46 protein-coding genes and 5 tRNA genes (2 of these 51 only partly in view) are annotated in these 57671 nt (G+C 63.3%); 30 read left to right on the plus strand and 21 right to left on the minus strand.

Annotation, left to right across the window (positions count from 1 at the left end; genetic code table 11):
* Positions 1-667, plus strand: partial view of a glycosyltransferase family 4 protein gene (locus tag GAU_RS03480; RefSeq protein ID WP_012682172.1) — the 3' portion only. The gene continues 497 nt to the left of window position 1, outside the view; only the last 667 of its 1164 coding nucleotides appear in the window; its start codon lies beyond the left edge, outside the window; it ends in the stop codon at positions 665-667.
* Here the strand turns inward: GAU_RS03480 and GAU_RS03485 are convergent.
* The 5 genes from GAU_RS03485 to GAU_RS22140 all read right to left on the minus strand — a co-directional run bounded on the left by GAU_RS03485 (position 622) and on the right by GAU_RS22140 (position 5715).
* Positions 622-1830, minus strand: coding sequence for a glycosyltransferase family 4 protein (locus GAU_RS03485; protein ID WP_012682173.1), 1209 nt, complete (start codon positions 1828-1830; stop codon positions 622-624). The two genes, GAU_RS03480 and GAU_RS03485, sit on opposite strands and share 46 nt — an antisense overlap.
* Positions 1827-2579, minus strand: a complete 753-nt coding sequence (locus GAU_RS03490; RefSeq protein WP_012682174.1) for a DUF2334 domain-containing protein — start codon at positions 2577-2579, stop codon at positions 1827-1829. Before GAU_RS03490 ends, GAU_RS03485 begins: the two co-directional genes overlap by 4 nt.
* Positions 2576-3811 (minus strand): glycosyltransferase, encoded by a 1236-nt coding sequence (locus GAU_RS03495; protein WP_012682175.1) that lies wholly within the window; start codon positions 3809-3811, stop codon positions 2576-2578. Before GAU_RS03495 ends, GAU_RS03490 begins: the two co-directional genes overlap by 4 nt.
* Before the next feature lie 36 nt (positions 3812-3847).
* Positions 3848-4363, minus strand: coding sequence for a phosphatase PAP2 family protein (locus tag GAU_RS20345; protein WP_052574218.1), 516 nt, complete (start codon positions 4361-4363; stop codon positions 3848-3850).
* A gap of 113 nt (positions 4364-4476) precedes the next feature.
* Positions 4477-5715 (minus strand): phosphodiester glycosidase family protein, encoded by a 1239-nt coding sequence (locus GAU_RS22140; RefSeq protein ID WP_169307578.1) that lies wholly within the window; start codon positions 5713-5715, stop codon positions 4477-4479.
* Positions 5716-5787: 72 nt separating this feature from the next.
* Here GAU_RS22140 and GAU_RS03510 point away from each other — a divergent pair, with 72 nt between their 5' ends.
* Positions 5788-8619 carry a TonB-dependent receptor gene (locus GAU_RS03510; protein WP_012682178.1) on the plus strand — a complete coding sequence of 944 codons (2832 nt, stop codon included), beginning with the start codon at positions 5788-5790 and terminating at the stop codon, positions 8617-8619.
* 92 nt (positions 8620-8711) lie between these two features.
* Here GAU_RS03510 and GAU_RS03515 read toward each other — a convergent pair whose 3' ends face one another.
* From GAU_RS03515 to GAU_RS03525, 3 genes are read right to left on the minus strand one after another with little or no spacing between them, the layout of a single operon-like run.
* Positions 8712-11030, minus strand: a complete 2319-nt coding sequence (locus GAU_RS03515; protein ID WP_041265222.1) for a DUF6259 domain-containing protein — start codon at positions 11028-11030, stop codon at positions 8712-8714.
* Between the two features lie 35 nt (positions 11031-11065).
* Positions 11066-12397: an exo-beta-N-acetylmuramidase NamZ family protein gene (locus tag GAU_RS03520; protein ID WP_052574219.1), complete on the minus strand. Its 1332-nt coding sequence runs from the start codon at positions 12395-12397 to the stop codon at positions 11066-11068.
* A gap of 2 nt (positions 12398-12399) precedes the next feature.
* Positions 12400-14952, minus strand: coding sequence for a zinc-dependent metalloprotease (locus tag GAU_RS03525; RefSeq protein ID WP_012682181.1), 2553 nt, complete (start codon positions 14950-14952; stop codon positions 12400-12402).
* A 232-nt stretch (positions 14953-15184) separates the two neighbouring features.
* Between GAU_RS03525 and GAU_RS20350 the strand changes: the two genes are divergently transcribed.
* From GAU_RS20350 to GAU_RS03540, 3 genes are read left to right on the plus strand one after another with little or no spacing between them, the layout of a single operon-like run.
* Positions 15185-16390: an exo-beta-N-acetylmuramidase NamZ family protein gene (locus tag GAU_RS20350; RefSeq protein ID WP_012682182.1), complete on the plus strand. Its 1206-nt coding sequence runs from the start codon at positions 15185-15187 to the stop codon at positions 16388-16390.
* A gap of 36 nt (positions 16391-16426) precedes the next feature.
* Positions 16427-18904 (plus strand): DNA polymerase domain-containing protein, encoded by a 2478-nt coding sequence (locus tag GAU_RS03535; RefSeq protein ID WP_012682183.1) that lies wholly within the window; start codon positions 16427-16429, stop codon positions 18902-18904.
* A 9-nt stretch (positions 18905-18913) separates the two neighbouring features.
* A complete protein-coding gene (locus GAU_RS03540; protein WP_012682184.1) occupies positions 18914-19882 on the plus strand; it encodes an endonuclease/exonuclease/phosphatase family protein in 969 nt (322 codons plus the stop codon).
* A gap of 254 nt (positions 19883-20136) precedes the next feature.
* Here GAU_RS03540 and GAU_RS03545 read toward each other — a convergent pair whose 3' ends face one another.
* Both GAU_RS03545 and GAU_RS03550 read right to left on the minus strand, forming a co-directional pair.
* On the minus strand, positions 20137-21972 hold the full coding sequence (locus GAU_RS03545; protein ID WP_012682185.1) for a cytochrome b N-terminal domain-containing protein: 1836 nt from the start codon (positions 21970-21972) through the stop codon (positions 20137-20139).
* Positions 21972-22508 carry a ubiquinol-cytochrome c reductase iron-sulfur subunit gene (locus GAU_RS03550; protein WP_012682186.1) on the minus strand — a complete coding sequence of 179 codons (537 nt, stop codon included), beginning with the start codon at positions 22506-22508 and terminating at the stop codon, positions 21972-21974. The genes GAU_RS03545 and GAU_RS03550 overlap by 1 nt, the downstream gene beginning before the upstream one ends.
* A gap of 366 nt (positions 22509-22874) precedes the next feature.
* On the opposite strand from GAU_RS03550, the gene GAU_RS03555 reads away from it, so the two are divergent.
* Complete coding sequence (locus tag GAU_RS03555) at positions 22875-23333, plus strand: cytochrome b562 (protein ID WP_041265223.1); 459 nt, start codon at positions 22875-22877, stop codon at positions 23331-23333.
* Positions 23334-23464: 131 nt separating this feature from the next.
* Here the strand turns inward: GAU_RS03555 and GAU_RS03560 are convergent, their stop codons facing one another.
* Positions 23465-24229 carry an MOSC domain-containing protein gene (locus GAU_RS03560; protein ID WP_012682188.1) on the minus strand — a complete coding sequence of 255 codons (765 nt, stop codon included), beginning with the start codon at positions 24227-24229 and terminating at the stop codon, positions 23465-23467.
* Entirely contained in the window at positions 24226-24954 is a 729-nt protein-coding gene (locus GAU_RS03565; protein ID WP_012682189.1) for a MarR family winged helix-turn-helix transcriptional regulator, read from the minus strand. Before GAU_RS03565 ends, GAU_RS03560 begins: the two co-directional genes overlap by 4 nt.
* Positions 24955-25065: 111 nt before the next feature.
* Here GAU_RS03565 and GAU_RS03570 point away from each other — a divergent pair, with 111 nt between their 5' ends.
* The 5 genes from GAU_RS03570 (at position 25066) to arsB (ending at position 30058) form a co-directional block, all read left to right on the plus strand.
* Complete coding sequence (locus GAU_RS03570; RefSeq protein ID WP_012682190.1) at positions 25066-25905, plus strand: hypothetical protein; 840 nt, start codon at positions 25066-25068, stop codon at positions 25903-25905.
* A 950-nt stretch (positions 25906-26855) separates the two neighbouring features.
* Positions 26856-27191 (plus strand): ArsR/SmtB family transcription factor, encoded by a 336-nt coding sequence (locus GAU_RS03575; protein ID WP_012682191.1) that lies wholly within the window; start codon positions 26856-26858, stop codon positions 27189-27191.
* 52 nt (positions 27192-27243) lie between these two features.
* Positions 27244-28143 (plus strand): arsenite methyltransferase, encoded by a 900-nt coding sequence (locus GAU_RS03580; protein ID WP_012682192.1) that lies wholly within the window; start codon positions 27244-27246, stop codon positions 28141-28143.
* A gap of 11 nt (positions 28144-28154) precedes the next feature.
* Positions 28155-28910 carry a metallophosphoesterase family protein gene (locus tag GAU_RS03585; protein WP_012682193.1) on the plus strand — a complete coding sequence of 252 codons (756 nt, stop codon included), beginning with the start codon at positions 28155-28157 and terminating at the stop codon, positions 28908-28910.
* A complete protein-coding gene (arsB, locus tag GAU_RS03590; RefSeq protein WP_012682194.1) occupies positions 28907-30058 on the plus strand; it encodes an ACR3 family arsenite efflux transporter in 1152 nt (383 codons plus the stop codon). The genes GAU_RS03585 and arsB overlap by 4 nt, the downstream gene beginning before the upstream one ends.
* Positions 30059-31323: 1265 nt before the next feature.
* Here the strand turns inward: arsB and GAU_RS03600 are convergent.
* Positions 31324-32187 (minus strand): hypothetical protein, encoded by an 864-nt coding sequence (locus tag GAU_RS03600; protein ID WP_012682196.1) that lies wholly within the window; start codon positions 32185-32187, stop codon positions 31324-31326.
* Between the two features lie 564 nt (positions 32188-32751).
* Here GAU_RS03600 and GAU_RS03610 point away from each other — a divergent pair.
* Positions 32752-33839 (plus strand): IS3-like element ISGau2 family transposase gene (locus tag GAU_RS03610; RefSeq protein ID WP_156798888.1). Its coding sequence is split into 2 segments (ribosomal slippage): positions 32752-33004 and positions 33004-33839, totalling 1089 coding nucleotides; the frame shifts between segments, so codons are not numbered across the junction.
* Positions 33840-34037: 198 nt separating this feature from the next.
* Here the strand turns inward: GAU_RS03610 and GAU_RS03615 are convergent.
* The 5 genes from GAU_RS03615 to GAU_RS03635 form a co-directional block, all read right to left on the minus strand.
* A tRNA-Pro gene (locus GAU_RS03615) sits at positions 34038-34111 on the minus strand.
* Between the two features lie 34 nt (positions 34112-34145).
* Positions 34146-34219 (minus strand) — tRNA-Arg (locus GAU_RS03620).
* 116 nt (positions 34220-34335) lie between these two features.
* Positions 34336-34409: transfer RNA gene (locus GAU_RS03625), tRNA-Val, on the minus strand.
* Positions 34410-34461: 52 nt separating this feature from the next.
* Positions 34462-34534, minus strand: a tRNA-Gly gene (locus GAU_RS03630).
* A gap of 88 nt (positions 34535-34622) precedes the next feature.
* A tRNA-Ala gene (locus GAU_RS03635) sits at positions 34623-34695 on the minus strand.
* Positions 34696-35025: 330 nt separating this feature from the next.
* On the opposite strand from GAU_RS03635, the gene GAU_RS03640 reads away from it, so the two are divergent.
* From GAU_RS03640 to GAU_RS03710, 15 genes are all read left to right on the plus strand, one after another.
* Positions 35026-35913 (plus strand): sigma-70 family RNA polymerase sigma factor, encoded by an 888-nt coding sequence (locus tag GAU_RS03640; RefSeq protein ID WP_012682199.1) that lies wholly within the window; start codon positions 35026-35028, stop codon positions 35911-35913.
* Positions 35914-36107: 194 nt separating this feature from the next.
* Complete coding sequence (locus GAU_RS03645) at positions 36108-36965, plus strand: ABC transporter ATP-binding protein (protein ID WP_012682200.1); 858 nt, start codon at positions 36108-36110, stop codon at positions 36963-36965.
* Positions 36965-37453 carry an NUDIX hydrolase gene (locus tag GAU_RS20355; protein WP_012682201.1) on the plus strand — a complete coding sequence of 163 codons (489 nt, stop codon included), beginning with the start codon at positions 36965-36967 and terminating at the stop codon, positions 37451-37453. Before GAU_RS03645 ends, GAU_RS20355 begins: the two co-directional genes overlap by 1 nt.
* The gene (locus tag GAU_RS03655; RefSeq protein WP_012682202.1) at positions 37450-38337 is read left to right on the plus strand and encodes a helix-turn-helix transcriptional regulator; all 888 of its coding nucleotides are present in this window, start codon (positions 37450-37452) and stop codon (positions 38335-38337) included. The genes GAU_RS20355 and GAU_RS03655 overlap by 4 nt, the downstream gene beginning before the upstream one ends.
* Positions 38338-38423: 86 nt before the next feature.
* Positions 38424-39995 carry a F0F1 ATP synthase subunit alpha gene (atpA, locus tag GAU_RS03660; protein ID WP_012682203.1) on the plus strand — a complete coding sequence of 524 codons (1572 nt, stop codon included), beginning with the start codon at positions 38424-38426 and terminating at the stop codon, positions 39993-39995.
* A 12-nt stretch (positions 39996-40007) separates the two neighbouring features.
* Positions 40008-40880 carry an ATP synthase F1 subunit gamma gene (atpG, locus tag GAU_RS03665; RefSeq protein WP_012682204.1) on the plus strand — a complete coding sequence of 291 codons (873 nt, stop codon included), beginning with the start codon at positions 40008-40010 and terminating at the stop codon, positions 40878-40880.
* A gap of 26 nt (positions 40881-40906) precedes the next feature.
* Positions 40907-42337 (plus strand): F0F1 ATP synthase subunit beta, encoded by a 1431-nt coding sequence (gene atpD, locus GAU_RS03670; protein WP_012682205.1) that lies wholly within the window; start codon positions 40907-40909, stop codon positions 42335-42337.
* Between the two features lie 2 nt (positions 42338-42339).
* Entirely contained in the window at positions 42340-42600 is a 261-nt protein-coding gene (gene atpC / locus GAU_RS03675; protein ID WP_012682206.1) for an ATP synthase F1 subunit epsilon, read from the plus strand.
* A gap of 185 nt (positions 42601-42785) precedes the next feature.
* A complete protein-coding gene (locus GAU_RS20360; protein WP_012682207.1) occupies positions 42786-43820 on the plus strand; it encodes a LytR/AlgR family response regulator transcription factor in 1035 nt (344 codons plus the stop codon).
* A 236-nt stretch (positions 43821-44056) separates the two neighbouring features.
* Entirely contained in the window at positions 44057-44710 is a 654-nt protein-coding gene (locus tag GAU_RS03685; protein ID WP_012682208.1) for a hypothetical protein, read from the plus strand.
* A 473-nt stretch (positions 44711-45183) separates the two neighbouring features.
* Positions 45184-48516, plus strand: coding sequence for a SusC/RagA family TonB-linked outer membrane protein (locus tag GAU_RS03690; protein ID WP_012682209.1), 3333 nt, complete (start codon positions 45184-45186; stop codon positions 48514-48516).
* Between the two features lie 75 nt (positions 48517-48591).
* Entirely contained in the window at positions 48592-50217 is a 1626-nt protein-coding gene (locus GAU_RS03695; protein WP_012682210.1) for a RagB/SusD family nutrient uptake outer membrane protein, read from the plus strand.
* 2 nt (positions 50218-50219) lie between these two features.
* Positions 50220-50714 (plus strand): hypothetical protein, encoded by a 495-nt coding sequence (locus tag GAU_RS03700; RefSeq protein ID WP_156798889.1) that lies wholly within the window; start codon positions 50220-50222, stop codon positions 50712-50714.
* A 66-nt stretch (positions 50715-50780) separates the two neighbouring features.
* Positions 50781-51623, plus strand: a complete 843-nt coding sequence (locus GAU_RS03705) for a DUF4397 domain-containing protein (protein ID WP_041265225.1) — start codon at positions 50781-50783, stop codon at positions 51621-51623.
* Positions 51624-51809: 186 nt separating this feature from the next.
* Positions 51810-52517, plus strand: coding sequence for a carboxypeptidase-like regulatory domain-containing protein (locus GAU_RS03710; protein WP_012682213.1), 708 nt, complete (start codon positions 51810-51812; stop codon positions 52515-52517).
* 36 nt (positions 52518-52553) lie between these two features.
* Here the strand turns inward: GAU_RS03710 and GAU_RS03715 are convergent, their stop codons facing one another.
* Together GAU_RS03715 and GAU_RS20365 are read right to left on the minus strand one after the other, a co-directional pair.
* Positions 52554-53864, minus strand: coding sequence for a 3-deoxy-D-manno-octulosonic acid transferase (locus tag GAU_RS03715; protein ID WP_012682214.1), 1311 nt, complete (start codon positions 53862-53864; stop codon positions 52554-52556).
* Positions 53865-53899: 35 nt separating this feature from the next.
* Positions 53900-54691 carry a DsbA family protein gene (locus GAU_RS20365; RefSeq protein WP_012682215.1) on the minus strand — a complete coding sequence of 264 codons (792 nt, stop codon included), beginning with the start codon at positions 54689-54691 and terminating at the stop codon, positions 53900-53902.
* Between the two features lie 161 nt (positions 54692-54852).
* On the opposite strand from GAU_RS20365, the gene GAU_RS22585 reads away from it, so the two are divergent.
* From GAU_RS22585 to GAU_RS03735, 3 genes are read left to right on the plus strand one after another with little or no spacing between them, the layout of a single operon-like run.
* On the plus strand, positions 54853-55710 hold the full coding sequence (locus GAU_RS22585) for a TPM domain-containing protein (protein WP_012682216.1): 858 nt from the start codon (positions 54853-54855) through the stop codon (positions 55708-55710).
* A complete protein-coding gene (locus GAU_RS03730) occupies positions 55694-56419 on the plus strand; it encodes a nucleotidyltransferase domain-containing protein (RefSeq protein WP_156798890.1) in 726 nt (241 codons plus the stop codon). The genes GAU_RS22585 and GAU_RS03730 overlap by 17 nt, the downstream gene beginning before the upstream one ends.
* 39 nt (positions 56420-56458) lie before the next feature.
* Positions 56459-57076: a LemA family protein gene (locus tag GAU_RS03735; protein WP_012682218.1), complete on the plus strand. Its 618-nt coding sequence runs from the start codon at positions 56459-56461 to the stop codon at positions 57074-57076.
* 55 nt (positions 57077-57131) lie between these two features.
* On the opposite strand, the gene GAU_RS03740 is transcribed toward GAU_RS03735, so the two are convergent.
* A protein-coding gene (locus GAU_RS03740) for a PilW family protein (protein WP_156798891.1) crosses the window boundary here: on the minus strand, positions 57132-57671 show its 3' portion. 432 nt of this gene lie beyond the right edge of the window; 540 of the gene's 972 nt are visible here — the last part of the coding sequence; its start codon lies beyond the right edge, outside the window; it ends in the stop codon at positions 57132-57134.

Below are 57671 nucleotides of genomic sequence, written 5' to 3' on the forward strand. Positions count from 1 at the left end.
GCTGGGGCTCCGGGAGCTCGAAGTGTGGGGGCGCGGTGTGGATGTGAATCTCTTCCGGCCGCGTGCGGGACTGGACACTACCTGTGCCGATGAGCGCCCGTTTCGGTTTCTCTATGTGGGGCGGCTGGCCCCCGAGAAGAACATCGAGTTGCTCATCGATGCCATGGCGTTGACACAAGCGCGTCACCCCGATCGGGCTATGGTGCTGGACATCGTCGGCGATGGTCCGAGTCGCGAGGCACTCACCGAACGTGCGGCGCGGCAATCGACGGTGACCATACGATTCCTGGGGGCGCAGGATCGGCAATGCGCACTGCCGCGCATCTATGCCGAGGCCGATGCGTTTGTCTATGCGTCCGCGACGGAGACGTTGGGGTTGGTGGTGCTGGAGGCGATGGCGGCCGGACTGCCAGTGATCGCCACCCCAGCGGGGGGCATCGCCGAACATCTGCGCGACGACATCAACGGTCTCGCCTATCCCACCGGCGATTGTGGACGCTGTGCCGACGCCATGTCCCGTATGCTGACCGATGCCCTTGCCCGTGTGCGCCTCGCCAAAGGTGCGCGCGCAACGGCCGAACAACGCTCGTGGGACAGCGAGCTGCAGCGACTGGATGTGAGCTATCGCGAAGTGCTGGCCCGCTCCCGCGAGTCCCACGGCATCTGAAGCGCGCGGTAGTCGTCGATCAAGGTGTCCCAAATGACATCCCAGCGTTTCGACGAAGCAAAGGCCAGCGCTTTGGCTTGTGCCGTGAGTCGGGTGTCGGGATCGGCCAGCAGGCGCAACACCGCATCAGTGAACGCCTGTGTGTCGCCAGGCCGCACCAGCCAGCCACGATCCGGCGCCAGTTGTTCGCGCGTAGGGCCAACATCGGCACCGATCACCGGCGTGCCCGAGGCCATGGCTTCCAGCAACACATTGCCAAAGGTGTCGGTGGTGCTGGGAAACAGCAGCACATCGCTCGACGCAAACGCTTCACTCAAGGCATGGCCATCCAAACGACCCGTGATCAGCGTGCCGGTTGGTGCGGATGCCCGCACGGTCTCTTCGTATGGCCCGTCACCAACAATCAGGAAGCGCACACGCTCCGGGCAGGTGGCATGCAGTTGTTGCATGCACCCGAGTACCACATCCAGTCCTTTCTCCAGTCCGAGTCGTCCGATGTACGACACCACCAGGGTATTGTCATCGGCGTCGAGCTGAGCCCGTAGTGCCGAGGATCGATGCGTCGGGGAGAAGCGTGCCGAGTCTACTCCGCGTGACCACTCTCGGCATTGCTGGAATCCATGGGCCTCGATTTCCCGGATGATGGATTGGGTCGGGCAGTAGGTACGCAGCCCTCCATTGTGAAACCATCGCAGGTAGTGCCATCCCGGTTCGGCCAGCATTCCCAGTCCATAGTGCTCGGCGTAGGCCGTGAAGCTGGTGTGGTACGACGACACGAAGGGTACATCGAGTTCACGGGCAACAGCGCGTCCGGCCAACCCAATGCCAAACTCGGTGGCCGCATGCACAATGGTGGGCCGGAAGTCTTCGAGCTGGCGGCGGATATCACGGCGCGCTGGCCACGCCAGGCGGAGCTGCGGGTACGCCCAGAAACGACGACCGGGAAATCGCTCCACGGTCGCGGCGTCTGCCGCAGCGTCAGGAAGCGCCGCCATGGCGTCGGCGTCGTCCGCCACGGTGAAGACACGCACCGTGCCGTCTCGTTCCTGTACGGCATCCACCAGACGGGCCAGTGTGCGCGCCACACCATTCACTTGCGGTGTGAAGGTGTCGGTGAAGAGCGCGAGACGCAGGGGCACAGAGGCGTGACCAGGAGAACTCATGAACAGATCGAGCGATACGTGACGGTCGTGCGTTCGCGCGACCAATGGATCAATGCGTGTTGCACGGACTGCGCGGTGATGGGGTGCGCGAGATCCTGGGGGTGCAGCGCAATGCGTACGAGTGGTGTGGATCGCAACCGGAGGCGATGCCACCGGGCGACCACGTCTGAGAGGCGCGCCCGGATCTCGGTGCGAGCGCTCCAGCGCACTACGGGCGCCGGTGCGTGTGGCTGGTGGTGACGATGGACGTGTTCGACATCTTCACTGCACCGAAGCTGCGGATACTGTTGTGCCAGTGTTTGCACGACCTGGTGTGTGCTCGAAGGCGCCAACCACGCCGGCGGCACGAAGCCCACCGGGTTCAGACCCAGCGCCAGCAGACGGTCCATGCCTCGTGTGATGCGTGCGGACGCCGCATGGGGCGACAGCGTCAGAAACTCGCCTTCGTGTGCCGTACGACCCAATGCACGCCATTCGTGCATCCATGTGCGCGGAGATCCCACTTCATCATGGCGTTCACCATGCAACAGGATGTCTGCTCCCGATGCTTCGGCGTCGCGCAGCCATTCCACGAATGTGGAGTGGGCTTCGATCGGCCACTCGCCATGCCAGTTGGGCACCACGAAGAGCGCCGGCGTGATGTCGTGCGCCCGGCACCAGTTCCACAGTGTGTGCACGCCATCGGCCAGCGCCGGGGTCACGTCATGGATGGAGACGAGCAGTTGCCGTGATGATGCATCCCCCATCATCGTCCGCGCAGCACATCGTCATAGACGGCGAACAACCGATCGAATACGGTCGTCCAGTCGTGCTCCGACTCGGCGAACCTGCGACCGGCACTGCCCAACGCCGGCAAGTCACTGCGTATCAGCGCGACGGCCTCTTCAGCCAATGACGCGGCGTGATGCGGCACAAAGAGTCGACCAGCGCCACTCGCGCGCACATGGTCCGCCACACCGCCCGCGTCGGCCGACAGGACGGGTGTGCCACTGGCCAGGGCTTCCAACGCCGAGAGGCCAAACGTCTCGACGGCACCGGGAGCGACATACACATCGAGCGCTGCCAGCAAGTCTGCCAGTGCGCCACGATCGTGCAGGAAGGGCAGGAAGTGCACTCGTTCCGCATAGGGATGCGCACGGAGACGAGGCGCCATGGGGCCGGCGCCAGCCAGCACCAGCCGGGCGCCGGTCGCACGCTCCACGGCGGGCCAGGCATCGAGCACCACGTCGAGATCTTTCTCTCGGGCGAAACGTCCTACGAATCCCGCGAGCGGCGCATCAGGCAGGCCATGCCGGGCGCGAGTTTCTGCTCGTGTGGCTTTGCGCAGCGGAGTGAACGTATCGAGGTCCACACCCAACGGCACACGGGCAATGCGATCGATGCCTTCGCGCGCCAGATCACGGGCCGCAGAGTGCGAGGCGACGATGGTCACGGGAAAGAGCGCGTCCAGGCGTCGCATGTAGCGCCACGCCGAGTGGTACACGAGGTGCTGCGCGGGGCGCCAACTGCCGGCACGGGGCGCAAACATCTGCGGCAGGTTGGTATGGTGGAAACACACCAACGGCACATCGAGCATGCGTGTGGCGTGACGCACGATCCACGGCACGATGAACGGACTGCCGATCTCGATGAGATGGGGACGTTCGTGCTGCACGATACGTGAGATCGACCGTGTCGCCAGCATGAAGCGATACGGACGCTGGCGGGGAATGGGCGGTCCTGCGAGGCGATAGGTGCGCACCCCTTCCCCATCTTCCACACCATCGCGCGCGCCGGGCACCAGCATGACATGACGCAGAGATGGGCGGGCGGCGACGTATCGTGCCTTCTCGAGCAGGTACGTGCGAATGCCGCCACTCGTATCGCCGAACCACTCGGTCACGTCGAGAATGCCCCGCGTGGCGTTGGGGCGTAGGCGTGGTGGCAGCGTGTCGGTGCGAAGCGTGAGGCGCGCGTCGAGCGGAAATGCCGTGGTGGTCACAGCCTGCGGTCCATCGTATCCCACATCAGGCGTGTGTCAGGCGAGCATCGGGTAGGCCGTGATCAGCGCGATCGCTTGACCCACGAGCACATCACCCGGGTAGTGCACACCCAGCGCAACGCGGGAGAATCCGACCACGCAGGCGATGATCAGCAATGGCAGCGTGAACATGGGAAACGCCGCGGCAAACCCCACTGCCACGGCCATCGCGGCGCACGCGTGACCGCTGGGAAACGAGAAGCGATCGGGTACGTGGATGAGCGCTTCGAACGACAGGCGCGTCGAGGGGCGTGGTCGTCCGACGGTACGCTTGACCACCTGCACGACAAGGTGGGACAATCCAAGCAGCAACAGAATGCGCCACACCAGTGGCACGCTGACGGCGGGCAGACTGAGGGCGGCCAGACAGGCGCCGATCGATCCACGCGCGCCGCCAGCGTGAGTGATCAACATCCAGAAGTGCCGGGGGCGGGCCGGTGCGCTGGGCGACAAGGCCCAGCGCGTGAACAGTGCACGGTCCCGCGCATCGAGATGGTGCAGCCAGGATTGCATGGCCACACATTGGCGGTGCCTGATGACGGTTCAGACACCGCCTGGTGACTGCGGTGTAACGCGTGGGCTACGGGTCCCGCACGGCCCGGTGCCGTCAAAACACCGGGCCTTCCTCAGCGGCGCGTGCGCTCCCGTACGATCAGGGCGTTGCCCACCTCGCGTTCCCCGGCGGCGTCCGTGGGCACGTTCACCACCCGGCCGTCGATCACCATGGTGGTGGAGCCACCACCATCGAAGTTGAGGGCATGCCATGCGCCCAGCGTGCGCAGGAACTCGGCCAGTTCGACCAGCGTCATGCCCACGCTGTTGGTGGCACGCCCATCGACGGTCACCAGCCACGCGGTCTGCCCAGAGCGTGACACGGCGATGGCCGTGCGCGGATGACGCGCCTCGGCATTGCGCGAAATCGTGCCCTCCAGGGTGGCCGCACGGGCCGCGACATTTTCACCATCCTGCAACACCAGCGGCCAGCCGCCGATCACGGCTTTGGGCGCGCGCTGCGAGGTGAGTCGCGGCCATGTATTGAGGTGCACCCGAACCGTGTCAAAGCGCGACATCGCGGCCACGCCCGCCGCGCGGTCACCGGTGCCCACCAACAACGCGCCATCACGCGGAATGGCGCCGCCGCTGCGGCTGCTGGCGGTGTCGGGCGCCGCATAGAGCAGGGTGTCGCCACGCACGCCGATCGGGCGCAGGCGCAGCTCCGCGACCCGACCCGTGTCGGTGGGCGCTGTGGCGCCGTAGCGCGCCGTGTACAGCGCGGTGCTTTCGTATCGGCCCTTCGGCTTACTGTTGATGCTCAGCACCGGAACGGCACTGGTCCGCGTCCAGGCCCGCGCGTCCAGGATGAACCGGCCGAACGTCAGTCCGCCAGCGGGATCAATCGCCACCTGGCCGTGCACATTGTCATAGGTGTCGTACGGGGAGTCCGTGAGTGGCAATCCTTTCCACCACTCGCCGCCGAGCACCTGGTTGTTTTCATTCTCGCCCGTGGCAAGGTCGAAGAAGTCGGCGTTGACCGCCACGCGCACGCGACTGGTATCGGACTGCACGCGCTTCGCCATCAGGGATGTGCGCTCTCGTCCCTGGAGGGCATCCTTTGCCCGCACCACGTCGAGCGAGAGGGCCGGGTTCTGCAGGTCGATCTCCACAATATGGAATCGCCATGGGCCACGCGGGTCGAGGCGCACCTCGTGCCGCAGGCCCGGCGCGAGCTGGTTGAGGCTCGGGCGCACGTCCGCGGGGGTGCCCGCTGCGGGACGGCACGCGGAGAGCGCCCCGACGATCAGGAACGTCATCGCCATGCGCGAATTGCTTGGCTGAGCGCCAGTCCGCAGGGAGATGCTGGTCACACCAGCCTTCTCCCGATATTTTGGGTGCAGAAGTTCCACCATCGTTACATCCCCCTCGGATACGGAAACCCCATGTCCCCAGCGTCGTACAGGCGCCTGCTGACCCCTGCCTCATGGGTCGCACGGGTGCTTGTCGCCGGAGCGCTCGTCGTGCTCCACAGCACCACCGCGATTGCGCAGAATACCATAACACTCGAAGGTGCGGTGAAAGGAGACGGCGCCCCGATTGTCGGCGCCCAGATCACCATCACCAATGTGGCGACCAATGAAGTCGCACGCGCGCTGACCCGCGCGACCGGCGACTTCCGTGTGCTGGGTCTGTATTCCGGCCAGTACACGGTCAATGTGCGTGCGATCGGCTACCGGCAGCGCACGGATACCGTGCAGTTGGTGATCGGTCAGCGTGCGCGTCTCGAGTTCGAACTCGAGAAGGGTGCGGCCGAACTCGAGGCGCAGACCGTCGTGGCGGAGCGCGTGAAGCAGGTGGAAGTCCAGCGCATGTCGGTGTCGGCGCCGGTCATGAAGGAAGAAATCGAAAATCTTCCCTTCAACTCGCGTGGCATCATGAACCTTGCCGGCATCGCGCCGGGCATCAAGACGTACTCGGCGCAGTCGGGCCGGACGTTGCCCTCGGGCGGCGCCGCGCCGGACCTTCGTTTCTTCAACGTCTACATGGACGGCGTCGAAATGAAGAGCCTCTACAACGGCAACATCGTCGGCCTTGGCCAGACGGGTTCGCCGCTGCCGCAGGAAGGTCTCGAACAGTTCCGCGTGTACCTCAATCCGTACGATGCGGAGTTCACGCGCGCGGGTTCGTACGTGATCAGCGCGGAAAGCCGTCGTGGCACGAACCAGTGGAAGGGTTCGGGCTTCGGCTTCCTGCAGAACAAGAACATGCTGGCACGCAATGCGTTCCAGACCAAGGTGCCGGACTATGGCCGCACCCAGCTCGGTTTCAACATCGCCGGCCCGCTCAAGAAGGACAAACTGTTCATTGCCACGAGCTATGAACTCACGAGCACGGATTTTTATCTCGACGTGAATCCGATCAGCGGTCCGTGGGATCAGTACCGCGGTTCGTTCCTGGCACCGAACAAGAACCACACGGGCTTCACGCGCCTCACCTACGTGCAGAGCCCGCGCATCACGTATGACTTCATGGGCTCGGCCCGCTACCTGCGCGGCGAAGGCAACTTCGGCGCCCGCACGGCGGCCATCAGCGGCATCTCGCAGACCTACGACATCTATACGGCGCAGCTCCGTCAGCGCTACCTGTCGCAGGGCGGCAACTTCGTGAACGAAGCCAGCCTGCAGTATGTGAGCTGGAGCCACAACGAAGCGCCGCTCACGCCGGGCCGTCAGATGACCTACCCGGGTGTCATCCTGGGGACGTCGGGCTTCCCGCTCATCCTCACGGAAAAGCACTTCCGCGCGGTGAACCGGTCCACGCTGAACATCGACAATGCCGGCGGATCGCACGTGGTCAAGTTCGGTGTCGAACTCAGCACGATCGACGCCATGCAGAACCAGCCGAACAATGTGAACGGCACGTTCAACTTTGCGACCGACACCTCGACGATGCCGCTCTCGGCCTCGATCGCGGTGGGCTTCAACGACCGCACCGGCACGTCGGACGCGATCGCCAACGCCACGGGCTACACCACTGGTCTCTACATCAATGACGAGTGGCGCATGAAGCCCAACTTCACGCTGTCGCTCGGTCTGCGCTGGGATGCCGAGTTCAACACGATGAACAACGACTACGTCACGCCGTGGTCGAAGGACCCCGTGCTGACGGCGATCCCGTCGCTCAAGGACTACATCAACACCGGCAACCGCAAGAACCAGCTCGGCAACATCTCGCCGCGTATCTCGTTCTCGTGGGATCCGTTCAAGGACAACCGCACGTTCGTGCGTGGCGGCTTCGGCATCATCTACGACCGCGTCACGAGCTTCATGGGCTTCCAGGAACGCCGCAACTCCACGTGGCGCACCTACACGTTCGCCAATCCGGGCACCACGGATCCGGACGTGTTGCGTCAGCGCGTGATCGCCGGTGGCGTCACGGCCGCTGCGCCGATCCTGATGAACAACAACATGAAGACGCCGAACGCCAAGCAGATGTCCATCGGCTTCGGTCACCAGCTCACGAGCGAATTCGGCTTCAATGTCGACTATGTGCGCCAGCACATGGACAACCTGTACGTGCAGCGCAACCCGAACTACGTCGATCGTTCGGTGACGCCCAACGTGCGTAAGCTGACGCCGGCGTTCGGCGACATCCTGATCTGGGATGACATCGGTCAGTCGGACTATTCGTCGGTGCTGCTCCAGGCCACCTACCAGCGCAACAAGATGCGCTTCAACCTGGCCTACACGTTGGGTTGGTATCAGGGTGACTTCGATACGGCGGCGCTGCCGACGTACACGTACAACTTCCTGTTCAACCGTCAGCGTACCACGGGCGACGAACGTCACCGCATCGTCCTGTCGGACATCGTGCCGTTGCCGCTTGGCTTCACGTTCTCGTCGGTGGCCACGATCGCCAGCCCGCGTCCGTTCCTCACGACCGATGGTCGTGATATCAACCTGAACAACGTGCTGGGTGATGACTATCCGGGCGGTACGCCGACGGCTACGGGCAACCGGACCACGATGCCGGCCAACTCGTGGAACAACTGGTACCGCACGGTGGATGTGCGTCTGACGCGCTCGCTGTTCACCTGGAACTCCACCAAGGTCAGCGCATCGGCTGAAGCGTTCAACGTGTTCAACTTCAACAACACGTTGTCGTTCGGTGGTACGCAGTTCCTGGCCAACGGCAATCCGGTTGCGTCCTTCGGTCGCCCGACGGCTGCCTACGGCGCCCGCATGGGCCAGGTCGGCATGCGCTTCGAGTTCTAACACTCGGGCAACCTGCCTACGCTGCAAGACAAAGGGCCCGGACGAGCAATCGTCCGGGCCCTTCGTATATGCTGGTGTTGATGACGTCTACATCACTTGCCGGGTGGGATCAGCTCGAGCACCAGTCCTTCCAACACACCCACCGGCACGCGGAGCTCTTGCGACCCCGCCTTGAGCGTGCCCAACTCCTGCTGGCCATTGCTGTCGTGACGCACGATGCGCGCGCCAGCCGCCACGCCGAGTTGCGCCGGATCGATCGTGAGCACTGCCTCGACCGCCTCGAGGTTGATGCCGGCCAGCGCCACCGCCACACGGCCATCGGCTGCCTTCCACGCGCCGCTCAGCACCTCTGGCGTTTTGATATGCGCCTCCGTCGGGCCACCCAAGCGCGCCGCGTAGATCGAGATGCGTGACAGCAGCAGATCGACCTCTGGCACCTGTACCTTGGGCGCACGAATGAACTCACCCGTCTGGAAGAAGTCACGCAGGCCGTACCGCAGACGGGCGAGCTTGCCGAAGTAGTCCATCTCCCGACGACGGGCCGTGAGCTGGTCGGGCAGGAAGTTCGCGATGGTGGGCTGCATGCCCCACACGAACATGCGTGCCTGCTCGAGATGGAATTGCCGTACGAATTTTTCGTCGAGTAACTGCATCGCCGTGGCCGGACGCTTTTCCTTCGGCCACAGATCGTCGTACGGCGGCAGCGTGAGTGACCCGTAGGTGCCGTAGGTGAGCGCATACGGATGATACGCCGCCTGGAACATCGGGATCACTTCCCAGCCGCTCGCCGGATCCATGTAGCGTTCCTGGCTCACCTGCAGCGTGAGGAAGGCATCGAGGTCGGGCATCCAGCTCTCGCCACCACCTTCTCCGGCAAAGCCTCGTCCTTCGCCGCCTCGTGTGCGCAGCGATTTGGCCAGTTCACGGAAACCCTGCATCCAGTAGTTGCCGCCGCCCACCGGATGCCCGTGTCCCTTGCTCCAGTCGATGAGACTCAGCACGGCCTGGTCCATGTAGATGCCGTCGATGCCGTACTGATTGAGCACCGTATCGGCGATGCCCACGTACTTGTTGCGCCAGAACTCGTTGTACGGGTTCATCGTGGCACAGGGCAGTGGATTGAACACGTTGTACGTCTCGAGACGCACGGTGCCATCCCGCTCGCGCACGGCCCATTGCTCCGCGCCGTCTTTGGTCCAGCTTGGGGTGTTGGTGCACCACAGCCGTTGGTTCATGTACACGATGGCGTGCAGGCCCTCGGCATGGGCCTTGGCTACGGCCTTGGTGAACGGCGCGGCGCCTTCACGTGGCGGGATGTAGTCGGGGAAGCTCGTGTCGTAGGGGCCGTGGTGCCACCAGTGCCAGAACACATTCACCGGCAGCCCGACATCCTTCTGCAGGGCCGCCGCGGGTTCGAGCACCACATCGGAACGTCCGCGGTTCCACTCCCACGCGCCGGCATCGGTCATCCACTTGGGCGTGATACCCGAGTGCAGACGGCTTTCTCGTGCCCAATACTGCTTCGTACCCCACGCGCGATAGCGCTCCACGGCGCTCAGCCAGTCGCCAGGCACCACACCCACGATCGCATGGTACGAGGGCGCGTAGTTGCTGTTCTTGCCCGGATCGCTGAGCACATGCACCATGGCATACCCGGTGCTGTCGCCGCCACCTTCGCCCCAGAGCGAAAAACTCTTGCGATAGGCTGCCGTATCGTCGGCCGCGAAGTACATGCCTCCGCGCTCCGGGTGCGACAGGGCCACCATCTGCATCGAGGTGGCACCGGGATAGGCGAATTCGAGCCGCTTGCCCTTGCCGTCGGTGCCGGCCAGCATCGTGCGCGGTTGCCGCGTACGCTGGCCCATCCAGGACGGCACCGCCAATTCGGCGCCTTCTTCCACCGTGATGCCTGTGAGGCGCGGGAAGTGCACCTGCTCCACGGACACGGTGTCCATGCCGCTCAGGGCGATGCTCCACGCTGTGGTGCTGTCGCTGCGCAGGCTCACCCGCGCGGTCACGGCCAATTGCGCGAGAGGCGCCGGGAACTCGCGCCATTCCAGCACGAGTGTGTCGCCCTCCTTGCGATTGATCGTGAACAGCTTGGCCTGCGACGCGGCGAGGGTATGACGGGCCGAGTCACCGCCGATGTCCAGGGTCCACAGACCGAGCGAGTCGGTGGGGCGTCCGGCGAGCTGGCGGCCGGTACCATCCACCAGCTTCACCACATGCCCATCCTGCTGGGAAAGCGTGACCTTGATGCCGGAGGAATTCAGGGTGGGATCGACATCCGTGCAGGCCAACAGGCCGAGCGATGCTGCAACAGGAAGGGTGCGAAACAACAACCGCCGCACCAATTGGCGCGGCGGCTGGTTCACGACGCCTTCCGAACGGGAGACCGAACGATGGGGCATGGTGATGGTTGAAAGAGAGGAGATGTCCTGCCCGATCACTGATAGATGAGATACGGCTTCACGAGATCGCGGAACTTCGCGGCATCCGCATCCCACTGCTTGATCAGCTCATCCACCGTATTCGCTTCCACCGCCTTGGTGAGCTTGTCGGTGCCCGCCAGGCGATCGATGCCACGAATGCGACCCGCCGCATTGGCCGACGGCTCACGCCACTTGAACTCCTGCGGGTGTGCCGCATAGAACGCGCGCAACAGACGAATGCCCACTTCCACCGGGCGCACGGTATTCCGATCCGTGACCTTCACGGAGATCATCGGGATGGTCTCGCCACCGAACTTGTAGCCGGCTTCGATGGTGCGCGTGGCCGTGTCGAACTGCACGCCCGGCAGCTTGAGCGCGTTGAGTTCGGCCGCCATGGCCACATTGTCCTTGAGGTACGCCGCGCCGATCAGTGTGAACGGCGAATCGGTGCCACGGCCTTCCGTCGCGTTCGTGCCTTCGAAGAACACCGTGCCCGGGTACAGCAGTTCCGCGTCGAGCGTACGCAGGTTCGGCGACGGATTCACCCGCGGAATGCCCGTCTCATCGAACCACATCGAGCGCGTGTAGTTCTTCATCGGCACCACGGTCAACTGGGCATTGATGGCCTTCGTCTCCACGAGGTAGCGCATCAGTTCACCCACCGTGAGACCGTATCGCAGGGCCACCGCGTGCTGACCCACCAGCGAGCGGAACGGCAGTTCGAGGATGTTGCCTTCGATCACGTCGGCGCGGATCGGGTTCGGACGATCGAGGATGACGATGGGCTTCTTGGCCGCCTCCATCGCCAGCGCCAGCGTCCACTCGTACGTGTACACGCGAGCGCCCACGTCCTGGATGTCGTACACGAGCACGTCGATGTCCTTCACCATGTCGGCCGTAGGTGTCTCTACGGTGCCGTACAGCGAGTACACCTTCACGCCGGTCTTCTCGTCCACACCCGACGAAATCTTTTCGCCGGCCTTGGCTTCACCGCGGATGCCATGCTCGGGGCCGTACAGCGCGACGAGGTTCACGCCTTCGGCCTTGAACAGCAGGTCCACCGTGCTTTCGCCGGCGCGATTGCGACCGGAGTGATTCGTGAGCAGACCGACTTTTTTGCCCTTCAGCAGGTGCAGCGAATCGGTGAGCAGCACCTCCACGCCCGGGATGACGTTCCCGGTGGCGGTGGCGGCTGCGGCGGCCGCGGTGCTGTCCTTGGCGGCCGTATCGGCAGCGGGGGAGCAGGCGGCCGCCATCAGGAGCGATGTGGCGAGAGCGAAGCGGGTGACACCCGTGGTGCGGCGTTGACGGTGGTCACCGGGAGCGCAGGAAATGCGAGAGGCCATGGTCAGCGAGGTTCGAGGATGGACGTGATGCGTTCAGCCAAGTCATTCCAATGTGCACGCGTGGTCGCCGAAGTGCTGCCCACTCCGAACGTCCGCGCGCTGCGTTGAATTTCGCGGAGCTGCTGACGCGCGAGCGCCGGCATGTCGCTGGTTTGGACCGCCGGTGCCGTGATGAACGGCAGGAAGCGCTGCGGGCCGCCAAATCCACCGCCGGGGCCGCCACCACCGGCCGGCGTCGTCGGCGGCGAGATGAGGGCCTCGAGACGCTGGATGTACACCCGCTGGAGCTGCCGGCGATTGAGATCGGTGGTCGCGTTGGGGAACACGGCCCGCGTCAGGTCACCCATGTACTCGGCCAACGGATACGCGCTCACGCCATCGTACCGCTCCGACTCGGCCATGCGACCCAAACGCCCCGGTGCGAGCAGCGACGTGATCAGCGCGGCCTGCCGCGTGGTCACGATCGGGTTCGGACCGATGCGGCTGGTGATCTCCTTCGGCTGCAACCACTCCGGCGTGGTGATGGCGGTGGCGCTCAGGAAGGCCAGTGCCGCCTTCTGACGCGCCTTGGGCACGACCTTGTACACCGCGCCCGACTGCTCACCCGTCTTGAGGTCCACTTCCACACCGCCGATCACGGTGGCCACATGGCCCATGTTGCCGAACCAGCGACCCACCGACTCTTCGTACACTTCCCGCAATTCGGTGAAGTCTTCACCGGGCGCCGTGGTCCACTGCACGAGCTGTGGAATCATGCGCTTGTAGTTCGCCGTCGAATACGTCGATGCCTTCACCGGATCGTCGCCCAGATCTTCCGTCTGATTGCGCGGATCGGCCGAACCGGCCTGCTGCGCCACGTAGCGGTATGGGAACGGCGTGTTCTGGTTCACCAGCCAGTCGTGCAACACCTTGCGTTCCGCTTCCGGCGACGGCGTGTTGGTGACGCGGTAGCCCCAGTTGATCGCATAGTCGTCGAAGGGTCCGAGGCGACGGATGAAATCCTTGGCCTGCAGACCGTCACCCGGCTGTGCGATGTAGTTCTGACGTGCGTAGTCCATGATGGTCGCGCTCACGCCGTACTTCCGCGTGAAGGTCACGCTGCGCAGGGAGTCCACCGGGAACGACGCCGATGCGATCATATTGTGCTGCAAGCCGAGCGCGTGGCCGATTTCGTGCGTGATCACTTGCCGCATCGTCTCGCCCATCAGCTCGTCGGGCATGTTGAGCGTGCGCGCCGCCGGGTTGGCAGCGCCGGTCTCCATGATGAGCCAGTTGCGATACGAGCGCATGTGGTTGTGGTACCACGTGATCTCGCTGTTGATGATCTCACCCGAACGCGGGTCATGCGTGTGCGGGCCTGTCGCGTTGCGCGTCAGGCTCGCCGCCCAGCGCACGATGCTGTAACGCGCATCGTCCATATCGAAGTCGGGATCTTCCGACGCGCTGGGTACGTCCTTGGCAATGATGGCGTTCTTGAACCCCGCCTTCTCGAACACCTTCTGCCAGTCTTCCACGCCCTGCTTCACGAAGGGCTTCCAGCGGGTCGGCGTGGCGGGATCGAGATAGTACACGATCGGCTTCACGGGCTCGACGAGTTCACCGCGCGCGTAGGCCGCCGGATCCTTCGGTTCGAGGCGCCAGCGCGTGATGAACGTCTGGCTTTCGGCCTTCTGGACATCGAGACCGTAGTTGATGCGATCCACCGTGAAGTAGCCCACCCGTGCGTCGGAGTACCGTGCGCGCATCGGGGTCTTCGGCAGCAACACGATCGACTGACGCGTTTCCATCGTCACTGAACCACCGTCCGGATCACTGGGCGGCGTGGCGGCGTCGAAGGTCTGCACCTGACGGACTTCCACATTGATCGGGAAGCCGCGGACGCTCGCGATGTAGGAGCGCGCCGGATCGTAGCGGCGCACGCCATACGCGCGGCGCTGGTTGGCATCGAGCCCCGAGGTGGCCGGATTGTCCGAACCGAAGAAATCGGTCACGTCGATGACGGCCGACGCGCTGTCGCGTCCATAGGCCGCCACCGGGAAGGCCCCGATGATGGCCGGGTAGTAGTTCTGGGCAACGCTCTTCGCGATGGGCAGCGAATCGTCGGCGACGGCCGCAGTGCTGATACTCTTGAGCAGCACGCGGTCGCCCACACGCTCCCACCGCACGAGCCGTTCATTGAGCGAGCTGCCGGCGCTCTGGAAGCCGCCCGAACCGGCCGGCACACCGGCCACGCGCGTGACCATCAAAAAGTCGCGCCCCATGAGCGAGTCGGGCACTTCGAACAGGAAGCGCTCGTCGACCTTGTGTACCGTGATGCCACCGCGATCGGTGCGGGCGCGTGACGGAACGACTTGGGCATAGGGCCGAGGGCCGCGCGTCGCGCCCCCCTGACCAGCCGCAGGCGGTTGACCCGTGGTGGCCGCTGCCGCGCCACCGGCGGCGCCAGCACCAGTTGCCGGAGGATTCTGCGCGGCGAGGGAAGTCGAGGTCACGGCCAAGGCACCCAGCAGGGCGGCCAATCGTGACGGGAGAGGGACCAGCGAAGGTCTGATCATGTGCGCAGGCGGTGCAGGGGTGTGGAGGTGCCCATCGCCAACTGTACGCTGCGCACCCGGCCGGCGCTGCCCTCCCCGGTCGAATCCAGGAACAAAGCTCGGGACGGTCGCCCCAGCCAGCTCGCCTTTCCGGTCACCCGCGCGCGCCAGGGCACAAAATGTCCGTGGTAGATTGTGACCGCGGACTGCCACCACCGGTCGCGCGCCCTCACCCTTCCGACCTCGCCCGACCATGCCTGTCCGATTCGGTGTCGATGTCCTGCTTGATCAACTGGAACGGCCCGGCGCACCAGCCCGGAGGGGGCGCGCCGGCCTGGTCACCAATGATGCAGCACGGCTCGCGGCCGAGGGCACCCACTACAGTCGTTCGGCGCTGATCGACGCCGGGCTTCCCATTCAGCGGCTCTTTGGCCCCGAGCACGGCTTGGTGGCCACCGAAGCCGATGGAGCGGCCGTGCACGATCGTGTGGATGGGCGCACGGGGCTGCCCGTGGTGTCGCTGTATGGTGCGCGGATGCGCCCCGCGCCTGACCACTTGGCCGATCTGGATGTCATGCTGTTCGACATCCCCGATATCGGCGCGCGGTGTTACACGTATGCGTGGACCCTCTTTCATGTGCTGCATGCCTGTGCGGAGGCAGGTCTACCCGTTGTCGTGCTGGATCGCCCCAATCCGTTGGGTGGTTGTGCGCACGCGGCCGAAGGCCCGGTGCTCACCGAGGCCTGCCGCTCATTCCTCGGCGAAGATGACATCCCGTTGCGCCACAGTCTCACCCTCGGCGAGTTGGCGAGACTGTGGCAACAGGAGCATCTCCCTGGCGTGTCACTCGAAGTGATCCCGTGCGAAGAATGGGAACGGAAGCGCGCGTGGCCCGCCGTCGGGCGCCCCTGGGTGCCAACATCACCCGCCATGCCGCACTTCGAGTGCGCCATCTGGTACACAGGCACCTGTCTTTTCGAAGCCACCAATCTCAGTGTCGGCCGGGGGACCGACCGTCCGTTCGCGCAGGTTGGTGCGCCCTGGCTCGACGCTGCCGCACTCATCGAGATGGTGGAGGCAGAGGCGTCTGATGCTGGCGCGGTGCTCAGCGCATGCCACTTCACACCCGCCGAGGGCCCCAACGTCGGCACCGGTTGTCATGGTGTGCGGGTGCTGAGCCGCGCTTCCGACGATGACGCGTCCTGGATTGCGCAACACACCAGCCCCGTGCGACTGGGCCTCGCGCTGCTCGATGCCATCGTGCGGCTGCACCCGACGCAATTTCAGTGGGCGGTGTATCCCACAGCGGCCAACCCCAGCGGAGCAGACCACTTTGCTCGGCTCATCGGACGCGCCGACCTCCGGGATCGTGTCGGACATCTCACGCCCGCAGAGCGACATGCCATCACGCAGGTATCGGCGTGGCGTGAGCGCACCGCATCGGCGCGTCTGTACTGAGCGCCCGCACCGCATACACTTGTACCTGCATCTCGCGTGAACACGCTGCCAACATCGGTGTCGTCCCAAGACACAGCCGACGAATGGCTCTGGGGCTGGGATCCCACACCCGCCATTGTGTCGGTCTGGGCGAATGATGCGGGGCAGGCCATTGTGTGGCGGCGTCCGGAAGGAGGAGCGCTGGTACGGGAAGACGCGCGCTTCCGGCCATGGCTGTTGCTGGCCAGCCTCGAGGATCTCGAAGCCTCTGGTGTGCCGTACGCGGCCGAATCGCAGACGGGCCAGAACACCGGCATCCGATACCGCGAACTCCATGGCCCCGGCGCACTGCGCTACGTGGTCTCGGCCGATCGCTGGCGTACACTCGAACAGGCCATCACACGCGGTGCCTCGCAGCGCACCGGCGTGCGCATCACGCGACTACAGCAGCTCGATCGCCATGCGCGTCATATCCTGCCGCCCGACGAGCAATACCTGGTCGCCACAGGACGCAACTACTTCCGTGATCTCAGCTTCGCACAACTGCGACGGGCGCAGTTCGACCTCGAGACCACCGGACTCGATCCGGCTACGGACCGCATTTTTCTCATCGCACTCCGTTCGCCGGAAGGTGCCGTAGGCTTGCTCGAAGCCAAGGGCGATGATGACGCCGCCGAAGCGTCATTGTTGCGGCGCTTTGCTGCGGCCATTCAGCGCATCGACCCCGATGTGCTCGAGAATCACAATCTGCATGGTTTCGACCTGCCGTTTCTGCATCGCCGTGCAAAACAGTTGGGTGTGTCCCTCGTGTTGGGTCGGCTGGCCGGTGTGCCGTTGCAGGAACGGGTCGCGATGCGTGGCACGCGGGTGCCAGCGGATACCCGTGCAAAACAGGGCGGGGAGTCTGCCGATGAGGCCGAAGGACATACATCAGCAGCGACCATGTCCGATCGCCGTGTACGGTTCGTGGCACCGGGGCGTGAGTGCATCGATACACTCGACGCCGTACGCCGGTACGACTTTGCGGTGCGGGACTTGCCTGGCCACGGGCTCAAGCCTGTGGCACGACACTTCGGCCTGGCCGGTCCTGAACGCGAGCTCATTCGTGGTGATCGCATTCACGAGGTCTATCGCACCGATCCCGCTCGTGTACGTCGCTATGCCACGGCCGACGTCACCGAAGTGGAGGGACTGGCCCGCCTGCTCGGCGGCGCCGCGTTTGCGCTGGCCCGCATCGCACCGCGCCGATATGAGCGCCTAGCGGACGCCGGGCCGGCAACCGGTGTGATCGATCCGATGCTGGTGCGCACATACCTGCGGGCCGGTGAAGCCGTGCCGGCGTACGCCAGCACTGACGGCACCGTGCACAGTGGTGCGGCGCTGCACTTGTTCACGTCGGGTGTGGCGCAGCGCATCGTGAAGGCCGACGTGGCCAGTCTGTATCCGTCGCTGATGCGCGAATATCAGATCGGCCCGCGCAGCGATCACCTCGGCGCTTTGTTGATGCTGGTTGACCGGCTCGTGCAGCAACGACTCGCTGCCAAGGCACGGGCGCGAGCTGCCGCACCGGGGTCGGATGAACAATTCACACAGGAAGCGCTTTCGGCCGCGATGAAGCTGGTCGTCAACTCGGCCTACGGATACATGGCCGCCGGCGAGGGGCTGACACGATTTGCCGATGTGCATGCCGCGAACGAGGTGACCCGCCGCGGTCGTGAAACACTCCGGCAGATGTGCCGGGCGCTCGCCGAGCGTGGCGTGACGCTGCTCGAAGCGGATACCGACGGTATCTATTTCGCGGTGCCCACGGAATGGAGCGAAGCCGACGAACGACGCGTGGTGGATGAAGTGGCCTCGCTATTGCCTCCACTGGTGCGGCTCGAGTTTGAAGGACGCTATGCGGCCATGCTTTCGCATGAACCCAAGAACTACGCGCTGCTCACCCGCGACGAGCGTCTCGTGCTCAAAGGGGTGGCCTTCCGCTCCAGTCGTGCCGAGCCGTTCGGTGAACAGTTCCTGCGCGCCGCCATCGAGTGTCTGCTGCAGGACGATGTGGTGGGCGTGCGTCGGGTGTTCGTGAACACAATCACCGCAATTGCTCGGGGCGAAATGCCAACGGCCGACCTGACATCCCGTGTACGGCTGCGAAAATCTCCTGTGGCCTATGCGGGAACACGAGGGGATCGTCGTGAGTTTGCGTACGAAGCGATGTTGCAGAGTGGTCGAACGACATGGCGCATTGGCGAGCGGGTCCGTGTATATCGTACGACGGGCGGCGGTCGCATCATCGATGAGATCGATGACGAATTGCGCCTCGATGACGACCCGCGGGACTATGACCGTGCGTACTACATCGCATTGTTGCGTCGTACGTTCGCAACCAGACTCGACCGCGCGTTTACGCCGCAAGATTTTGCGGTGGTTTTTGCCGACCCGCGACAGTTGCCGCTGTTCCCATCTGGCATCGAGCACATTCGCCCGATCGCCACACGCATTGATGAAGAATGGGCGGCGCTCGCGGAGCCGGCGAAGTAACTTCACGGCATGCCTCCCTTTCCGAAGCCGTCCATCGATTTCACGTGCGACGTGGCCGCCGAAAAGCGCGCGTTGCGTGCGCACAAAAAACTCCGCGGCATTCCGGCAAAGACTGCCGATACGGTGCTCATTGCCACCTGGAATGTGGCGAACCTTGGGGCACAGCAACGACGCGATGAAGACTTTGCGCTCATTGCCGAGATGTTGAGCTGGTTCGATCTCGTGGCGGTGCAGGAGGTCAACGACAACTTTGCCGATCTCGCCTATATCGTGCAGCTCATGGGCACGAAGTACCGCTACGTGATGTCCGATGCTTCGGGCAACAACGAGCGCATGGCCTTCGTGTACGACTCGCGCAAAGTGAAATTGTCCGAGGAAATTGGCGAAGTGGCGTTCCCGCCGTCGCAGTACAAGTCGGTGAGTGTCGAAGGGGCAAGCGGAGCCTTTGCCGGCTTCGATCGCAGTCCCTACCTCGGCACGTTCGTCGCAGAGCATTTCAGTCTCACGCTGCTCAACGTGCACCTGTACTTCGGTGGAGAGCAGGAGGCACACATCCACCGACGTGCGCTCGAGACGGCGGCCGTGGCGCGATGGTCGCGACTGCGGGCAGCCAGCAAGTACGCCACCACCCGCGATGTGCTCGCCCTTGGCGACTTCAACATGCCCCGCGGCGAACCGGGCAATCTGGTGTACAGTGCGGCCACCCAGGCGGGGCTCAAGCGGCCCGCACACTCCTCACAGGTGCCATCCGCCATCGCGTCCGACAATCAGTACGACCAGATCCTGTATTTCCCCGAACAGACCGAACCGAAGCTCAAGACCATGGGCGTGTTCGACTACGACACCGCGATCTTCAGCGCACTCTGGAACGGCGCGGTGAACCAGGATCGCAAGAAGTTCTGTGCGTATCTCCGCTACTACATGTCCGATCATCGCCCGGTGTGGTGCCAGATGAGCATGGCGCCGCAGTCTGGCTGATTGGGTACAGCGGGGGGAACACAGATGACACAAAAACAAAAACAACAAACGCACAGATACCACTTGGATAGGAATAGGTCCGGTCTACGATCATCAATTTTTCATTTTTAGTTGTATCTGTGCTTTTCAGCTTTTCTTTGTGTCCTCTGTGTTCCCCCCGCTGTTCAATGCTCCAATCCGACTCCGTCAAATGAAAATGCGGAGAACGTCTGCACGTCCCCCGCACTCTCAATTCTGACAAAGCTCCAGACTCGCTACGGTTTTGCGGCAGCCTTGGGTGTCTGCCACTCACCACGCAGCCAATCCACGACCATCTCGATTTCGCGTTGCGTCAGCGTCTTTTCGGTGCCAAACGACGGCATGCGATCATTGTCGCGACCGAAGAAGCGCGGATGCGTCGGATCGGCTACGAAATCGATCGTCCAAGCGCGTGAACCCCAGTCGGTGAGTTCCGGGCTGTCGGTGCCCACATCCTGGAACTTGTGGCACTCGGCGCAGCCGCTCGAGGTGTTGCGCATGAAGGCAACACCCGACGCGATACGGGCGCTGTCGCGCACGTCCAGCGCCGACTGTGAGCGCAGCTTGGCCTGGTAGGAGAGGGCCAATACCACGTTCTCGCGGGTGAGCTCTTCGTCCTCGTCTTCCGGCATGTGATCGGCCAGCCACATGGCCATGTCACCTTCGGCGTGGATCGTGCCACCCCAGTAGCGCGACGTCAGGATGGTATCGGCATGGAGGAAGCCCCTCACCCACTCGCGCGAGCCAAAGCCCTTGAGGTCGGACGCCGAGATAGAGTCCTTCGGCAGCGGATTGCCCAGGCCATCGTGCCCGTCGAAGCGATGGCAGGAGGCGCAGTTCTGTGAGAAGATGCGCGGACCGCGCGTGTAGGCATCGTCGCGCATCAGCGAAAGCGCACCCGTGATCGGCACACCGCCGTTGGCCAGTTCCACCGCACGCGCCGCATCACGCTTGGCCGTGGCCTTGGCCGCCTGGAACTCCACGTCGTTGCGATCGGCCGACATCGCCTGCCAGGTGAGCAACGCGACGCCGAACAGCATCACGCCCATGAAGCCCAGGTTGAAGCGATGACCCAGGCGCCACTTTCCGATGATCGGCATCGCGGCAAGCGTCAACAGCAGCACCGTCGGCAGCACGATGGCGCCGATGATCTCCGTCTTGCCAGGGAAGTACTTCAGCATCTGAAACAGGAACAGGAAGTACCACTCGGGGCGTGCCGCCGAGAACTGTTCCGAAGGATCAGCCGGAGCGCCGAGCGGGGCTCCGTGCTCGCGAACGACGAAGAACAGCACGACCATCAGCACCGCGAGGCAGGCCACCACATCCTTGAGGATCTGCTCGGGCCAGAAGCCTTCGTCAGGGCCCTTGAGCGGCTGCTTGGGCGTGATGCCGTGCCGGCGGAACAGGTACACGTGCCCGACGATGAACAGAATGATCACGCCGGGAATCACACCAGCGTGCAGCGCCAGGAATCGTGAGAGTGTTTGGTGCCCATAGTTGGCACCGCCCACCACCACCGTTTGTGCCGCCTGGCCCACGATGGGACTCATGCCCACCAGGTTGGTGGAGACCGCCGTGGACCAATAGCCGTTCTGATCCCACGGCAGCAGGTAGCCAGTGAGGGACAGCGCCAGAATGAGCAACAGCAACACCACGCCGAACCAGTAGTTCACTTCGCGTGGTGCCTTGTACGCGCCGTCGATGATGACCTGCATGAGGTGCAGTACCAGCAGCACGGTCATCGCCTGGGCGACGAAGTGGTGCAAGCCACGCAGGAACCAACCACCCCACATCTGATGCTGGATGAAGTACACACTTTCCCACGCCGACTGCGTGCTGGGGCTGTACGACATCCACAGGAACGTGCCCGTGATGACCTGCACCACGAAGAAGAACGACAGCGTGCTGCCCCACACGTACCGCCAGCGTGAGCCGCCCGGGACGTTTTCGAACAGCACTTCGTTCAACAGCCCCTTGAAGCCGGTGCGGTTGTCGAGCCACGCCTCGGCTTTCTTCAGATTGCTGCCGCCTGTTTCAGGTTCCGGCGATCCGTCGTTGTGATGATGCGCCATCAGACGGGGATCTTGTCGGGGGAGCCTTTGCGGAAGTTCTGGAACTTCACCCAGATCTCCCCATTCCGGACTTCCGCCGTCAGTTCGTCCATCCCGCGCGGACTCGGGCTCTTCGGGTCAGCGATGGCACCACTGATCGCGAACGCGCTTTTGTGGCAGGGGCAGAAGTACCCCTGCGTGGCCGCGCGGTATCCCACCGAACATCCCAGGTGCGGACACACGGAATTGAGCACGCGCACCGTGTCGTCGCCGGTGCGCTGCACATACACCGAGCCGATGGGCACGTTTTCCGTCTTGTTCCAGGCATCCACCAGCGTATCGAGCACCGGGAACTTGCGTGGTTCGCCGTTTTCGGGCAGCGAGGAGAAGGGCGCGATGCGCACCATGCCACGGGTGTCCGACTTGCGGCGCAGGGGGTCGAGGAACGTCAGCACACCGGCGACGGGCGCCACGACGGAAATGAGGCCGCCCACGACGATCGCAGCGGCCTTGGTGACGAAATTGCGCCGGTTGGGCGCCTGCTGGTTCTCGGACATGTCGTCGTGGTGATCCGGGAAAACGCGGACGGCCTCTGGGCGGGAGGAGGCCGGGTGAGGAACGGTCGGAAGCGAGGTGACCTGACTGTGCGGACCCGGTGGGAACACCAGCGACACAACGGCACCTCTGCACAACGGGTCTCAGTGGGGATAGTACGCAATGCGCACATGAATTGCTGCCCCACGCCACCCCCGGTGGGTCACCAACCGGAACACCACGCGGCCGTTACGGTACATCGGCAGACGGGGACCAGCGAACAGGCCGACCGGCACGTAATTCCTGCCAGATACGCCCGCATCTGACATCCCGAATCGGACACCCGGGTGCCCCGCGATCTCCCACCTCCCTCAGGACACGCTTCTACTATGCAACTTCGAGTTCGTCAGCTCGGCGCCCTTTGCGTCCTCGCACTCGCACTCACGCAGGCAGCTTTTCGTTTCCAGGATGACGAAAAGACGCCTCTCGGTAAGAAGATGGCCGCCATCAACACCGCTTTCAAAGCCGTTGGCCGCCAGATCGACGACCCCACCAAGAACGCCAGCACCCTGAAGCAGCTCGATGTCATCGAGACCAACGCCAAGGAAGCGATGGCGCTCGACCCCGAGAAGAAGGGGCAGGTCCCGGCCGCCCAGCAGGCCAAGTTCGTGGCCGACTACAAGGCCGGCATGAAGGTGTTCCTCGACACTGTGACCAAGCTTCGCACGGCCGTGAAGGCCGGCAACAACGCCGAAGCGTCGAAGATCATCGACACCATGAAGGACCAGCAGCGCGACGGCCACAAGGAATTCCGCATCCGCAAGGCGGGCGCGCCGCCGGGCCTCTGATCGGCACGCGTTCCTGAGACTGTGGGCTCGGTATTCGAAGCGCCCCGCACCAAGTCCGGTGCGGGGCGCTGTTTTTCAGTGGCAGGACGAAGATGTGATGAGTGTGGCACCCCGTTGATCGCCGCCCCACACTAGTTGGGCCCGATGAGCCGAGCCTGATCGGATCGGGCGCCGCCCTGCCGCAACTGGCGCTCGAGTGTTGCGCGTAGTGCCTGAGCCAGAGATGGGCAGGCCATGAGCGCCGCGAGGTCTGCAGGATCGGCTGCTCTGGCGTACCGCAGCGCAAACACACGCGCCACGGTCCACTCCGGATGTGGACAGGATTCAACGATGACGGACTGTCCGGCTTCGAGCAGACCTTCTTCGAGCACCCGGTAGTACCAGCCCGTTCGTCCGCTTTGCTGAACGCGCGCCGCGAGATCGTGAATGCGCCATCGACGGGCGATCTTCCAGCACGGACTGCGCGGCTGCGCCACCTGCAGGACCACACTGCCGATGCGGTGCACATCACCAATGGCCACATCGGCTTCGGTCATGCCGTCGATCGTGAGATTCTCGCCGAATGCTCCCGCGCCCAATGGACCGGCCGCGACTTCCCGCAGATACGTGGCCAATTCTGCCTGCCACATCGGGTAGTGGGAAGCGGCATAGGCCAGTACGGCCTTGTCCGGCCCACCGTGATGCACCCGATCGGCTTGCCCATCCCCCACGAGGTTCGTGGTGCCGACATGCACCGGCCCGTGCACGGCGGTCTTGACGAATCCCGTGGTCCATTCCCGATCGAAGGCATGATCCGCGCCCGGGCTGCCGAAGGTCTGCGGCAATCCGACCTGCACCGACTGCAGTGACTGCACACGAAGCGTGTGATCCGACGGGTGTTGCGCGGCGTGATTCATGGCGCTCCCGCACAGCGTGGCGCCGTGAGGTCGCCATCACTCGGTGTCTTCTCGAACCGGCGAAATCGTGCCTCGGCCACATCGTCGATTTCCTGCAGGTAGTCCGGACAATCCAGGCGTAGTGCCCGATCACCAAACGGTGCGTCGACAAAAGCACAGTGATGTGGGCGCTCGCCGTCCTCTGGATGTGCCCAGGGGCGAAAGAACTGGCAGCTCACGCACATGCGGGCCGGCGCGATGTCGCCGCGCTCCTGCAGCGTGTGCACCATCTTCGTGAGTGAGCGCAGAAAAGCGGCCTGCTCGTCGGGTGTGAGAGCATCGACCACGGCCGCGACAAACTCCGGTCCACTTTCTCCGCGGCGCGCCTCGTCCTGACCGAGTGCCGTCAATGTGAGGGCAATGGCCCGGCCATCGTCATCGGCGCGGGTTTTCTCCACGAACCCTTTGGCCACGAGCGCTTTCACGGCATCACTGGCCGTGGGCAACGTGACGGCCAGGCCATCGGCCACCGCCGAAAGCCGCAACGGTACGGCGCTCGCATGAAGCAGGGCGAGTACCTGCGCCTGGGTTGGCGTCAGTCCACGCGGACCATTCTCCCGCCACGCGTGCGTGCGGAGGGCCAGGCCGAGTTTGAACAGGCCGGCACCGACCTGCTGCACGAGCGGATCCGGCGCCGGATCGGCATCAGGATTGGTGGATCGAGGCGTGGGCGTGGATCGAGGCACGGAAGCAGCGGACGAAGGGCACAGGCAAAACTGTGGGTTGACAGGAAAATAAGGACTCCTTAGCATTTTGCTACACTTAGGAGTCCTAACTAACTCTCAATCCACGGAACCATGTCCAATCATTTCCCAACACCAAAGGGGTCCGGCTCCAGTCGGATCGGTCGTTCCGCGCTGCTGGCTGGCGCGTTGATTGCCAGCATTGCGGGTGGGGGACTGTACGCCCTGTCGTCGGACACGCCCGACCGCATCGACTCCCCGGCCAAAGATGCGACGTCCAAGACACTCGAAGGTGCCCGCCTCGCGCCGTTCGATCTGGTGCAGACCACGGTCACCCGTGAAGGGACGAAGCTGGTGTTCGTTGAGCGGGTCAGCGGCAAGGCGGGGGCGTCGACTCCGACCCCGTCAGGCAAGCTGGCCGGCAGTGGCGTGTTCTCGTACGTCTGGCCTACGTCGCTGGACCCGTCCGTCGTGGGGTTCGAGGGCAAGACCGGCACGCTCGCCCTGGCAGCCACGTCGCACCCCGATTTCGACGATACGCCGCACTACGACGAAAATGGCGATGGCGATCCCAAGAACGACGGCAATCTCTGGCACTCCCATTGGGTCGTGCTCACGCCCGACGAGTCCTGTGGTCCCGGCGCGCTCAAAGTGCGCGACATCCAGTCCGGCACCACGCCGAAGTTGCCGGCCACCTGGCCAGGCTTGCCGATCTTCATCGACAGCCCGGGCTACGAACCGGAACTCACCGGCAACAGCATCCGCGTCGACGTGCCGCTCAAGGACATGGGCTTTCCCAGCACTTTCCAGTTCGATGGCGTCACCGCCGCGCTGCGGGTGAACGACAGCGTGCACAATCCACTGCTGTGTGTGGTGGACGTATTCGACATTGCCTCGCGGACTCTTACCCTGCCGGGCAAGGTGGACGCGGGTGGAGCGACGGCGCGTCGGTGACCCGTGCCGCAGCATGGTTCACATGCTCTGGACGCAGTGCTGTGGCGAATCATCTCTCTTCGACCGAGCACCCATCGCGATGCTCGGTCGGAGCACGTTTCGTGCGATCGCGCCGCTGGGTTCACTCTCCATATGCGATCTTGGCACTACTCCAATGTCTCAAGGCGCTGGGACATATTCATCAACAACCATAGACGGAGAACGTCGCATGTTGCTCGTTGCGTCACGCTGCGTTCGCGGGGTAGGCCGAGGCCTTGGCTTGATGGTTGTCGGGATCATTGGTGCTGCTTGCAACAGCAGCGCCCTTGTAGAGTCACCTCTCCGCACCGCCATGGTGTTTGGAACCGTGCTTGTTGACGGATCTCCTGCCGTCGGGAGGACGCTGGCAAGTCGAGTAACCAGGCCGGACTGTCAGAGACTTGCGCCGATGTATGGAAATGGTGTTGTAGGAGCCGATGGTAGATACAAGATATTTGTCGCTGGCGAGACCAGCGAAGGTCGGGTTTGCGTGCGCGTAGGCCTTCCTCCGGTATCTGGCTCTGATACGACTTGGGCAACCGGCCTTGTGGGCGTTCGCACGAGCGAGCCTTTCGATATCGTTCGTGTCGATCTGGCCCGAGGAACGCCATAGTTCAGCGCGCGCTCTGAGAGCAACCAAGAGCCTTGAGTGATGTATGCCCGTCGGGCTACAGATGTGCATCCGCGGGCATGATGGTTCTGCCATTGCGTGTCCACTGAAGGCAAAGGGAGTACTGGGTAGACGCTGACACGCAACGCCTTGGCAAACGCATTCGAGCTCATTGGAGCCGCGATCCCCTGAATCAGAGAAAAGCGGTGAACTTTGTTGGGGCTCAGTGAGACAAAAGCGGCTCGGGGATCGGCTGGCGTCGTGTTCGCGCCCACTCGGTTCTCAGTTGACAAATCAATCTATTTTGATTTGAATATCCTACATGGTCACCGGCACTACTCTTGATCTGGCACGATCCGCCAAGCTCTTTCATGCTCTCTCAGATGAAACCCGCTTGGCGATTCTCGATATGCTCAGAGATGGCGAGCTCTGTGTGTGTGATCTGCAGACGGCCTTTGACGCGGCGCAGTCGCGGCTTTCCTACCACCTCAAGGTGCTCAAGGCCGTCGGATTGGTCTCTGATCGCCTAGAAGGCCGGTGGTCTTACTACTCGATCATCCCCAACGGCCTGAACGAAGTACATGACATCGTACGTGTACTGGCAACAGAAGGCGCCTCACAGCGCAAGCTGAAGGTGATGGGCAAGTGCTGCGGGTAGGTGTGGTGTTTTTTTTGCTCTTGTACATCAACAAATTTTGATGGGGTAACCGATGACAACGCCCGTTGATGTTTCCGACGTGGTGCGTTCCAAGTACGGCGAGGCGGCCCGCCGTGTACTGAATGCGGAAGGGGCGGCGGCCGAAAGCTGCTGCGGCCCGGTCAATTCCTGCTGTGGCGGCAGTGCCTTCAATGGCATGGTCGATCCGATCACCAGCAATCTCTATGTGAACGGCGAGAGCGACGTGCTGCCGTCCGCCGCGATGCTGGCCTCGCTCGGGTGCGGCAATCCCACCGCGCTGGCTCAGCTCAATCCGGGCGAAGTGGTCCTGGATCTGGGCTCTGGCGGCGGCATCGACGTGCTGCTTTCCGCGCGGCGTGTCGGACCCACGGGAAAGGCCTACGGGCTCGATATGACCGACGACATGCTCACGCTCGCTCGGAAGAATGCGACTGAAGCGGGCGTGACCAATGTCGAGTTTCTGAAGGGACAGATCGAACACATTCCTCTGCCCGATGCCTCAGTCGATGTCATCATCTCGAACTGTGTCATCAACCTCTCCGGTGACAAGCGCCGCGTGCTCGCGGAAGCGTTTCGGGTCCTCAAGCCTGGCGGCCGCTTCGCGATCAGCGATGTCGTTGTGCGGGGAGAGGTTCCCGAAGCCGTGCGCCGCAGCATGGAGCTGTGGGTGGGCTGTGTCGCCGGCGCGCTCGAGGAAACCCAGTTCAAGGCTCTGCTCACAGAGGTCGGGTTTGTTGGCCCCGACGTGGAACCCACGCGCATGTACAAGAGTGAAGATGCGCGGGTGTTCCTGAATGATGCCGGGATCGATGTCGATGCCAATCTCGATCAGATCGACGGCCGGTTCATGGCCGCGTTTGTTCGGGCGACCAAGCCCGTTTCGACATCACCGACATCAGGGGCCTGTTGTGGTCCCGACTGCTGCCCATAAAGGATAGGCTCATGCGCTACGCTCTCATCTCAGATATTCACGCCAACCTGCATGCACTGGATGCGGTGCTGGCGGACATTGATGCGCGAAAGGGCATCGCGGCGATCTACCACCTGGGCGATCTCGTCGGATACTCAGCGTTCCCCAACGAAGTCGTTGACCGACTGCGTGCACGGGCGATCGCCGGCATCGCGGGCAACTACGACAGTACGGTTGGCACCGACTACAAGCATTGTGGCTGCAAGGTCGAAAGCCCAAGGCAGGAAGAGCTGGCGCATATCAGCTATGAATACACCAGGCAGGCCGTTTCTCTCGCGACAAAGCAGTATCTCGCCACGCTGCCATTCTCGATCGATCTGCGTCCGCTCGGCGGGCATCTGAAAGGCCCACGGCTCATGCTCGTCCATGGCACGCCGACTCTGAACACGCTCTACTGGACGGCCGACCGCTCGGATGAGTTCTGTCTGACGATGGCGAAGAATGCTGGCTTGAATGCCGGCGATATGGTCGCCTTCGGTCACACGCACAAGCCGTGGTACCGGGAAGTTGGCGGTGTGCATTTCGTCAACACGGGCAGCGTCGGCCGCCCCAAGGATGGAGATGCCCGTGCAGGCTACGTGATTGTCGATCTCGGTGGCACTGCTCCAGAGATTGAGTTTGTGCGCGTGCCCTACGACGTGGATGCGGCCGTTCAGGCCGTGGCTGCTGCTGGATTGCCAGAAGGGTTTGGAGATTTTCTGCGCAGTGGTGGTGCGCCTGCGCTATGAGCTCCTCGGTGTCTCCAGCTACTCCTGTCACGGTGTCGGTCACTGGTCGATTGTCGACTATCGACCGCCTGCTGCCAGTGTGGATTCTCTTGGCGATGATCGCCGGGGTGCTGTTGGGGCGTCTCGTTCCCGATCTCGGCGCGATACTGGATCGCGTTCAGGTCGCAGGCGTATCGGTGCCGATTGCAATCGGCTTGTTGTGGATGATGTACCCGGTTCTGGCTAAGGTGCGATACGAAACCATTGCCGATCATGTCCGCGACGGTCGGCTGCTGTGGACCTCTTTGCTGCTGAACTGGGTCGTGGGCCCGCTGCTCATGCTGGGGCTTGCCTGGCTGTTTCTCCCTGATCTTCCGGAGTATCGCAACGGCCTCGTTCTCATTGGGCTGGCGCGCTGTATCGCGATGGTGCTGATCTGGAACTCATTGGCGTGCGGCTCCGCGGAATTGGCGGCGGTGCTCGTAGCTCTCAACTCTGTCTTTCAGATCCTCACCTATTCTGTGCTGGGATGGCTCTTTCTCACCGTCATCCCGGGCTGGTTCGGTGGAACGACCGCCGTTCTTGATGTCACGATGGGGCCGATCGCGGTCAGCGTCCTCGTCTTTCTCGGAATTCCTCTGCTCGCGGGCTATCTCACACGTCGCCTGCTCGTGGCTCGTCGCGGCAACGGGTGGTATGAGAGCGTCTTCTTGCCCCGGATCGGACCGACTGCGCTACTGGGCCTGCTGTACACCATCGTGCTGATGTTTGCGATGCAGGGGCATCGTCTCGTTGAATTGCCGCTCGACGTGGTCCGTATTTCTGTCCCGCTGCTCGTGTACTTCCTGCTGATGTTCGGCTTCGGTTTCTGGTTTTCGCGCCGGATGGGTTTCGACTATGAGAGCACCACGGCTCTGGCCTTTACCGCGACCGGCAACAATTTCGAACTGGCGATTGCCGTAGCTGTGGCGACGTTCGGCATCGGATCGGGGGAAGCTCTGGCGGCCGTGGTAGGACCGTTGATCGAAGTGCCCGCGCTTATTGGTCTCGTGCATGTGGCGCTCTGGGCACGACAGCGCTTTTTCAGGCAAACGAGGATTCAGGACCCGCGCGGTGGCAGATCAGCTCACGGCGGAGAGGGGCGCCGTTCCCACGGCAGTGGTGCGTAACACGGCCAGTGTGCTCGGCCGTCTATGCGGCGCGCGCAACACTCCTCAGTACACCATCGTCGATCCGACGGGTGTGCTGTGCTGCGCCATGCGGGCGCGATCGACGACAAGCCTTCCACGAAAACCGCGGACATTGCCGGAGCCCAGAACTACGTGCGCGCTGCGCTCGGCGCAGGACTGGACGGGAAGGCGATCGTCACGACCCAGACGCAGCCATATGGGTGCACTGTGCAGTATTGAGCTCCGAAGATGGCGAGCGGGCAGGCCGCGGTTTGCGGCCTGCCTCGCCACGACTGCTACGGAGCTGTATCGAATATTCGATCCAGCAACTTGCTGAAGAGCTGTGCGCAGACGGCCCCCACGGCGCCTACGCCAATACGTTGGAGCGATAGACGTCGCGGCTTTCGCGCTCTCTGGCGAGGGGAATGCCGCCGGGACTTCTGAGAAGCCGGCCTCTTGGGGGAAACGTACGATCTGCGCTTTGCACGACGACGGTGGAGCTTCGCGCTCCGGGATCGGATTGGGGCCATCGGTAGTCTGGGAGAATGAGCCTCGCCAACTGAGTTCGAAGGGATTTCCGAATGCAGAAGGCGTATGGGTAACCCGGGTGGGGGTCCTCGATTCCTCAATCTCGGCTTGGCCTCCGTCCTCGAGTGCGGAAACCCCACCAATCGAGAGTCCCTTCGGACTGCCATCTCAATGTTGGAGCCTTCTTGATCGACCGCAGGCTCCTCACTGAATGGACAGGGCCCTCTAGGGGCCTCCTCCAAGATTCGGACTGCCAGACTGCTCTATGGCGCAATCGCGATGGCCTAGAAAAGGCCGGGCTTTGCTGACATTCGTGGGATTACCACAAGTCCTGAGCCGTTCATTGGGTTGTGTAGGTATGACGTCGATCTCCTACTCGGTGTTGGCGTGCACGACCGTCCGGCTATGCCCGACCCGATCCACGTGGACGGCCGCCTCCGAGGACCGGTCGGCGACCGTCGAAGAGGTGGCAAACCATGCGGTGGCGTTCGCGGGGGGTATGGTCACCGGTTTCAGGGGGAGCACCTTGGAACGAAATGCACCTCTGGGGGCCGGCCTTGGCGATGGATCATCGTCAAGACTTCGCCTAGCGAGGTCCAATCCTTGTGACAGCTCCGCCACCAAGTTCTGACCACCTTGCTTGGCGAAGCTGCATTGGTTTGAAGCTCCTCGAAGCGCCACCTCCGGCAAGGCAGAATCTTGCTCGCGTCGCGCCGCACGATTCTGCGCGTCCTGCGTTATTCGGCGCTCGATGGGGGCTGCTTCGCAGCCTTGCGCTCGGCTTTCTTGGCCTCCTTTTCTGCCTTCCGCCGCGCGGCGTCTTCCAGGATGGTGTCGATGCTGCTGAGCAGTCGCACGTACGCCTGCTCCAGCGCCTCTGGCGTATCGAGCTTCGCGACGGGGTCGTAGAAACGAGAGACCAGCGCGGCGTGCGACGAACCGAGCCACTTGAGTCCGCGCAGGATCGAAGCGTACTGGTCCTTCGGGGCCGGACTGGTGTCCCCCTTGGGCCAGATCGGCTCGTGGTGAAAGACACGATTCCTGAACTGACGAAGGCCGTTGAAGGTCGTGCGAATCGAGGTCATGAGCTCGTCCGGAGCGCCCGGGAACACGGCCAGTTGAAGATCGGGCCACAGCACCACGCTGTCGGTGCCAGGCGCGTCGTAGGCCGTTTCTAGCATGCCCACCCAGAGCCCGAACGAGGTCGCGGCCACCAGATCATCGTGCGTACGGAGGGCGGTCTGTTTCGGATTCTTGCTCGAGATCTTGTCGAGCGCCCGGTCGACCGTGGCTGTGCCGCCGCGATGGACTACGATGGCCGGGTTCCGCGTGAGCCAGGACGGGACCCGGCGATAGTCGACCGGATCAGGCCCGACCACCACGGTCGGCCCGACGGCCCGGTCGATGCGCGTGCGAAGGTCGACCTCCAGCAGCTGGAGGGCCGGATACACGGCCTTGCAGAGGTCGATATTCCAGTAATACCGGGCCAGTGCGCGTCCGAGATCACCTTTCTCCTTGGCCAGATAGGGCCGCAGTCGCGGCTCCTCAATCAAGGCCTTGAGCTGTCCGAAGTAGGAGGATTGCGCGGCGGTCAGGGACATGGTATTCTTCTCGCACTGAGCCGATTCGTCGGCCCCCGATGGACCCGCCAGAGCTATTCGTAGCCCTGGCGGTTTTTTTTGTTCCGGGACAAGATAATGGTGCGTTCCTCACCGACGGGCTTCGCACGGGACTGTCCTGATCGCTTCGCCAAGCCGAATCGACAGCGGGTCGACGGGAGGTGGGGGTTGGCGTCGAACCAGTCGTTGGTGAAGGTGCCGTACACTTGGCGAGATTGAATACACGCCCTCATGCGCGTGCCCAGGGCTGTGTGACGGTGCGCCGTCAAATTGCTCACCTATCAATGCGCTCTCTGCCAGCAAAGTGCGAGCTTCAAAAGCACTCTGCTCAATACACTTACGGTAGCGAGACTGGTCTCCAACTGCGATTGTTGGCGTTCCCATCCTCGATCGAAAAGATCTTCACGATGTGAGGCAGCTAATTGTTCCGGTGCCAGCAGGTCGGTAGCGGCCGAGCGAGAGGACCGAAGCTGACGGGGTAATCCCCCCGGAAATTAGGGGTCGTCAATAGTGGAATTTTCTCGTACCGTTTTCGAGGAGGATTCCATGAAGAAGTCACGATTTACGGACAGCCAGATCATCGCGGTCTTGAAGGAGGCGGAGCTCGGGACACCGGTGCCGGAGCTCTGCCGATCGCACAGCATCAGCTCGGCGACGTTCAATAAATGGCGCGCCAAATTCGGGGGCATGGACGTGTCCATGGTCACGCGGATGAAAGAGCTGGAGGAAGAGAATCGGCGACGCAAGAAGATGTATGCCGAGGCGCAGCTCAGCACCGATCTCCTGAAGGAAGCCCTCGCAAAAAAATGGTGAGGCCATCGCAACGTCGCGCGATGGCCCACCACGCCGTGAATGCGCAGCGCACCACCATCCGCCACGCGTGCGCGACGTTCGCGCTCAGCGAGACGTGCTATCGGTATCAGCGCAAACACGCCGACGAGAATGCCGTGATCGCCGACTGGCTGGTGCGGCTTACGACGGCGTATCGCACGTGGGGCTTCGGCTTGTGCTTCTTGCATCTGCGCAACGTGCGAGGGTTCACCTGGAACCACAAACGCGTGTATCGCATCTATCGTTCACTCGAACTGAACCTCCGCATCAGCCCGCGGAAGCGGCTCATGCGCGCCACGCCGGCACCTTTGGCGGTGCCTGACGCGATCAATCAGACGTGGTCGATGGATTTCATGCACGACCAACTCCGCGATGGACGCACGTTTCGTCTCTTCAACGTGATCGACGACTTCAATCGCGAAGGCCTCCTGATCGAGGCCGATCTGTCGCTTCCCGCGGAACGCGTCGTGCGAGCGCTCAATCAGCTCATCACGTGGCGTGGACAGCCGCAACGTATTCGCTGTGACAACGGCCCCGAGTACATCGGGCACGTCATGCACGCGTGGGCCAAGCAACGCCACATCCAGCTCGATTTCATTCAGCCTGGGAAGCCCCAACAGAACGCGTACGTCGAACGCTACAATCGCACGGTACGGCACGACTGGCTATCGCAGTGGCTCTTCGACAGCATCGCCGACGTGCAGGAATCCGCGACACGCTGGCTCTGGACATACAACAACGATCGACCGAATATGGCCCTGGGTGGCATCACCCCGAGCATGAAACTCACACGCGTAGCCTAGCTCCACTTACGACGCCCCCTAAAAACGGGGGGATTACCATTCCCATCCTCTTTTTCGTGCCTTTTGCAGTAGTTGACGGGGCAAATCGGAATGAACGCCTGGCTGTGATTCACTCGGGAGTTCCTGAGTATCTCGACCACCCCCCAAACAAAAACCCGCCAACGATGTAACTCGTTGACGGGCTTCTATTTCTCACAGTCGGGGCGACTGGATTTGAACCAGCGACCTCCTGCTCCCGAAGCAGGCGCTCTACCGGGCTAAGCTACGCCCCGTGCGATTCCGGTTCCCATCGATCCGCTCCCACAACGCGCCTGGAAGGACTCGAACCTCCAACCTTCTGATCCGTAGTCAGATGCTCTATCCAATTGAGCTACAGGCGCAGAAAACTACCGTTCCGGAACCGCACCCCTCGCCTTTCGGTGAAGGTCCAGCAACCTAGTAACTCCCGGTGGCGCTCGCTACTGGCCACACCACCAACAATCACCAGGGTCCAACATGGGTCGTACAAGACTCGAACTTGTGACCTCCACGATGTCAACGTGGCGCTCTAACCAACTGAGCTAACGACCCGGACATCGAACAACACCTACCCGGCTTGGAACCGGTCCTGCACACCAGCAAAAGCGGGAAACGGGACTCGAACCCGCGACCCCAACCTTGGCAAGGTTGTGCTCTACCAACTGAGCTATTCCCGCAACACACCCCAACCGGTCACCAGCCCCGATCAGAGCTTCCGTACGGCACACGACCACCCTTGCAGATGGCCAACGCACCGCCCCGGGATGGAGGCGAGGGGAATCGAACCCCTGACCTCTTGAATGCCATTCAAGCGCTCTCCCAACTGAGCTACGCCCCCGGGCGCGACACCCTCGCAAACGGCAGCCCCGAAAGGGCACCCGCCAGCGAGGGCGTCAGGAACGCGCAGTCTAGTCGGGTGTATGTCTGCCGTCAAGCAGAGTTGGCTGAATCGCACTGGCGAAAGCCACCCCTTGGCGTATCTTGCTTGGCTCCCCCTGTAGCGCCTGTGCTTTTCGCGACCGCTGACAACGCAGGCCGTGGGATACACGTTGGCTCAGAAGGGATGCTCACCGGCGCCGATGTGCTGGCTGCCGATCGCACGACCCATTCGCATTCACGTTTCATCGTCAGGGATGTGGTCACATCCCCTCAGGGCTCATAGAACTCCATGACTGAAGTCAAGCGGAAGCGCCGTCGCGCTGCCCCCGCCGGCATCGCACCCAGCGAGCCGGAACGCGACATCCTCGACCAGTACCTGTACGAAGTCAGCACCTATCCGCTCCTCAAGGCCGCTGAAGAAATCGAGCTGGCCAAGAAGATCCGTGCCGGCGATCAGGACGCGCTCCAGGAACTGGTCAAGCGCAATCTCCGTTTCGTCATCTCCGTTGCCAAAAAGTACCAGAACCGCGGCCTGCCCCTCATCGACCTGATCGGGGAAGGCAACGTCGGTCTGCTCACGGCGGCCCGGAAGTTCGATCCCGATCAGGGCGTCAAGTTCATCTCGTACGCCGTGTGGTGGATCCGGCAGGCCATCCTGTCGTCGCTGGCTCGCCAGGGACGCACCGTGCGTGTGCCGCTCAACCGCACCGCCGACCTGTCGCGCATCATCAAGGCCTCCGAAATCCTCCGCCAGAAGCTCCGCCGTGAGCCCTCGCCGGAAGAACTCGCGCAGGTCACCGGTCTGTCGGTCGACGTCGTGCAGTCCCTCGCCGCCCTGAACACCGGCGACGTGCGCCTCGACGCGCCCATGGATCCCGATGGCGATCGCTCGCTCATCGAGCGCTTCGTGGCCGACGAGATGCCCGACACGGAAGAGGAGGCCATGAACCGCTTCCTCACCGATGAAATCGAGCAGGCGCTGTCCACGCTGCCCCCGCGCGATGCCAAGGTGCTTCGCCTCTACTTCGGTCTCGAAGGCGGACGCGAACATACCCTCGAAGAGATCGGCTCCATGCTCGGCGTTACCCGCGAGCGCGTGCGTCAGTTGCGTGACCGGGCGCTCAAGCGGCTGCGTGAGGGTGATGTGGGTCGCGCCTTGTCCAGCTTTGCCGCGTAACAACGGGGAAGGTGAACAGGGGGAAAGTTGGAAAGACGACAGGAAGCAGGACTACGGGGCGCCCATCACGGCGCCCCGTTTTGCTGTCCTGCCCCCTCGGTCCTCTCCAACTCGCCCCCTGTTCACCTTCCCCGTTATTCCCATCACCACCACCTCCTGTCGAAATCCCAAGCCGACAGTAGATTTGTGATTCCATGATCGAGTTCAAGGACGTCCACAAGGCCTTTGGCCCCAAGCAGGTGCTCCGCGGCTTCTCCCTTCAGGTCGAAGAAGGAGAAACCATGGTCATCATCGGCTATTCGGGCACCGGCAAGTCCGTCGCCATCAAACACATCGTTGGCCTGCTCGAACCCGATGCCGGCGAAGTGTGGGTCGATGGCAAGCGTGTCGACACGTTGGCCCGCAAGGATCTCTACGCCCTGCGTGGCAGCATCGGCTACGTCTTCCAGTTCGCGGCGCTCTTCGACTCCATGACCATCGGCGAGAATGTCGCCATGGGACTGCGCAAGCAGGGCACCCTCTCGGAATCCGAGATCACGGCCCGCGTCGCGGAAGCGCTCAACCTCGTCGATCTGCCGGATGTGCAGAATCGCATGCCGGCCGAGTTGTCTGGTGGCATGCGCAAGCGTGTTGGTATCGCGCGCGCGATTGCCCTGCGCCCCAAGTACATCCTGTACGACGAACCGACCACCGGCCTCGACCCGGTCACGTCGGCGACCATCGATGCGCTGATGGTCCGTATGCGTGAGCAGCTTGGCGTGACGGGGATCGTCATCACGCACGACATGCGCAGCGCGTACACGGTGGGCACGCGCATTGCCATGCTGTACGAAGGCAAGGTGCGCGCCGTGGGCACGGTGAAGGAAATCCAGGAGACCACGGATCCGCTCATCCGGCAGTTCATCGAAGGGCGTGCCACGCTCGAAGGCAGTGCGCCGCTCATTGGCACCGATGCTGCTCTCAAAGCGGCCACGGAAGTGGGCGCCGCGATTGCGGCCGAAGTGGAAGCCGAAAGCGAACAGGCCACCGCACGTCCGGGCGGCCTGCGCTGATGTCATCACCCTCCCGCAATCCGCGCAAGCGCTCGTCGCGTGCGCGCCTCGAGACATCGGCGGGAGGAGTCGTCTATCGGCTGCAGGGCGGGGTGCCGTACTTCCTGCTCATTCGTGACAGCTATCGGAATTGGGGATTTCCCAAGGGACATCTCGAGACCGATGAGTCGCCCGACACCGCCGCCGTGCGCGAAGTTCGTGAAGAAACCGGACTGACGGACGTCACGCTCGACGGGGCCATCGATACCATCGATTGGTTCTTCCGTTTCCGCGGCCGACTCGTGCACAAGGTGTGTCATTTTTTTCTCATGCACACCGACGTGGAACGCACCACACCACAGCGTGCCGAAGGCATCACGGCGTGCCGATGGGTGGCTTTCGACGAAGCCTCGACGCTGGTGTCGTATGCCAACGCGCGCGACGTGCTGCGGCTGGCGAATGCGATGGTGCACGGCATCGACCCCTCGCGCGATCCGGCGTCGGCATGAAGGTGACTGCTCGCACGACTACGGACCCGACCGCAGGCGGGTTGTGCCTGATCACGTTGCTGCGTCGTGAGCGCGCACGTGCCCTCGTGCGCACGGCCTTTCCCCGTCGACGTGCCCATCTGATCAGTGCCCGCGCCGCCACCGAGGTCGAGGAGCACCTGCTCAAGGATCTCGTCGACGCGGTGATCATCGATGCCGGTGCCGGCGACGATGTCCAGCGGTTGCTCGCGCGCGCTGAAGAATTCTCGAGCATTCCGTTTTTTCTGGTGACGCCCCTGCTGCCCGCGGATGCGCCCCTCCTGGCCCGCGCCGCCGAGGCGGGAGTGTGCGAGATCCTGATCGAAGGGGTGGACGACACCGTGGCCCGAGACCTCGTGGCCCGTCGCGCGTTCTCCACGCGCTTCGAACGGGCACTGGGCGCGCCTCCGCCGTCCCTGCACCTGGAAACCGCCCTGCAGCTCGCGGTCTGGCAAAGTGTGGTCCGTCGCGCCGGCCGGCCGGTGCGCACCGATCAGTTGGCCAAGGAGCTCAGTGTCTCGCGGGAACACCTGTCCCGCAGCTTCGCGGTGGGGCAGGCACCAACCCTCAAGAAGGTCATCGACCTGGTGCGGGTGCTGGCGGCGGCCGAACTGTCCAAGAATGCCGGCTTCGATGTCCGGGACGTGGCTCAGGTCCTGGGGTTCGCCAGCTCGTCGCACCTGTCCAGCACCACCCAACGCCTCGTGGGGGCCAAAGCCTCCAGTCTCTCCCGTCTGCGGACCATGGACCTGCTGCAGCGCTTCGAGCGCCATGCGGCCACGGCCGATGACCCGTCCGAGTCGCTGTCCGAGTCGCCGGCCGAACGGACCACGGTGGACGAGGCACCGCCGGCCCCGATCGTGTAACTCCGCCTTGCCCTCCACGGACTCCTTGTGATAATTTTCACAAGCTGTCCCCGAAACTTTACGACCGCAAATAAAGCCCCTGTATCATGGCCTCCCAGACCGCGCTGCGTCCCGGCGAAATCAAGGACATCCTCCTCCGCGAGATCCAAGCGGCGGACCTCGCTGATCTCAATGTCGAGGAAGTCGGTTCCGTTCTCGAAGTGAAGGACGGTATCGCCCGCGTTTATGGCCTGGGTAAGGTCATGGCCGGCGAAATGCTCGAGTTCACTTCGTCGGAAACCAAGCAGGTCATCACCGGCATGGCGCTGAACCTCGAAGAGGACAACATCGGCGCCGTCATCCTGGGTGATTATCTGCAGCTCAAGGAAGGCGACGAAGTGCGTCGCACCGCACGCGTGCTCGAAGTGCCGGTCGGTCCGGAGCTCATCGGCCGCGTCGTCGATCCCCTTGGTCGTCCGATCGACGGCCTCGGCGAGATCCGCACGAGCCACTTCCGCAAGGTTGAATCGCCGGCGCCGGGCATCATCGTCCGTCAGCCCGTGAAGGAGCCGCTGCAGACCGGCATCAAGGCCATCGACTCGATGATTCCGATCGGCCGCGGTCAGCGTGAGCTCATCATCGGCGATCGTTCCACGGGCAAGACGGCCGTGGCGATCGATACGATCATCAATCAGAAGGGCCAGGGCGTCATCTGCGTGTACGTCGCCATCGGTCAGAAGGCGTCCACCATTGCCTCCGTGGTCGAGAAGCTGCGCCAGGCCGGCGCGCTCGAGTACACCATCGTCGTCGCGGCGTCCGCATCCGATCCGGCGCCGATGCTGTACATCGCGCCCTACTCGGGTTGCTCGATGGCCGAGTACTTCATGTACCACGAGGGCAAGCCCACGTTGTGCGTGTACGACGACTTGTCGAAGCAGGCCGCGGCGTATCGCCAGCTCTCGCTCGTGCTGCGTCGTCCGCCGGGACGCGAAGCGTATCCGGGTGACGTGTTCTATCTCCACAGCCGTTTGCTCGAGCGCGCAGCCAAGCTGCGCGAAGACGACGGGGTGGTCGATGGCAAGACGATCTTCAAGGCGGGTGGTTCGCTCACCGCGCTGCCGATCATCGAAACGCAGGCCGGTGACGTGTCGGCATACATCCCGACGAACGTCATCTCCATCACCGACGGTCAGATCTTCCTCGAGACCGACCTGTTCAATGCCGGCATCCGCCCGGCCGTGAACGTCGGCATCTCGGTGTCCCGCGTCGGTGGTTCGGCCCAGACGAAGGCCATGAAGGGTGTCGCCGGTCGTCTGCGTCTCGATCTCGCGCAGTTCCGCGAACTCGAAGCGTTTGCCGCCTTCGCCTCCGATCTCGATGCGGCCACCAAGCGTCAGCTCGATCGTGGTGCCCGTACGGTGGAAATCCTCAAGCAGGGCCAGTACTCGCCGCTGCCGTTCGAAGAGCAGGTGGCGGTGATCTACGCCGTGACCAACGGTTTCCTCGACACCGTGCCGACGACCCGTGTGCGCGCGTGGGAGAAGGGCTTCCTCGAGTACGTGAAGACCCAGTTCCCGCAGGTGCTCGACGGCATGCGCAGCAGCAAGGCACTGTCGAAGGACAGCGAGGCCGACCTGAAGCGCGCGATCGAGCAGTTCACCAAGTCGTTCGCGGCCTGAGCCACCTGAATCATGGCTAAGGGCAAGGAGCTCAAGGGGCGTATCCGCTCCACTGAGAATACGCGGAAGATCACGCGCACCATGGAAATGGTCGCGACGTCGAAGCTGAAGCGTGCCACCGATCGTGTCGCGGCGGCACGGCCGTACGCGCTGGCGCTCGGTGAAGTGCTCTCGCATGTGTATTCGCCCGAGCTGGCCGACCGGTTCCCGTTGTTGCGGCGTCCCGCGGCACCACGCACGGTCGCACTCGTGATCCTGACGGCCAATCGTGGTCTCTGTGGCGCGTTCAACGCGAATCTCATCAAAGAAGCGCGTTCCCGGATCGCGGAGCTCGAAGCGAAGGGGCTGACCGTTGAACTGCATGTGGTCGGCCGCAAGGGTGTCGGTTTCTTCCGCTATGTCAACCGCGCCATCGCCTCGCAGCGCACCGATATCACCGACAAGCCGTCGGCGGCTGATGCGGCCTCACTGATCGACGGCCTCATGCAGCGCTTTGCGGCCGGCTCCATCGACGCCGTGTACATCACGTACGCGAAGTATCTCTCGGCGCTGTCGGCGCCACCGGCCACCGAACAGGTGTTGCCCGTGGCTCCGCCGACGGCCAAGGCCGAGGGCGGCGTGCAGCACGACTTCATCCTCGCGCCGTCGGCCGACGCGATCCTGGAAGCGCTGCTTCCCCTCTACGTGCGCAATGCGGTGTATCGCGCGCTCGTGGAGACCGAGGCGGGCTTCCAGAGCGCGCAGCGGACCGCGATGAAGAATGCGACGGACAATGCGACCGAGTTGTTGCAGGTGCTCAAGCGCACCTACAACTCGGCGCGTCAGGCGCAAATCACGCAGGAAATCGCCGAAATCGTCGGCGGTGCATCGGCACTGCAGGGCTGACGTTTCACCATATCCAGTACGCACTCATGGCTACCACTGCGGCGCCGACCACTGTCGGCAAGATCGTTCAGGTTATCGGCCCCGTCATCGACGTGGCATTTGAAACGGACAACCTGCCGGAGCTTTACAATGCCGTCGTCGTCAATGCGACGGCGCCTGATGGCCAGGCCATCAAGGTCACGGCGGAAGTGCAGCAGCACATCGGTCGCAACCAGGTTCGCGCCGTGGCCATGTCCAGCACGGACGGCATCACGCGCGGCATGGACGTGATCGACACGGGTTCCCCCATCACGGTGCCCATCGGCGCACCGGCGCTGGGTCGCATCCTCAACGTGCTCGGCGAGCCCGTCGACGACGGTGCGCCGATCCCGGCGACGGCCGAGCGGTGGCCGATTCACCGCAAGCGCCCCGACTTCGTCAACCTCGAGCCGAAGACGGAAGTCTTCGAAACGGGCATCAAGGTCGTCGACCTCGTCGCCCCGTTCGTGAAGGGTGGCAAGATCGGTCTCTTCGGCGGCGCCGGCGTCGGCAAGACGGTCATCATTCAGGAGCTCATCAACAACGTCGCGAAGGGCCACGGCGGCAAGTCCGTGTTCTGCGGCGTGGGTGAGCGTACGCGCGAAGGCAACGACCTCTATCTCGAGTTCCAGGAAGCTGGCATTCTCGACAAGGTGGCGCTGATCTACGGGCAGATGAACGAGCCGCCGGGTGCGCGTCTGCGCGTGGCGCTCGCCGGTCTCACGGTCGCCGAGTACTTCCGCGATCAGGAGAACGCCGACGTGCTCGTGTTCGTCGACAACATCTTCCGCTTCACGCAGGCCGGTTCGGAAGTGTCGGCGCTGCTCGGCCGTATGCCGTCGGCCGTGGGTTACCAGCCCACGCTGGCCACGGAAATGGGCGAACTGCAGGAACGCATCACGTCCACGCGCAACGGCTCCATCACGTCGGTGCAGGCCATCTACGTGCCGGCCGACGACCTTACGGATCCGGCGCCCGCGACGGCCTTTGCGCACTTGGACGCCACGGTCACGCTGAACCGTAAGATCACGGAGCTCGGCATCTACCCGGCCGTGGATCCGCTCGATTCCGGTTCGCGCATTCTCGACGCGCAGTACGTCGGCGATCGCCACTACAACGTGGCCACGCAGACCAAGCAGATCCTGCAGCGCTACAAGGAACTCCAGGACATCATCGCCATCCTGGGCATGGACGAGCTCTCGGAAGACGACAAGAAGATCGTCGGTCGTGCGCGTCGTCTGCAGCGCTTCATGTCGCAGCCGTTCGCGGTGGCCGAGCAGTTCACGGGCATCCCGGGCAAGTACGTGAAGCTCGAAGAAACGATCTCCTCGTTCGAGCGGATTTGCGCCGGCGAGTTCGACAACCTCCCCGAGCAGGCCTTCTTCATGGCCGGCGGTGTGGATGACGTGGTGGCCAACGCCAAGAAGCTCCAGGGCTGATCGTGAGTGACGTCCTGAAGGTGTCGGTGATCTCTCCCGAGCGTGTGCTGTTCGAAGGCACCGCTCGCGGCGTGATCGCGCCCGCCTTCGACGGGGAGATCGGCATCCTGCCCATGCACGCGCCGCTCATGACGCTGCTGGGCAAGGGCATCCTGCGCGTGGATACTGTGCAGGGCGAGCAGCGCTTCACCGTCGATGGTGGCTTCCTGCAGGTGGTGGACAATCAGGTGCGCGTGGTGACGGAGCAGGCCAGCGCGGCCTGACCGCCCGCGGTGCACAGGGGTCGGTGAGGGGCACGGGATTTCTACGGAAATCTCGTGCCTCTCGTTTTTCTCACCGATGCAACGTCCGGGAGTGGTGAGGCGTAAGTCCTTAGGGCAAGGGCAATCCCCGTCCGGTCCCACGCGATGCGTCAGCATTGACCCCGCTCTGGTCTTCCCCCCGTCACATGCCTCTGCGAGTCGTCGTTCTCGGTCAGGTCCCCCCCGCTCTGGAGCAGCAGCTCGGAGAGCTCGCGGGTTCGATGGATCTGACACTGATCGGACCGGTTTCCGATCTCGCGGCAGCGCAGACTGCGTTGTCGTCTCCTGTGCCTGATATCGCCGTGGTGAGCACGGCACTGCTGGATGGTTCGGCGTTTTCGTTCATTCGCGGGCTCGCCGCCAATCAGCGTCCGGTGTCGGTGATTTTCGTCGGCAGCAAAGACGAAGACGCCGTCGCTGCTTTCGAGTTGCAGGCCACGGATTTTGTGTTGTGGCCCGCGCCGGCGGCACGTGTCCACGAAGCGCTCACGCGTGCCCGTCAGCAGGTGTTGCAGCTTGCGCTGCTCCGCACTGCCGACGAGTTGCAGCGCCTGCTCGGCGAAGCTACTGCAGCCGGAGGCGTTGACCTCGGCGCCGTGTTCAATGGACGCCTGGCTGCCGCGTCGCTGGCTGGTGCTTCACTGGGCAATGGCAACGGTCATGCCGATGCCAACGGCAACGGCCATGGTCAGCGTCGTCGTCGCACCTTGGGTGGTGCCAGCACCGGCACACTCATCGCCACCTCACCGTGGCGTGCCGCGCCGCGTCCGCTCGATGGTCGCGTCAATCGCGTGCGTGAGGGGGCGGAAGAGGCGGTACTCGACCTGTCGCTCGAAGACGGCGGTCGTTCGGCCGCCGGTGAAGGTCGTCCGCTGCGGGTATTGGTGCGCGAAGGCCGTCGCACCCGGTTTGTGCCGCTGGCCGATGTGGATTGGTTCGAGGCGGACGGCAACTACATCCGTGTGCATGCCGGCGGCGAACGCTATCGCACGCGTGGTACGATCACGGCGATCGAAGCCGCACTCGATCCGCGCCAGTTCGTGCGCATTCACCGGCGGATCGTGGTGAACATGGATCGTGTGCGCGAGATGAGCCCGTTGCCCGGAGGCGATGGTCTGCTCATGCTGGGTAATGGGTCCACGTTGCGGTTGTCCCGCACGTACCGGTCGCGAGTGCGTTAGTCGCCTCGTCCTGCTACGTGTGCCCGGTCACAGGACTGGTCACTTTGAGCGCTCCGCGGCTTCTGCTGCGGGGCGCTCTTGGCATATTGGTGGAACCGTCCCGGTCGCCAACGCGTACCATGGACGTCGGATCACCCACGAGGAACCATCATGCAGGAGTGTTCATGTTGACAGCCTTTCGCGCGTGCACAGCACGTGTGAGTTCTCCAACACTGACGAGAGCGTCCGCGACCGCGATGACCGCGAGCGTGATCGCATGGTTGGCGGTGGCGCCGGCACTCGAGGCGCAGGCGTTCAACTATCCGTCGATGCAAACGCCACGCGCGAGTGAGCGTGACTACACGGCAGCGGCGGTGGGTGGTGGTGGCACGTCGTTGCTGTTCCAGTGGCGCGAGGGCGTCGGCAATGGCGCGATGCACTGGCAACTCGATGCAGGCTTTGCGGATCCCAAGGGCCGGGTGGATCCGTTGTTGTTCGTGGGTGGGGGACTTGGCAAGGAAATGGTGCGCGCATCGGGTGATCAACCGCTCGATGTACTCCTCACCGCCGGAGTGGGTGCGGCGTTTGGCAACGGGACCTATTTCCGCATCCCGGTGGGGGCGAGTATCGGGCATACGTTTCCGCTCGACGACGGCATGAGCATCACGCCGTTTGCCCACCCCCGTGTGTCCATCGACTATTGCAGCACGTGCCGTTCGAGCCTCATTGCCGGGCCGCGTCGCAGCAAGTCGTCGGCGAGCATCAACTTCGATGTGGGCGCCGATTGGCGTGTAAATCCGCAGTTCTCACTGCGTCTGGCGGCGAGCTTCGGCGGGTCGGATATCGTGGGGAGTGACGAGTCGGTTGGCGTGGGTCTCAACTGGACACCGGCCGCATTGTCACGGCGCTGAAATCGGTGGTGTGAGCGGTGGGAAAGGCAGTGCATCGGAGTCCGGTGCACTGCCTTTTTCGTTTCGTCAAGATTGCGTTTTCATTTAGTGCTGGGACAAAATGGGATATGTGGGGCCGAGAAGAATTTCTTGGGTTGGGATTGCCACGTTGTGACGTGGACGGTACTCTTGCTGTTCCTCGGGTAGGGCCAAGTGACAGGCAGTTTGTCCCCGTCATATGCGATTGGTCCGTTCGATTGATCTGTTACACCCATACATCAGCCTTTGGTCCTAAATTTCGAGGGTTCGGCGCGTTGTTCGCAGCCGCTCCGACGTTTGGGATGAACCCCTGGTCCCGATCTCCGTGATCGGTCCCTGCTCCGATGCACCCCTCCACGGGCTTGCATCGGGTGTGTGCGCCGGCGTCGCCAAATGGTGGCTCCGGGAAGTCCCCTCCCCCGTTTCCGGCTGTCAGAATACGCCGAGGGCTGAGCATGTCGAGACTGATGCGGTGGTTGTACCGGTATCCCCTGTTGGCGGCAGGACTCACGGCGGCGCCGCTGGCGGCGCAAGCGCAAGCACAGGGTCCAGCAGTCATCACGGGTGTCGTGCGGAGCGAGTTTGGCGATCCGCTCGAAAACGCGAACGTGTACATCGTCGAACTGGCGATATCGATCGGCACCAATCCCGCCGGCCGGTACACGCTCACCATTCCGGCAGACCGCATCCGCGGTCAAGTCGTGCAACTGCGTGCACGCGCCATCGGATACAAGGCCGATGTCAAGCCGCTCACACTGCGCGCCGGCAATCAGACCTTCGATTGGTCCCTGCAAAAAGACGTCAATCGTCTGCAGGAAGTGGTGACGACGGGTGTGACCGGTGCCACGGAGCAGAAGAAGCTGGCGTTTTCGGTGGCGCAGGTGAGTGACAAGGACATGCCGGTGCCAGGCTCCAACCCCCTGTCACAGCTACAGGGTAAGGTGGCCGGTGCGAACATCGTGTCGGCTACCGGCAGACCGGGTTCGGCGCCCGCCATCATTCTGCGTGGCCCCCAGTCGATCAATGCCAGTGGTCGTGGACAGGATCCGCTGTACATCATCGACGGCGTGATCTCGCAGGGTGGTCTACAGGACATCAACCCGCAGGACATCGAGAATATCGAAGTCGTGAAGGGTGCCGCCGCGTCGTCGCTGTACGGATCGCGCGCTGGCAATGGCGTCATCCAGATCACCACGCGCTCCGGCAAGAATCAGTCGGAAGGTGTGCGCTTCCGGGCGCAGGTGGAGTACGGACAGTCGAATATCGAGAACGAGTACCAGTATCCGTCCACGCACTTCATGCTGATGGACGAAACGGCCTCGCGATTCTGCACGGTGGTGTCGGGTGCACAGGACTGCTCGCGTACCATCGACATCTATCAGGAAGCGTACCGCATCAACAATGACGCGGGCGACTTCTCGCTCTCACCGGCCACCATTGCGAATGATGCCGGCATCGCCAGAAATCCTGGCGCGATCCTGGCCCGTTCGCTGTTTCAGGTCAACGAGTTTCCGAAGGTGTACAACCCGATCAAGCAGTTCGTGACCAACGGCGAGACCATGAACACCACGCTGGATGCCACCGGCCGCGTGGGCCGCACGAACTTCTTCAGTTCCATCAACCAGCTCCGCCAGGAAGGCTCGGTGATGTTCATGTCGGGGTACACGCGCAATTCGATGCGCATGAACCTCGACCAGCAGTTGGGCAACAACGTCAATTTCTCACTGCGTTCGTCGTACTCCACCGCCAATGATTACAACTCCGGCGGCAACTTCTTCGGCCTGACGCGGCAGCCCGCCAACGCTGAACTGCTGCGGACCGATGCGAAGGGGCGCATCTTCATTCGCAGTGTGGCCCAGCAGCAGGGTGCGCAGAACGTCAACCCGGCTTATGGCGCGCAGAACTTCCGGCCGCTCAATCGCATCGACCGTTTCGTCGGTAATGCGGTGGCGCGGTGGACTCCGCTTTCCTGGCTCGATGCCGAGGCCAATTTCGGGTACGACAACCGCAGCAACTTTCAGGAATGGCAGCAGGACCGCGGTTATCGCACGTCCGCTCAGAGCGCCACCAACAACGGTGAGAACCGTCGTCTGGCCGGTCGTTCCTACTCCCTGAATGCGAGCGGCAATGTGTCGGCCCGTCGGAACTGGTTCGCCGACGCGCTCACGTCCCGTCTGACACTGCGTTACCTGTATGAAGCGCAGGACAACCGGGATTCCGAAGCTCGTGGCCAGAACTTGGCGGTGCCTGGCCTGTTCCGTCCGGATGCGGCGATCACGCCGACGCTGTACAACGGCACCACCGAGCAGGTGCGCCAGTTGGGTTTCTTCACGAACCTCGATCTCGACTACAAGGGGCGGTACATCTTCGGCGCCTTGATGCGTCGTGATGCCTCCTCGTTGTTTGGCGCGGCGGAACGCTGGAAGACCTACGGCCGTGGCTCACTGGCCTGGCGTTTGTCGGATGAACCGTGGTTCGGTTTCGACAACTCCATCTCCGATCTCAAGTTCCGTGTGTCGGTGGGGCAGGCCGGCAACCGCCCACAGTTTTCGGCGCAATACGAGACCTTCACGATCGGCGCTGGTGGTGCCCTGAGTCCCAATACCCTGGGCAACAAGAATCTGCGTCCGGAAGTCTCCACCGAGACCGAAATGGGCATGGATCTGGAGCTGTTCAGCCGGTACGGTCTGACGGTCACGAAGTCGCGCAACGTCATCGACGACCAGATCCTCAATCCGTTGCTCCCGGCTGCCGCCGGCTTTGCGCGGCAATGGGTGAATGCGGGTCAGCTCACGAACAACACGTGGGAAGTCTCGCTCAACATTCCGATCATCAGTTCGCGCGCCGTCGACTATTCGGCCCGCATCAACTATGATCGCACGCGTTCCGTGATCACCAAGCTGAACATCCCTGAATACTTCGAAAGTGCCAACAGTCAGCAAGGCACTGAGCAGATGTTCAAGATCGTGCAGGGTGGTAGCATGGGCCAGATTTATGGTCGTCGCTTTGTGAGCCAGTGCAGTGAGCTCCCTGCGGATTTCCAGTCGCGCTGCGGTGCAGGTCTCGACTATCAGCGCAACAGTGATGGCTTCGTCGTGTACGTTGGTCAGGGCAATACTCAGGCCGACGGCATCACGAAGAATCTGTGGATGACGCGTGTGCCTGCGGCCCAGGCGCCGTGGGCTGGTGGTACGACGGCGGATCCGCTCAACTGGGGCTTCCCCATCCTGGTGCGCGACGCATCGGGTAGTGTGCCGGTGCTTCCGGTCGGCAACGCGCTGCCGGACTATCGCTGGTCCCTGTCGCAGAACTTCCGCTACAAGCGCTTGACGGCCTTCGGCCTGCTCGATGCCACGGTCGGCAAGGACATCTTCAATATCGGTCGTCAGTGGTCGTTCGGTGACTTCATGCACAAGGACGCCGACCAGGCGGGCAAGTCAGTCGCCGACGCACGTCCGATGGGCTACTACTTCCGCGCCGTGTCCACGGGTGGCATCGGTGGCATGTACGACGTGCTTGGGCCGAACAACAACACCGTGGAAGACGCGAGCTTCGTGAAGATCCGTGAAGTCTCGCTGGGCTATCGCCTCGGCTCTGTGGGCGGATTCGGCAACTGGACGGTGTCGGTGATCGGCCGCAACCTGATGACCTTCTCCAAGTACAAGGGCTTCGATCCCGAAGTTGGCACCGCGGGTGGCGCACTGGGCTCGGGCGTGCTGAACGCCGTCGATGCCTTCGTGTTCCCGAATCTTCGCCAGTTCACGTTCTCACTCAGCACCAGCTTCTGATCCGCCGACCGGCCTGCATGGTGCCGCGCATGTGCGCGACCGTGTGGGCCGGGGCATCTCTTACGAGGATATTCGATGCGCAAGCATATCTCGACACTCGTGACGGGTGGAACGTTGCTGGGGCTCGCTGCCTGCGGCGACAATCTCGCTGTCACGAACTTGAACAACCCCGACGTCCAGCGTGCGTACTCCACGCCGGCCGGTATTGAAGGCGTCATCGCCGGCATTGGCGTGCAGGTCTTCAACGCCCAACGCGCGACGGAATCAGTCAACACGCAGGCTCGCATTCTTTCCGGCGAGAACATCGCGTCGGTGGCGAACTTCGGTATGGCTGCCCGCAGTGCCTTGCCCCGTTCCATCATCTCCAACGAGCTGGGCAACGACAACCAGGTTGGCAATATTGCCAACTTCAACACGTTCACCCGTCAGTCACGCTCCGCATCAAACGGTGTGGCGGCCGTGAATCGTCTGGTTGCCAGTGGCGGAACAATCGGCAGCACGGCCCAGAATGCCCGTGCCAAAGCCTTCGGATTCCTGATGCTGGGCCACGCGCTTGGCAATCTGGCGCTCGCGTACGATTCGGCAGCCATCGTGACACCAGCCACGCCATCTGAGGAAGTGCCTGGCTTGTCCGCGGCTCCAGCGGTCGGCGCGGCGTCCTTGGCCATGCTCGATTCGGCAATCGCGCAAGCGCGCCTCACGGTGACCGGCAGCAATGGCTTTCCGTTGCCCACCACGTGGCTCAATGGTCAGGCGCTTTCTGCTGACGGTTTCATCCGATATGCGCGTTCACTCAAGGCACGGTATCGGGCGGGAGTCGCGCGCACACCGGCGCAACGTGGTTCGGTGGCGTGGGCGGAAGTCATCGCGGATGCCACGAACGGCATCACCGCTGACTTCACGATCAACGTGGGCGGTGGTTCGGGTTGGACGGCGGCCTACGACATGACACAGATGTACGTGACGGGTGGATGGCACGCCGTGCCGTATTTCTACTACGGCATGGCCGATGTATCCGGCGCCTATGACGCGTGGTTGGCTGTAGACGTGGGTAGCCGCCGCGCCTTCACGGTGGTCACACCGGACAAGCGTTGGCCGGCCGGCGACACCCGTACCGCACAGCAGGCCGCTGGCCCGACCAACACGCTGCCCACGGGTGTGTACTTCCGCAACCGCCCCACGGGGGATGACGTGCCGCTGGTCGGTCCTGGTGACTCGCAGTACGACCATCGCCGCTACGGCGCTTCCAATCTGAACAACTCCACGGGGCCGTACACTGAGATGTCGAAGACGGAGATCGACATGTTGGCCGCGGAGGGCTACATCCGCACGGGCAACATCCCCGCTGCCGTGGCGCTCATCAATGTCACGCGCGTGAAGAACGGACTCGAAGCCATTCCGACGAACATCTCGGCCACGGCCCCGATTTCCACTTCTGCGAGCTGTGTGCCGCGCGTGCCGCAGGGGCCGAACTTCACCAGCACGGCCTGTGGTACGGTGCTCGAAGCCATGAAGTACGAGAAGCGCATGGAAACCGCGTATACCGGCTACATGATCTGGTTTGCCGACAATCGTGGTTGGGGTGACCTCGTGACCGGCACGGTGGTGGAGTGGCCGGTGCCATATCAGGAGATGCAGGTGCGCCAGCAGAAGTATTACAACGGCACCAATCGCTCCGTGCGCGGCACGTACGGCTTCTGATCGTGATGCCTCGTTTGTTGAGTGCGATCCCTGCTCGGAGTTTTGCCCGGCCGGTTATGGTGGCCGTGTGGTCGTGGACCTTGTTGCTCCAGATCGGCTGCTATTCACACGGGCCGATTCAGACCGCGCCACCCCCGGTGGCAGAACAGGTGGGCGTTGTACTCAACGATCGTGGCAGGGCACTGCTCGCTGATCGCGTCGGCCCGATCATCCAGCGCATCGAAGGGCGCCAGGTGAAACGGCAAAACGGTGAAGTGACGGTCGCCGTGTCCCAGGTGGTGGATCTTCGTGGCAACACCACCAAGTGGACCGGCGAAGAAGTCACGATTCCTGAAGACGCGATCATGGGCTATCAGCCGCGCAAGTTCTCGAAACTCAAGACCTTTCTGCTGGTCGGTGCCGTGGTGGCTGGCATCGCCGCGACGATCGCTGGTGCGTTGGACATCTTCGGCACGCCACGATCGGACCTGCCAGGCGATCCGCCATCACAGTCCTGAACTGATATGCATTCGTTCACGGCATCGACTCGCTCGCTTTCTGACGCTCAATCCCGGAGTGCAACCATGCGGTTTCTGCGATTCGCATTGCTCGGTGCAGCCCTCGGCCTGACGGCCGGGTGCAGTGAACCCAGCGATGATCCGACTTCACCCAACATTCCACCGCTGGCGTACGTGCGTTACATCAACGCCGTGCCAGACACGCTGAACACGACGGTTCGCTTCATCGATCAAACGGCGTATTCGCCAATGACGTTCGTCAACGTCCCGTTCCGCGGACTGGGTCAGGGTAACTATCAGCCGACCCAGGCAGGCGCTCGCAAGTTCCGGGTCTTCACCGCAGATGCCACGAACTTCACCACCGCAGGAAATACGCAAATCCTGGTCGATACCACGGTCACGTTCGAACAGGGGAAGTACTACACGCTGCTCCACATGGGGTACGCGCGGGCGGGATCGTCCCCGAAGCAGAGATTGGTGGTGATCACCGATGCGCTGCCCACACCGGGCGCGAACGTTGCACTTCGGACGATCAATGCCGCACTGGGAATGGGTGCGGTGGACGTCTACAAGCTGGCGACAGCGACGACGCCCATCTCCGGGTCTCCGCTCTTTCCCGCACTGGCAAGCGAGGCCGTATCGGCATATCAGGCCTTTACGCCGGGGGCCTTTGCAGCGCAGGTCGCGACGGCTGGCAGCACGACGGCGGTTGCAGCGGCACTCGCCCCCGCGGGTACCGCCGGCTCCAGCACCGCTGATCCCATCGGTGGTGCCACGGTGGCTGGATCGGTGATCACCGCTCTTGCCTTCCCCGCAACTCCGGCCAATTCCGCTGGTACGCGCTTCACGACCCCCGGCGTCGTGTACTTCATCGACAAGCACCCGCCGCGCACGACACCGAACCCGTAACAGCATACGGGTACCGCAACACATGGGGAGTTGGCTGAGGCCGGCTCCCCATTGTTATTTCAGACTGTCGCCCGGATCCAATCCGTGGCACTATTCAATGATCCGAGCGGCTTTCGCCCCCACTGCCGTGACATGGTGCCAATTCATTCGATCCAATCGCGGTTGGTCTGTCTTGCGGCATCCTGCGTGCTTCTGGGTGCCGGTAACGTCGATGCGCAGATCCTGCGCGGCACCGCGCGTACGCAGGGATCCGATCGACCCATCGAAAACGCACGCATTACCGCGCTGCTGACCGATGGGCGCGGTGTGGGCGCGACGACCACCGATGATCGCGGGCGCTTCCATCTCAGGGTGTCGTCCAGCGGAGCGCCTTTTGTCGTGACGGTGACGCGGTTGGGTATGCGGCCCACCACATCCAACAGCATCATGGCCGGAGAGCGGGACACGCTCGATGTCGACTTCAATGTGCATGAAGAGGGCATTGTCACGGATACGATGAAGGTGGTGGCGGCACCACGGCTCAACGAGATCCGACTTCAGGAAGCAAAGCGACGCGGCTGGAAGGTGTTTTCCCCCATCGAGATTGCCGAAACCCGCGAGCGCGTGAACTCCTTCGAGGATCTGCTGCGTTCGACGGGGTATCCGGGGCTGATCATTTCGCCGCGCCGCGACGATTGCATTCGGTCGACCCGGTTGAATCGCTGCATCACGGTCGTGGTGGATGGTGTCCCGCTGTCCGGCACCAATCCCCTGATCAATCCGCGCGACGTGTATTTCATGGCGGTGCTTTCACCAAGTCAGGCGCAACTGCAATTCGGTGAGCGGGCATTTTACGGTGCGCTGGTCGTGTACACCCGCGCCTATGGCGACAAGTACGAACGCGATCGTCACTGAACCCTGGCTGGAAACTGTCTGTGCCCGCGGCGCGGTTCAGGACAGTTGATCGACTACCAGTTGCAGTGACTGCGCGGTGGCGCCCAGTGAGTCCTGGACGACCGCGCGGGCGCGTCCGCCCGCAGTGATGCGTACCGCGGGCGTTGTGAGCCAGGCCTGCAGTGTGCGCTCGAGGAGCGCGCGGTCGCCCGATATGGCGCCTTCCGCAGCCAACAACAGCCCCGCTTCACGGCTCATGGAGTGCGCCGGGCCAAACAGCACCGGCGCACCAAACGCTGCCGGTTCGATCACGGAGTGCAATCCGGCCGAGTGAAAGCCGCCTCCTACGAACGTCATGTCGGCGAGCGCGTACAGGTCACCCAACACCCCGACTCGATCCACGACGATGACATCTGCCGTGGATACATCGACGGTGCCCTCTTCCACCTCACGCAAGGTTGCGCATTGTAGCGCTGCATTGCGGGTCCATGTCAGGATGGGCGTGAGGTGTGAGGTCGTGGGTTCGTGGGGGGCAATGATCAGGCGCGCGGCAGGATGTGCCCGACGCACCGCCTCCCACATCGGCAACAGCACCGCCTCGTCTGCCGGCCAGGTGGAGCCAGCCACCATGGTGGGGCGATCGCTGTGCAGGGCCGTGAGCAATGGTGACGCGCGGTCGACGCGCTGGGCACGTTGCCATACCTGATCGAATCGTGTGTCGCCGGTGATGTGCAGCGTGTCGGTGCGCACACCGAGCTCGATCAGTCGTTCACCATTGGCCTGATCGATCGCGCCAACGGCCGACAGCGCACGATAGGCATCCTGCGTCAGTGCGCGAGCCAGCGTACCACGTCGACCGGATCCGGGGGCCACGGTACCACTGAGCAGCACCACCGGAACCCCACGGGCGGCCGCGCGCTCCACGAGCACCGGCCAGATGTCGAGCTTGGAGAACACCAGCACCGACGGCGTGAGGGCCGTCAGCATACGATCGGCCGCGCTCGCGGTGTCGAAGGCCAGATAGTCGGCGAAGTCGGCACCGATGCTGGTCGCAAACGACGCGGCACTGGGCGAGAACCAGGAGTAGGCGAGCTGCACACCGGGATGCTGTTCGCGCAGGGCGTGGGCCACCGGGCGCGCCTGCAATCCTTCACCCACCGACGGCGCATGCATCCACACGAGCGGTCGACTCGGATCGCGATGCTGTTTCGCCTGACGTTCCCAACGCGCCAGCACGCCGCGGCGAGCGCGGAAGGTACGCAGCAGCTTGTTGGCCTGCGGCGCCGCACTGTCTGCGGTGGAGGCCGATGCGATCAGCGTGGCGAGGGCGCCGGCTCCGGCGTACAACGGGCGCAGCAGCGGATGCACGGAACGCGGTCCTTGTGAACGCGAATGCGCGGCGGCTAGCGCCCGGGGCCCGGAGGAGCGCCGGCGGCCTGCGCGGCGGTGCGCTGCTTGAATCGCACGAGCGCGGTGTCGATGGCCTTCGCAAAGTCCGGGTAGGGCAGGGCACCACGCAGCATGAACTCACCCACCACAAACGACGGCGTGGATTGCACATTCGCCTGACTGGCCTGGCGAATATCGGCCTCCACCAGCGAGCGTATCGCTGGCGATTGACGGCAGGCGTTGAACGCCGTCAGGTCCAGCGATTGCTCGCGCGCGATGCGCGTGAGCAAGGGTGACACATCGTTCATCGTGCGCACGGTGCCCTGTGCAGCAAACAACGCATTGGAGTACGGCCAGAACTTGCCCTGCGCACCCGCACACATGGCGGCTTCCGATTCCGCCCGGGCATGCGGATGAATCCCCTCGAGTGGCAGGTGCAGGTAGGCGAATCGGATCTTGCCCGTCTTGATGTAGTCGCGCTCCAGATTGGCCATCGACGAATCGTGCCAGCTCTTGCAGTAGGGGCACTGATAGTCGGAGATCATCACCACCCACATCGCGCCAGTGCCCATCAAACGTCCCGAGTCGGCGCGCAGGGTCAGTGCGGAATCGGTGCCCGTTGGTGTGAGACCGGTCGACGTGGTGGTTGGGCCAGCAGGGGCGCCGGCGTTGGCATTGGCCGCCGCAGTCTGGGCGGCGGGTGGCGCCTTGCCATCCTCGGTACGGGCCTGATTGCAGGCGCTGGTCACAAAAGACAACGTGCCGGCGAGTAGGGCCAACACGGTCAGGCGGCGGGTCGAGGGCATCCCTGAAGCCTAGCGGATTGGCCCTACTCCCGCACCGGGAGGGGCGTTTCAGGGTGGCCTGGCGTGGGTTCCCGGGATTCACCGTAGATCGATGCCCAATTGCCTGAACTTCTGACACCCGGACGGTGTCAGGGACGTATGGACGATATCTTCCCATGGTGATGAACTCTCTTCGCCGATCATTCGGCGCACTGACCTTGGTCGCGGCCCTGCTGGTGGCGTCGACCGGTCCGTTCGTGGCCACGGTGGCGGCGCAGGCGCCCAACACGGCACTGCCGCAGCCTGTCGGCTACGTCAACGACTTTGCCAGGGTGCTCGCCCCCGAGGCGTCGGGGCAGATCGAATCGCTGGCCCAGCGGGTCCATGCGGCGACGCGCGGTGACATGGTGGTGGTCACCCTGCCGGACCTCGGCGGGCGTCCGGTAGAAGAAGTGGCGCTGCGACTCGGCCGTGAATGGAAGGTCGGCTCCGACGCACAGGTGGGAGATGCCGCCCGCAATGCGGGTGTGATCATCCTGCTGGTGCCCAAGGAGACGTCCACCGATGGCCGCGGGTATTGCCGAGTCGAGACGGGCCAGGGCGCCGAAGGGTTCATCACCGACGCCACGGCGGGTGCGCTGTGTCGGTCGGTGACGCCGCTCTTCCAGGCGCGCGACTATTCGGGTGCGCTGGTGCAGCTCTCGGCGCAGGTGGCCGATCGGTATGCGCGGGCTTTTGGCGTTACGCTGGACGGGTTGCCGGAGCCACAACGGGCCCGTCGACGCACCAACGATGAGGACTCGCCGTTTGCCACCATCGTGCTCATCGTGATCATCGTGATTGTGGTGAGTTCGATGAATGGTCGGCGTCGCGGCTGCGTCGGGTGTATCCCGCTGCCAATCCCGGGTGGCCCCATGATGGGTGGGGGCGGGCATGGTAGCTGGGGCGGCGGTGGGTTTGGTGGCGGCGGTGGTGGTGGGTTCGGCGGGTTCGGTGGTGGTGGTGGCTTCAGCGGAGGTGGCGGTGGCTCGAACTGGTAAGGGGATGACGCTCGACGAGTTGGTGCAGCAGATCCGGCAGGTGCATGGCAATGCCCTGCAGGCTGTCGTGCTGTACGGATCGGCCGCCAGCGGCGAGGAGATCGCCGGACACTCCGACTTCAACGTCATGGTGCTGGCGGAGTCGTTGGCGCTGCCGCAGTTGCGCGCGCTGGGGCAGACCATGCGGGCCTGGCAAGAGGCGGGCAATCCTCCCGTACTCGAACTCACCACGCTCGAGTGGCGGGCGTCGGCCGACATCTTTCCGATGGAGTACGCCGATATCCTCGAGCGGCACCGGGTACTCACGGGTGTGCTGCCACTCGATGGCGTATCCGTGCGTCGCGCCGACCTGCGGCTGCAGGTGGAACAGGAGGCGATGGGCAAGCTGCTGCGCCTTCGCCGAGGGGTGATGGTGGCCGGCACCGACGCCGAACGCCAGCGTGATCTGCTGCGCCAGAGCGTGAGCACGCTGCTGGTGATCTTCCGTGCGGTGCTGCGCCTGGACGGCGAGGTGCCACCGAAGGATGCCCAGCAGGTGATCGATGCCGTGAGCACGCGCTGTGGCTTCGATCCCGAGCCGTATCAGCAGGCCGCTGCATTGCGCCGTGGTGTGGCCTTGGCCACGAAGGATGTCGAAGCGTTGCTCGAAGGCTACGTGGCCGGTATGACGACGCTTGTCCGTTATCTCGATGCGCTCGACGGGCGCTGACTCTATTTTTCCGCACGACCAACCCTGAGGAGCAATCCGATGACGACTTCGTTTCTGCATCTGACCCGTCGACGCGCGCTGCGTACCGTGGCGCGCATGGCCCTGGTGCTGCCGCTGGCGCTGTCCACGGGCGCCTGTGGTTACAACTCCATCCAGAGCTTCGATGAACAGGCCGCACAGGCCAAGCAGAACATCGATGCGCAGTTGCAGCGCCGCGCCGACCTGATCCCGAATCTCGTGAACACCGTGAAGGGGTTTGCGAAGCAGGAAGAGTCCGTGCTCACGCAGGTCACGCAGGCCCGGGCCGGATTGGTGGGTGCGCTGCAGAAGCCGGGCGGATCCGACCCGGCCGAATTGGCAAACGCCAATCAGCAGTTGACGGGCGCACTGGGCCGCCTGAGCATCGCGATCGAGGCGTATCCCGAACTCAAGTCGAACGCGAACTTCCTGCAGTTGCAGGATGAGTTGACCGGCACGGAGAATCGTATTGCCGTATCCCGCACGGACTACAACGGGGCGGTGCGGCAGTACAACGAGTACATCCGCAAGTTCCCGCAGGTGCTGACGGCCAAGGTCACGGGCGCCAAGCCACGCACCTACTTCGAAGTGACCGACGCGGCCTCGCGCGCGGCGCCGACCGTCGACTTCTCCAAGTAGGCACGAGCGGTGTGAAAATGAACGGCCCCCGGTTTGTCGCCGGGGGCCGTTTCCATTACATCCGGTTTTTTTCGTAGAGCAGATTGCGTGGTGCGATCTTCCATTCGTACCATCGTGACACCGGAATGCCGCCATTCACGGCGGGGTCACTGCGCTGACTTTTGATCTTGGCCCGGATTTTCATGCCAATGATGTCATTGCCATCATTGGTGGTGTCGGCATCGAGGCCATTGTAGGTGGCATGCTCTGAGCCCATGGTGAAGAGCAACCGGGCCTGGAACTCCTCCACCTGGTTGGCCATCACGGCGCTGACCGGTTGGCCGGCGGTATTGAGCTTCTCGGCGCGCATCAACTGCTTCTTCGAGATATCCCGCCAATACATGTAGATGTTCAGCTTCTGGATCGACGTGCCTGAGCGCATCAGCAGCAGACTGTCGAGTCCCGAAGGGCGGTTCGCGAGTGTCTTCACGTTCAGGAAGTTCACGCGGAACAATGTCGACGAGCGATTGGACACCGAAGTGAGCAGCAGCAAGCGACGGGTGGATCCAACCTGCAGCTTCACCAGATCGCCACTCACCAGCTCGTAGGTGCCGTT

The sequence above is a fragment of the Gemmatimonas aurantiaca T-27 genome (assembly GCF_000010305.1).
Classification (GTDB): domain Bacteria; phylum Gemmatimonadota; class Gemmatimonadetes; order Gemmatimonadales; family Gemmatimonadaceae; genus Gemmatimonas; species Gemmatimonas aurantiaca.

Coding starts and splice junctions, on each gene's coding strand:
- GAU_RS03485 (WP_012682173.1), bottom strand. CDS start 1,830: ATGAGTTCTCCTGGTCACGCCTCTGTGCCCCTGCGTCTCGCGCTCTTC.
- GAU_RS03490 (WP_012682174.1), bottom strand. CDS start 2,579: ATGATGGGGGATGCATCATCACGGCAACTGCTCGTCTCCATCCATGAC.
- GAU_RS20345 (WP_052574218.1), bottom strand. CDS start 4,363: ATGCAATCCTGGCTGCACCATCTCGATGCGCGGGACCGTGCACTGTTC.
- GAU_RS03510 (WP_012682178.1), top strand. CDS start 5,788: ATGTCCCCAGCGTCGTACAGGCGCCTGCTGACCCCTGCCTCATGGGTC.
- GAU_RS03515 (WP_041265222.1), bottom strand. CDS start 11,030: ATGCCCCATCGTTCGGTCTCCCGTTCGGAAGGCGTCGTGAACCAGCCG.
- GAU_RS03520 (WP_052574219.1), bottom strand. CDS start 12,397: ATGGCCTCTCGCATTTCCTGCGCTCCCGGTGACCACCGTCAACGCCGC.
- GAU_RS03525 (WP_012682181.1), bottom strand. CDS start 14,952: ATGATCAGACCTTCGCTGGTCCCTCTCCCGTCACGATTGGCCGCCCTG.
- GAU_RS20350 (WP_012682182.1), top strand. CDS start 15,185: ATGCCTGTCCGATTCGGTGTCGATGTCCTGCTTGATCAACTGGAACGG.
- GAU_RS03540 (WP_012682184.1), top strand. CDS start 18,914: ATGCCTCCCTTTCCGAAGCCGTCCATCGATTTCACGTGCGACGTGGCC.
- GAU_RS03545 (WP_012682185.1), bottom strand. CDS start 21,972: ATGGCGCATCATCACAACGACGGATCGCCGGAACCTGAAACAGGCGGC.
- GAU_RS03550 (WP_012682186.1), bottom strand. CDS start 22,508: ATGTCCGAGAACCAGCAGGCGCCCAACCGGCGCAATTTCGTCACCAAG.
- GAU_RS03555 (WP_041265223.1), top strand. CDS start 22,875: ATGCAACTTCGAGTTCGTCAGCTCGGCGCCCTTTGCGTCCTCGCACTC.
- GAU_RS03560 (WP_012682188.1), bottom strand. CDS start 24,229: ATGAATCACGCCGCGCAACACCCGTCGGATCACACGCTTCGTGTGCAG.
- GAU_RS03570 (WP_012682190.1), top strand. CDS start 25,066: ATGTCCAATCATTTCCCAACACCAAAGGGGTCCGGCTCCAGTCGGATC.
- GAU_RS03575 (WP_012682191.1), top strand. CDS start 26,856: ATGGTCACCGGCACTACTCTTGATCTGGCACGATCCGCCAAGCTCTTT.
- GAU_RS03580 (WP_012682192.1), top strand. CDS start 27,244: ATGACAACGCCCGTTGATGTTTCCGACGTGGTGCGTTCCAAGTACGGC.
- GAU_RS03585 (WP_012682193.1), top strand. CDS start 28,155: ATGCGCTACGCTCTCATCTCAGATATTCACGCCAACCTGCATGCACTG.
- arsB (WP_012682194.1), top strand. CDS start 28,907: ATGAGCTCCTCGGTGTCTCCAGCTACTCCTGTCACGGTGTCGGTCACT.
- GAU_RS03600 (WP_012682196.1), bottom strand. CDS start 32,187: ATGTCCCTGACCGCCGCGCAATCCTCCTACTTCGGACAGCTCAAGGCC.
- GAU_RS03640 (WP_012682199.1), top strand. CDS start 35,026: ATGACTGAAGTCAAGCGGAAGCGCCGTCGCGCTGCCCCCGCCGGCATC.
- GAU_RS03645 (WP_012682200.1), top strand. CDS start 36,108: ATGATCGAGTTCAAGGACGTCCACAAGGCCTTTGGCCCCAAGCAGGTG.
- GAU_RS20355 (WP_012682201.1), top strand. CDS start 36,965: ATGTCATCACCCTCCCGCAATCCGCGCAAGCGCTCGTCGCGTGCGCGC.
- GAU_RS03655 (WP_012682202.1), top strand. CDS start 37,450: ATGAAGGTGACTGCTCGCACGACTACGGACCCGACCGCAGGCGGGTTG.
- atpA (WP_012682203.1), top strand. CDS start 38,424: ATGGCCTCCCAGACCGCGCTGCGTCCCGGCGAAATCAAGGACATCCTC.
- atpG (WP_012682204.1), top strand. CDS start 40,008: ATGGCTAAGGGCAAGGAGCTCAAGGGGCGTATCCGCTCCACTGAGAAT.
- atpD (WP_012682205.1), top strand. CDS start 40,907: ATGGCTACCACTGCGGCGCCGACCACTGTCGGCAAGATCGTTCAGGTT.
- GAU_RS20360 (WP_012682207.1), top strand. CDS start 42,786: ATGCCTCTGCGAGTCGTCGTTCTCGGTCAGGTCCCCCCCGCTCTGGAG.
- GAU_RS03685 (WP_012682208.1), top strand. CDS start 44,057: ATGACCGCGAGCGTGATCGCATGGTTGGCGGTGGCGCCGGCACTCGAG.
- GAU_RS03690 (WP_012682209.1), top strand. CDS start 45,184: ATGTCGAGACTGATGCGGTGGTTGTACCGGTATCCCCTGTTGGCGGCA.
- GAU_RS03695 (WP_012682210.1), top strand. CDS start 48,592: ATGCGCAAGCATATCTCGACACTCGTGACGGGTGGAACGTTGCTGGGG.
- GAU_RS03705 (WP_041265225.1), top strand. CDS start 50,781: ATGCGGTTTCTGCGATTCGCATTGCTCGGTGCAGCCCTCGGCCTGACG.
- GAU_RS20365 (WP_012682215.1), bottom strand. CDS start 54,691: ATGCCCTCGACCCGCCGCCTGACCGTGTTGGCCCTACTCGCCGGCACG.
- GAU_RS22585 (WP_012682216.1), top strand. CDS start 54,853: ATGAACTCTCTTCGCCGATCATTCGGCGCACTGACCTTGGTCGCGGCC.
- GAU_RS03735 (WP_012682218.1), top strand. CDS start 56,459: ATGACGACTTCGTTTCTGCATCTGACCCGTCGACGCGCGCTGCGTACC.